General features: G+C 63.9%; 55 protein-coding genes, 1 pseudogene and 1 riboswitch (1 of these 57 only partly in view). Of the genes and pseudogenes, 31 read left to right on the top strand and 25 right to left on the bottom strand.

Annotated elements, in window-relative coordinates:
- The 7 genes and pseudogenes from U5L98_RS04935 to U5L98_RS04905 form a co-directional block, all read left to right on the top strand.
- Window positions 1–632, top strand: partial view of a helix-turn-helix domain-containing protein gene (locus U5L98_RS04935; protein ID WP_322557231.1) — the 3' portion only. The gene continues 463 nt to the left of window position 1, outside the view; only the last 632 of its 1,095 coding nucleotides appear in the window; the start codon falls outside the window, past its left edge; its stop codon occupies window positions 630–632.
- On the top strand, window positions 613–1,125 hold the full coding sequence (locus U5L98_RS04930; RefSeq protein ID WP_322557230.1) for a DUF3368 domain-containing protein: 513 nt from the start codon (window positions 613–615) through the stop codon (window positions 1,123–1,125). The genes U5L98_RS04935 and U5L98_RS04930 overlap by 20 nt, the downstream gene beginning before the upstream one ends.
- A gap of 121 nt (window positions 1,126–1,246) precedes the next feature.
- A complete protein-coding gene (locus U5L98_RS04925) occupies window positions 1,247–1,465 on the top strand; it encodes a hypothetical protein (protein ID WP_322557229.1) in 219 nt (72 codons plus the stop codon).
- A 144-nt stretch (window positions 1,466–1,609) separates the two neighbouring features.
- Window positions 1,610–2,650 (top strand): NAD-dependent epimerase/dehydratase family protein, encoded by a 1,041-nt coding sequence (locus tag U5L98_RS04920; RefSeq protein ID WP_322557228.1) that lies wholly within the window; start codon window positions 1,610–1,612, stop codon window positions 2,648–2,650.
- A gap of 517 nt (window positions 2,651–3,167) precedes the next feature.
- Window positions 3,168–3,464, top strand: a complete 297-nt coding sequence (locus U5L98_RS04915; RefSeq protein ID WP_322557227.1) for a BrnT family toxin — start codon at window positions 3,168–3,170, stop codon at window positions 3,462–3,464.
- A complete protein-coding gene (locus tag U5L98_RS04910; protein WP_322557226.1) occupies window positions 3,464–3,664 on the top strand; it encodes a hypothetical protein in 201 nt (66 codons plus the stop codon). Before U5L98_RS04915 ends, U5L98_RS04910 begins: the two co-directional genes overlap by 1 nt.
- Before the next feature lie 257 nt (window positions 3,665–3,921).
- A pseudogene (locus tag U5L98_RS04905) lies at window positions 3,922–4,071 on the top strand (UDP-glucose 6-dehydrogenase); the annotation flags it as partial.
- A 117-nt stretch (window positions 4,072–4,188) separates the two neighbouring features.
- On the opposite strand, the gene U5L98_RS04900 reads toward U5L98_RS04905, so the two are convergent.
- Entirely contained in the window at window positions 4,189–4,530 is a 342-nt protein-coding gene (locus U5L98_RS04900; RefSeq protein WP_322557225.1) for a type II toxin-antitoxin system HicB family antitoxin, read from the bottom strand.
- Window positions 4,530–4,778 (bottom strand): type II toxin-antitoxin system HicA family toxin, encoded by a 249-nt coding sequence (locus U5L98_RS04895; RefSeq protein WP_322557224.1) that lies wholly within the window; start codon window positions 4,776–4,778, stop codon window positions 4,530–4,532. Before U5L98_RS04895 ends, U5L98_RS04900 begins: the two co-directional genes overlap by 1 nt.
- 24 nt (window positions 4,779–4,802) lie before the next feature.
- Between U5L98_RS04895 and U5L98_RS04890 the strand changes: the two genes are divergently transcribed.
- Window positions 4,803–5,855: a UDP-glucose/GDP-mannose dehydrogenase family protein gene (locus U5L98_RS04890; RefSeq protein ID WP_322557244.1), complete on the top strand. Its 1,053-nt coding sequence runs from the start codon at window positions 4,803–4,805 to the stop codon at window positions 5,853–5,855.
- A gap of 232 nt (window positions 5,856–6,087) precedes the next feature.
- On the opposite strand, the gene U5L98_RS04885 is transcribed toward U5L98_RS04890, so the two are convergent.
- Both U5L98_RS04885 and U5L98_RS04880 read right to left on the bottom strand, forming a co-directional pair.
- Window positions 6,088–6,474: a type II toxin-antitoxin system VapC family toxin gene (locus U5L98_RS04885; protein ID WP_322557223.1), complete on the bottom strand. Its 387-nt coding sequence runs from the start codon at window positions 6,472–6,474 to the stop codon at window positions 6,088–6,090.
- On the bottom strand, window positions 6,471–6,722 hold the full coding sequence (locus U5L98_RS04880; RefSeq protein WP_322557222.1) for a type II toxin-antitoxin system Phd/YefM family antitoxin: 252 nt from the start codon (window positions 6,720–6,722) through the stop codon (window positions 6,471–6,473). The genes U5L98_RS04885 and U5L98_RS04880 overlap by 4 nt, the downstream gene beginning before the upstream one ends.
- Before the next feature lie 352 nt (window positions 6,723–7,074).
- On the opposite strand from U5L98_RS04880, the gene U5L98_RS04875 reads away from it, so the two are divergent.
- The 12 genes from U5L98_RS04875 to U5L98_RS04825 all read left to right on the top strand — a co-directional run bounded on the left by U5L98_RS04875 (window position 7,075) and on the right by U5L98_RS04825 (window position 19,163).
- The gene (locus U5L98_RS04875; RefSeq protein ID WP_322557221.1) at window positions 7,075–7,434 is read left to right on the top strand and encodes an XRE family transcriptional regulator; all 360 of its coding nucleotides are present in this window, start codon (window positions 7,075–7,077) and stop codon (window positions 7,432–7,434) included.
- On the top strand, window positions 7,431–8,012 hold the full coding sequence (locus U5L98_RS04870) for an RES family NAD+ phosphorylase (protein ID WP_322557220.1): 582 nt from the start codon (window positions 7,431–7,433) through the stop codon (window positions 8,010–8,012). The genes U5L98_RS04875 and U5L98_RS04870 overlap by 4 nt, the downstream gene beginning before the upstream one ends.
- Before the next feature lie 564 nt (window positions 8,013–8,576).
- Window positions 8,577–8,996, top strand: coding sequence for a DUF2384 domain-containing protein (locus tag U5L98_RS04865; protein WP_322557219.1), 420 nt, complete (start codon window positions 8,577–8,579; stop codon window positions 8,994–8,996).
- A gap of 283 nt (window positions 8,997–9,279) precedes the next feature.
- Window positions 9,280–9,492, top strand: coding sequence for an addiction module protein (locus U5L98_RS18690; protein ID WP_416208176.1), 213 nt, complete (start codon window positions 9,280–9,282; stop codon window positions 9,490–9,492).
- Complete coding sequence (locus U5L98_RS04860; protein ID WP_322557218.1) at window positions 9,489–10,010, top strand: addiction module antidote protein; 522 nt, start codon at window positions 9,489–9,491, stop codon at window positions 10,008–10,010. Before U5L98_RS18690 ends, U5L98_RS04860 begins: the two co-directional genes overlap by 4 nt.
- A gap of 248 nt (window positions 10,011–10,258) precedes the next feature.
- Window positions 10,259–10,492, top strand: a complete 234-nt coding sequence (gene vapB, locus U5L98_RS04855) for a type II toxin-antitoxin system VapB family antitoxin (protein ID WP_322557217.1) — start codon at window positions 10,259–10,261, stop codon at window positions 10,490–10,492.
- Entirely contained in the window at window positions 10,492–10,893 is a 402-nt protein-coding gene (vapC, locus tag U5L98_RS04850; protein WP_322557216.1) for a type II toxin-antitoxin system tRNA(fMet)-specific endonuclease VapC, read from the top strand. Before vapB ends, vapC begins: the two co-directional genes overlap by 1 nt.
- Before the next feature lie 283 nt (window positions 10,894–11,176).
- Window positions 11,177–12,394, top strand: coding sequence for an O-antigen ligase family protein (locus tag U5L98_RS04845; protein ID WP_322557215.1), 1,218 nt, complete (start codon window positions 11,177–11,179; stop codon window positions 12,392–12,394).
- A 43-nt stretch (window positions 12,395–12,437) separates the two neighbouring features.
- A complete protein-coding gene (locus U5L98_RS04840) occupies window positions 12,438–13,604 on the top strand; it encodes a nucleotide sugar dehydrogenase (protein ID WP_322557214.1) in 1,167 nt (388 codons plus the stop codon).
- Window positions 13,605–13,828: 224 nt separating this feature from the next.
- On the top strand, window positions 13,829–15,814 hold the full coding sequence (locus U5L98_RS04835) for a nucleoside-diphosphate sugar epimerase/dehydratase (RefSeq protein WP_322557213.1): 1,986 nt from the start codon (window positions 13,829–13,831) through the stop codon (window positions 15,812–15,814).
- Window positions 15,815–16,442: 628 nt separating this feature from the next.
- Entirely contained in the window at window positions 16,443–17,729 is a 1,287-nt protein-coding gene (gene ltrA / locus U5L98_RS04830; protein ID WP_322557212.1) for a group II intron reverse transcriptase/maturase, read from the top strand.
- 705 nt (window positions 17,730–18,434) lie between these two features.
- A complete protein-coding gene (locus U5L98_RS04825; protein ID WP_322557211.1) occupies window positions 18,435–19,163 on the top strand; it encodes a reverse transcriptase domain-containing protein in 729 nt (242 codons plus the stop codon).
- Window positions 19,164–19,213: 50 nt separating this feature from the next.
- Here U5L98_RS04825 and istB read toward each other — a convergent pair whose 3' ends face one another.
- Complete coding sequence (gene istB, locus U5L98_RS04820) at window positions 19,214–19,969, bottom strand: IS21-like element helper ATPase IstB (RefSeq protein WP_322557210.1); 756 nt, start codon at window positions 19,967–19,969, stop codon at window positions 19,214–19,216.
- Window positions 19,970–19,985: 16 nt separating this feature from the next.
- On the bottom strand, window positions 19,986–21,524 hold the full coding sequence (gene istA / locus U5L98_RS04815; protein ID WP_322557209.1) for an IS21 family transposase: 1,539 nt from the start codon (window positions 21,522–21,524) through the stop codon (window positions 19,986–19,988).
- Window positions 21,525–21,755: 231 nt separating this feature from the next.
- On the opposite strand from istA, the gene U5L98_RS04810 reads away from it, so the two are divergent.
- Window positions 21,756–22,361, top strand: coding sequence for a reverse transcriptase domain-containing protein (locus U5L98_RS04810; protein WP_322557208.1), 606 nt, complete (start codon window positions 21,756–21,758; stop codon window positions 22,359–22,361).
- A 72-nt stretch (window positions 22,362–22,433) separates the two neighbouring features.
- Here the strand turns inward: U5L98_RS04810 and U5L98_RS04805 are convergent, their stop codons facing one another.
- Entirely contained in the window at window positions 22,434–23,084 is a 651-nt protein-coding gene (locus tag U5L98_RS04805) for a transposase (RefSeq protein ID WP_322557207.1), read from the bottom strand.
- 124 nt (window positions 23,085–23,208) lie between these two features.
- Between U5L98_RS04805 and U5L98_RS04800 the strand changes: the two genes are divergently transcribed.
- Together U5L98_RS04800 and U5L98_RS04795 are read left to right on the top strand one after the other, a co-directional pair.
- Window positions 23,209–26,727 (top strand): DEAD/DEAH box helicase, encoded by a 3,519-nt coding sequence (locus U5L98_RS04800; RefSeq protein ID WP_322557206.1) that lies wholly within the window; start codon window positions 23,209–23,211, stop codon window positions 26,725–26,727.
- 85 nt (window positions 26,728–26,812) lie between these two features.
- Window positions 26,813–27,916 (top strand): DUF4236 domain-containing protein, encoded by a 1,104-nt coding sequence (locus U5L98_RS04795; protein ID WP_322557205.1) that lies wholly within the window; start codon window positions 26,813–26,815, stop codon window positions 27,914–27,916.
- 45 nt (window positions 27,917–27,961) lie between these two features.
- Here the strand turns inward: U5L98_RS04795 and U5L98_RS04790 are convergent, their stop codons facing one another.
- The 7 genes from U5L98_RS04790 to argF form a co-directional block, all read right to left on the bottom strand.
- Window positions 27,962–29,011 (bottom strand): proline racemase family protein, encoded by a 1,050-nt coding sequence (locus U5L98_RS04790; RefSeq protein ID WP_322557204.1) that lies wholly within the window; start codon window positions 29,009–29,011, stop codon window positions 27,962–27,964.
- Window positions 29,011–30,141 (bottom strand): zinc-binding dehydrogenase, encoded by a 1,131-nt coding sequence (locus tag U5L98_RS04785; protein WP_322557243.1) that lies wholly within the window; start codon window positions 30,139–30,141, stop codon window positions 29,011–29,013. The genes U5L98_RS04790 and U5L98_RS04785 overlap by 1 nt, the downstream gene beginning before the upstream one ends.
- Before the next feature lie 144 nt (window positions 30,142–30,285).
- Window positions 30,286–31,089 carry a thiazole synthase gene (locus tag U5L98_RS04780; protein WP_322557203.1) on the bottom strand — a complete coding sequence of 268 codons (804 nt, stop codon included), beginning with the start codon at window positions 31,087–31,089 and terminating at the stop codon, window positions 30,286–30,288.
- Window positions 31,089–31,298 carry a sulfur carrier protein ThiS gene (gene thiS, locus U5L98_RS04775; RefSeq protein ID WP_322557202.1) on the bottom strand — a complete coding sequence of 70 codons (210 nt, stop codon included), beginning with the start codon at window positions 31,296–31,298 and terminating at the stop codon, window positions 31,089–31,091. Before thiS ends, U5L98_RS04780 begins: the two co-directional genes overlap by 1 nt.
- Entirely contained in the window at window positions 31,295–32,392 is a 1,098-nt protein-coding gene (gene thiO, locus U5L98_RS04770; protein WP_322557201.1) for a glycine oxidase ThiO, read from the bottom strand. The genes thiS and thiO overlap by 4 nt, the downstream gene beginning before the upstream one ends.
- Before the next feature lie 62 nt (window positions 32,393–32,454).
- Window positions 32,455–32,576: riboswitch (TPP riboswitch) on the bottom strand.
- A gap of 76 nt (window positions 32,577–32,652) precedes the next feature.
- Window positions 32,653–32,958, bottom strand: coding sequence for a hypothetical protein (locus U5L98_RS04765; protein ID WP_322557200.1), 306 nt, complete (start codon window positions 32,956–32,958; stop codon window positions 32,653–32,655).
- 264 nt (window positions 32,959–33,222) lie between these two features.
- Complete coding sequence (argF, locus tag U5L98_RS04760) at window positions 33,223–34,143, bottom strand: ornithine carbamoyltransferase (RefSeq protein ID WP_322557199.1); 921 nt, start codon at window positions 34,141–34,143, stop codon at window positions 33,223–33,225.
- A gap of 192 nt (window positions 34,144–34,335) precedes the next feature.
- Between argF and U5L98_RS04755 the strand changes: the two genes are divergently transcribed.
- Window positions 34,336–34,680 (top strand): Grx4 family monothiol glutaredoxin, encoded by a 345-nt coding sequence (locus U5L98_RS04755; RefSeq protein ID WP_322557198.1) that lies wholly within the window; start codon window positions 34,336–34,338, stop codon window positions 34,678–34,680.
- Window positions 34,681–34,825: 145 nt separating this feature from the next.
- Here U5L98_RS04755 and rnt read toward each other — a convergent pair whose 3' ends face one another.
- Window positions 34,826–35,488: a ribonuclease T gene (rnt, locus tag U5L98_RS04750; RefSeq protein WP_322557197.1), complete on the bottom strand. Its 663-nt coding sequence runs from the start codon at window positions 35,486–35,488 to the stop codon at window positions 34,826–34,828.
- Between the two features lie 142 nt (window positions 35,489–35,630).
- Here rnt and U5L98_RS04745 point away from each other — a divergent pair, with 142 nt between their 5' ends.
- From U5L98_RS04745 to U5L98_RS04735, 3 genes are all read left to right on the top strand, one after another.
- Complete coding sequence (locus U5L98_RS04745) at window positions 35,631–36,848, top strand: argininosuccinate synthase (protein WP_322557196.1); 1,218 nt, start codon at window positions 35,631–35,633, stop codon at window positions 36,846–36,848.
- A 94-nt stretch (window positions 36,849–36,942) separates the two neighbouring features.
- On the top strand, window positions 36,943–37,248 hold the full coding sequence (locus tag U5L98_RS04740; RefSeq protein ID WP_322557195.1) for an HlyU family transcriptional regulator: 306 nt from the start codon (window positions 36,943–36,945) through the stop codon (window positions 37,246–37,248).
- Between the two features lie 53 nt (window positions 37,249–37,301).
- Window positions 37,302–38,429 (top strand): DUF294 nucleotidyltransferase-like domain-containing protein, encoded by a 1,128-nt coding sequence (locus tag U5L98_RS04735; RefSeq protein WP_322557194.1) that lies wholly within the window; start codon window positions 37,302–37,304, stop codon window positions 38,427–38,429.
- A 114-nt stretch (window positions 38,430–38,543) separates the two neighbouring features.
- Here U5L98_RS04735 and U5L98_RS04730 read toward each other — a convergent pair whose 3' ends face one another.
- The 4 genes from U5L98_RS04730 to U5L98_RS04715 are packed head-to-tail and all read right to left on the bottom strand — an operon-like array spanning window position 38,544 to window position 43,934.
- The gene (locus U5L98_RS04730) at window positions 38,544–41,279 is read right to left on the bottom strand and encodes a sensor histidine kinase (protein ID WP_322557193.1); all 2,736 of its coding nucleotides are present in this window, start codon (window positions 41,277–41,279) and stop codon (window positions 38,544–38,546) included.
- A 23-nt stretch (window positions 41,280–41,302) separates the two neighbouring features.
- Entirely contained in the window at window positions 41,303–41,497 is a 195-nt protein-coding gene (locus U5L98_RS04725; protein ID WP_322557192.1) for a hypothetical protein, read from the bottom strand.
- Complete coding sequence (locus tag U5L98_RS04720; protein WP_322557191.1) at window positions 41,494–43,563, bottom strand: exonuclease domain-containing protein; 2,070 nt, start codon at window positions 43,561–43,563, stop codon at window positions 41,494–41,496. Before U5L98_RS04720 ends, U5L98_RS04725 begins: the two co-directional genes overlap by 4 nt.
- A complete protein-coding gene (locus U5L98_RS04715) occupies window positions 43,563–43,934 on the bottom strand; it encodes a response regulator transcription factor (protein ID WP_322557190.1) in 372 nt (123 codons plus the stop codon). Before U5L98_RS04715 ends, U5L98_RS04720 begins: the two co-directional genes overlap by 1 nt.
- A 162-nt stretch (window positions 43,935–44,096) precedes the next feature.
- On the opposite strand from U5L98_RS04715, the gene U5L98_RS04710 reads away from it, so the two are divergent.
- On the top strand, window positions 44,097–44,774 hold the full coding sequence (locus tag U5L98_RS04710) for a glutathione S-transferase (RefSeq protein ID WP_322557189.1): 678 nt from the start codon (window positions 44,097–44,099) through the stop codon (window positions 44,772–44,774).
- Between the two features lie 33 nt (window positions 44,775–44,807).
- Here the strand turns inward: U5L98_RS04710 and U5L98_RS04705 are convergent, their stop codons facing one another.
- From U5L98_RS04705 to U5L98_RS04680, 6 genes are all read right to left on the bottom strand, one after another.
- The gene (locus U5L98_RS04705) at window positions 44,808–45,083 is read right to left on the bottom strand and encodes a hypothetical protein (protein ID WP_322557188.1); all 276 of its coding nucleotides are present in this window, start codon (window positions 45,081–45,083) and stop codon (window positions 44,808–44,810) included.
- Between the two features lie 66 nt (window positions 45,084–45,149).
- Complete coding sequence (locus tag U5L98_RS04700) at window positions 45,150–45,905, bottom strand: YdcF family protein (protein ID WP_322557187.1); 756 nt, start codon at window positions 45,903–45,905, stop codon at window positions 45,150–45,152.
- 114 nt (window positions 45,906–46,019) lie between these two features.
- Entirely contained in the window at window positions 46,020–46,655 is a 636-nt protein-coding gene (nth, locus tag U5L98_RS04695; RefSeq protein WP_322557186.1) for an endonuclease III, read from the bottom strand.
- Window positions 46,656–46,662: 7 nt separating this feature from the next.
- Window positions 46,663–47,463 (bottom strand): RnfABCDGE type electron transport complex subunit B, encoded by an 801-nt coding sequence (locus U5L98_RS04690; RefSeq protein WP_322557185.1) that lies wholly within the window; start codon window positions 47,461–47,463, stop codon window positions 46,663–46,665.
- 9 nt (window positions 47,464–47,472) lie between these two features.
- Window positions 47,473–49,515, bottom strand: coding sequence for a methionine--tRNA ligase (gene metG, locus U5L98_RS04685; protein ID WP_322557242.1), 2,043 nt, complete (start codon window positions 49,513–49,515; stop codon window positions 47,473–47,475).
- A 125-nt stretch (window positions 49,516–49,640) separates the two neighbouring features.
- Window positions 49,641–49,922: a hypothetical protein gene (locus tag U5L98_RS04680; protein WP_322557184.1), complete on the bottom strand. Its 282-nt coding sequence runs from the start codon at window positions 49,920–49,922 to the stop codon at window positions 49,641–49,643.
- A 428-nt stretch (window positions 49,923–50,350) separates the two neighbouring features.
- On the opposite strand from U5L98_RS04680, the gene U5L98_RS04675 reads away from it, so the two are divergent.
- From U5L98_RS04675 to U5L98_RS04665, 3 genes are all read left to right on the top strand, one after another.
- Window positions 50,351–52,576, top strand: a complete 2,226-nt coding sequence (locus U5L98_RS04675) for a TolC family outer membrane protein (protein ID WP_322557183.1) — start codon at window positions 50,351–50,353, stop codon at window positions 52,574–52,576.
- An 89-nt stretch (window positions 52,577–52,665) separates the two neighbouring features.
- On the top strand, window positions 52,666–54,837 hold the full coding sequence (locus U5L98_RS04670; protein WP_322557182.1) for a type I secretion system permease/ATPase: 2,172 nt from the start codon (window positions 52,666–52,668) through the stop codon (window positions 54,835–54,837).
- On the top strand, window positions 54,837–56,267 hold the full coding sequence (locus U5L98_RS04665) for an HlyD family type I secretion periplasmic adaptor subunit (protein WP_322557181.1): 1,431 nt from the start codon (window positions 54,837–54,839) through the stop codon (window positions 56,265–56,267). The genes U5L98_RS04670 and U5L98_RS04665 overlap by 1 nt, the downstream gene beginning before the upstream one ends.
- The last annotated feature ends 67 nt before the right edge of the window (window positions 56,268–56,334 follow it).

Raw genomic sequence — 56,334 nt, 5'->3', positions numbered from 1 at the left:
AAACGCTTGGGTTGCTCATTCTTGTGGTCGAGGTCGAGCATAAGGCATTTTCCGGCATGACGGCCACGGCGGTGGCCGCAGGCGGCCAGCAGTATCCGGTAATTGCGGTGTCATCCTGTTGGCCGGGAGATCGCCAACGCTTCACGCTCGCGCACGAGTTGGCTCATGTGCTGCTGACTGGGCGTTTGGAGGCGTCGATCGACGAGGAAAAGGCTTGCGACCGCTTTGCCGGTGCGTTTCTGGCCCCTCAATCGGCGGTTATTCATGAGATTGGTGAAGGGCGCCATCGCCTGGAGCCTCGTGAGCTGTATCGGCTCAAGCACGAATATGGCCTATCCATGCGGGGCTGGGCGATTCGTGCCCTGCAGTGCGAGATTATTCCACACGCCTACTTCCAGTCGCTGATGAAGCTGTTCTCCTCCCGCGGGTGGAACCGCGGCGAGCCGGGCGACCCACTGGCACCAGAAGTGCCACAGCTGTTCGAGCAGCTGGTGTATCGTGCTCTGGCAGAACAGTTGATCTCGGAGGCCAAGGCCGCTGAGCTACTCGGCATCCCACGCATGCAGTTCTGTCGCCAACGTTGGATGGAGCCGCTCTGGACGGAGCCGCTGGATGCTGCTGCTAATCAGTGATGCCAATATCATTATCGATCTGGAAGCGGGTGAGATACTGGAAACGCTCTTCGCGCTTCCATATCAATTCGCCATGCCCGATGTTCTCTTTGAGGAGGAGATCGAGGCGGGTAGCCCGCACTTGCTCGACATGGGCTTAGTCACGCTGGTCGTGAGCGGGGAGTATGTCGGCTATGCAGAGAGCCTTGGCAACCAGTACGGCGATGAGCCAGGGTTCAATGATCGGCTCGCCTTGGCACTGGCCAAGCAGGAATCCTGTCCCCTGATCACCGGTGATCGCAACCTTCGCTTGCTGGCTGCCCAAGAGGGGGCTGAGGTACGCGGAACCCTGTGGATTATTGCCGAGGTGATCGAGTTTGGCTTGTTGACACAGGAGCAGGCGTTGGCCGCGCTAGCCAGGATGAAGCAGCGCGGTAGACGACTGCCTTGGAAGGAAGCCGAGAAGACGATCCAGCGGGCGGCATACCAGGTTAAGCGAATCACTAAGGGCTGAGCGGTTCCCTCTTAGAATCATCGCCACCGAGTCGAGTATTAATAAAACTTCGAAATATGGCGATATACCGTGCTTTGCGATGAGATATCTGTGTATGGGTTGCCTACCGGATCTCACTCCCTTGATCAAGGCGAGCGAGATGCTGGGCCAGGTGGTGGGCTACCACCCCGAGATGATCCTCGCCGGGCGGCGCCTCAACGACGCCATCGTGCTCGCCGTGGCCCACCGCGAGTTCCGCGAGCTGGGGGCGGAGGGCATCCGCGCCTGGGGCAAGCCCGAGCACGTGCTCTACGACCTGAAGTACCTGCTGCCCAAGGAAAGCGTTGACCTGAGGCTGTAGCTTGCCTCCCGGGCCCTTCACCGGGGTGAGTCGCTTGGGGTCAGACCCTTAAATGGACTTAGACATACCCACGTCTAAGTCCATTTAAGGGTCTGACCCCGTCGAGCCTGCTTAAGTGTCGGACCCCTGCAATTAAGGAGCGTCATGAGTCGTTATCAAACCCTACTGGCCGAGCTGGCAGCCGCACCGCGCACCTGGCTGGTGACCGGCTGCGCCGGCTTTATCGGCAGCAATCTGCTGGAAACCCTGCTGCGCCTGGACCAGCGGGTGGTGGGCCTGGACAACTTCGCCACCGGCTTTCAGGCCAACCTGGATGAGGTGCGCACCCTGGTCACTCCGGAGCAGTGGGCGCGCTTTTCGTTTATCGAGGGCGACATCTGCGACCCGGCCACCTGCCGGGCGGCGATGACGCTGAACGGCCAGCCGGTGGACCACGTGCTGCACCAGGCGGCGCTGGGCTCGGTGCCACGCTCCATCGCCGACCCGATCGCTACCAACGCGGCCAACATCGGCGGGCAGCTCAACATGCTGGTGGCCGCCAAGGATGCCGGGGTGACGAGCTTCGTCTATGCGGCGTCGAGCTCCACCTACGGCGACCATCCCGCGCTGCCCAAGGTGGAGGAGCGCATCGGTCGGCCGCTGTCGCCCTATGCGGTGACCAAGGTGGTCAACGAGATGTATGCCGAGGTGTTCGCCGGCACCTACGGCTTCAAGGCCACCGGGCTGCGCTACTTCAACGTATTCGGCAGGCGCCAGAACCCCAACGGCGCCTATGCGGCGGTGATTCCCAAGTGGGCCGGGGCCATGCTCACCGACGAGACGCTGTTCATCAACGGCGACGGCGAGACCAGCCGCGACTTCTGTTATATCGCCAACGCGGTGCAGGCCAACCTGCTGGCGGCCACCGCGGACGACGCGGCCCAGGGGGAGGTCTTCAACGTGGCGGTGAGCGGGCGCACCACCCTGAACCAGCTGTTCGAGTACCTGCGCGAAGCCCTCGCCGAGCAGGGGGTACGCTACGCGCAGGACCCGACCTACCGCGACTTCCGCCCCGGCGACGTGCGCCACTCCCAGGCGGACATCGGCAAGGCCAGCCGCCTGCTCGGCTACGCCCCCAGCCACACCATCGTCGACGGCATCACTGAGGCCATGCCCTGGTATATCCACCACTTCCGCACGGCCTAAGCGCCGCCGCCGCATGAGGGTCAGACCCTTAAATCCCCTTAGGCATCTAATTCTCCTTAAGGGTCTGACCCTCAAGAATACTTTGCAACACCGCGAAGCCCGGCCATGTGCCGGGCTTCGGCGTTGATGCATGCCGCCGGGTTGGCGTTTTCCAACGGGGTCGGACCCTGCATTTCCCTTAGACATACCCCCGTCGAAGGAAAATGAGGTGTCCGACCCCTTGCCTTGGTGGCACCGCCGGGCGGCTTCGCCGCCATTCGCCGAAGCGTCGAATCGCGGGCAGAGCCCTACTTTACGTCCTGAAGTACCTGCTGCCCAAGGAAAGCGTTGATCTGAGGCTGTAGCTTCTCGTCCGGGCCACTTCACCCCGGGGTCACACCCTTAAGTATGCTTAGGCAAAGGCTCGCCTAAGTCTACTTAAGGGTGTGACCCCTGCAGTTACCTTTAAGAGCCTGACCCCGTAGAAGAAATCTCGCTATAGTCCCGTACTTAGGCAGGAATTGAGGTTAAAGGAGCGATGTTCCAGTTCAACTTCGAATGGGACGTTGCCAAGGCGATTGGCAACCGGCACAAGCACGGCGTCAGTTTTGATTTGGCGGCTACGGTGTTCCATGATCCGTTGATGATGTCGATTGCGGATAAAGACCACAGCGAGGGCGAGGAGCGCTGGTTGACTCTTGGTCAGGCTGAGAACGGCGCGTTGCTGGTTGTGGTCCATACTTACCATGAGACCGACGTTTGTTCTTCTAGTATCCGGATTATCTCGGCTCGGTCGGCCACCAAGCGCGAAAGACGTCAATACGAGGCAATGTGATGAAGGAAGAGTACGATTTTACTGGCGGTGAGCGCGGAAAATTTTTCCGCGAGAATGCCAAGCTCAACCTGCCTGTCTACCTCGACGACGAGGTGCAGGCCTACCTCCAGGAGAGGGCGCGTGCGAAGGGCGTGGATGTTGCTCAGCTTGTCAATGAGATGCTGAAGCAGGAAATCAAACTCATCGAAGCAGTGAAGTGACGCCCCGCCCGTCTTGCAGGAAGGCCATGAGGTGCATGTGGCCACGGCCGCTGAAGAGTCCGTTCAACAGATTCGCGACCACGGCCTGACACACCACGAGATCCCCCTGAGCCGCAGCTGCCAGCATCCCGTCAAGGAGCTGGCTTTGGGAGCCCTAGCCGGCAGGGCCGACGGTGGCAAGTTCCAACGGGGTCGGACCCTTCATTTCCCTTAGACATACCCCCGTCGAAGGGAAATGAGGTGTCCGACCCCTAGCCTCGGTGGCTTCGCCGCCGGATGAAGACGGCAGTGCCGATCTGCAGGACGTGCTCCGGGTGGCCGAGACCATCGCCGAGCACATGTCGGCCCACCGTATCCTGGTGAACAAGTCCACCGTGCCGGTGGGCACGGCGGACAGGGTGCGGGCGGGTGGCCGACTGCCAGAAGCCCGACCGCATCTGCGGCTTCTCAGCAATTCAACAATCGCCTCGATGGTAATGGGGCAGCGCATGTCGTCGCTTTGGGTGGTGCCAGCACCTCGGCACTCAAGAGTGCTGTTGCAGGTAGTCGTTCAACGCCTGGCGGGTGAGGTCGTTGAGCGAGATGCCGTGCTGCGAGGCTGCAACGGCGGCGGCCAGGTGCAGGTCGTGGCCGATGCGCACGTTGAAGGAGCCCTTGCAAGGAGTCTCGGGCGCCTCGCCGAGCTGCTCGCAGGTGGCGAGGTAGTCATCGACGGCATCGCGAAACGCGGCTTCCAGCTCTGCCACCGTCTCGCCTTCGTAGCTGACCAGAGCGCGAATGAACTGTAGCTTGCCGAACAGGCAGTTGTCTTCGGTACTGGCTTCGAGAGAGCCGTAGTAGCCCCGGTGCTTCAAGAGTTTTTCCATTAAATCAGCCCTACTGAGCGTAGCTGCTCGATGACTTGGCGCTTGGCGTAGGCCTTGAGCTCGTTGCCCGGATGCGGCTTGTGCAGGTTGATCATGGCCTGGGGATCGCCATTGTGGAACTTGATGCGTGAGCCTTGGCCGTCCAGTTGTCGATAGCCGAGCCGTTGCAATAGCGTTTCCAGCTCTTGCCAGGTGAAGGCGGCGCGCTCGTTCAGTAGCTTGGCAATGAGCTTTTCCGTTTTTGACATGCCGGCTCCTTTTAGCAACTGAATATAGTTGCACTATTGCATTATTGCAAGACCAGACCCCGTACTCGTGCGATTCTGGCCGAGGTGGGCCATCAGGTGGTCTGCGTGGACGTGGACGCTGAGAAGATCGAGAAGCTCAAGCAGGGCATCATCCCGATCTTTGAACTGGGCCTGGAGAGCCTGGTGAAGGAGAACACCGCGTCCGGTCGGTTGCGTTTCACCACCGATGCGGCCATGGCCGTGGCCCACGGTGATATCCAGTTTATCGCCGTGGGCACGCCGCCGGATGAAGACGGCAGTGCCGATCTGCAGTACGTGCTGAGGGTGTCCCAGACCATCGCCGAGCACATGCCGGGCCACCGTATCCTGGTGAACAAGTCCACCGTGCCGGTGGGCACGGCGGACAGGGTGCGGGCGCGTGTGGCCGAGCGCCTGGGGGCGGACATCGAAGCGGTGCGCCAGGGCATCGGCTCCGACCCGCGGATCGGCTACCGCTTCATCTACCCCGGGGTGGGCTACGGCGGGTCGTGTTTTCCCAAGGACGTGCAGGCGCTGGTGCGCACCGCCGAGGGCATCGACTTCGACGCCAAGGTGCTCAAGGCCGTAGAAGCGCGCAACGCCGACCAGAAGACCACCCTTTGCGCCAAGATCCGCGACCACTTCGGCGTTGAACTGGCCGGCAAGACCATCGCCGTGTGGGGGCTGTCTTTCAAGCCTAACACCGACGACATGCGCGAGGCGCCCAGCCGGGTGCTGATGGAAGCGCTATGGAACGCCGGCGCTAAGGTGCAGGCCTACGACCCCGAGGCCATGGAGGAGACCCAGCGCCTCTACGGCCACCACGACGCGCTGACCCTGTGCGGCACCAAGGAGGGAGCCCTGAAGGGCGCCGATGCCCTGGTGGTCGTCACCGAGTGGCAGAGCTTCCGCGCCCCTGACTTCGAGCTGATCAAAGGCCAGCTCACCCAGCCCACGATCTTCGACGGCCGCAATATGTTTGAACCCGCCCGCATGGCGAAGAAGGGCTTTACCTACTATTCCGTGGGGCGGCTGCCCCAAGCCCCCACTAGGGTCTGACCCTTAAAAAAACTTAGGCCGAGATCGAAAAGACCTGCCCGGTGCTGGGGGAGATGATGGCCGGAGCTACGGGGTCAGACCCTTCATTTCCCTTAGACATACCCCCGTCGAAGGGAAATGAGGTGTCCGACCCCTTGCCTCGGTGACACCGCCAGGCGGATCTCACGCTTGGGGTCAGACCCTTAATCGAACTTAGACATAATCAAGTCTAAGTCATCTTGAATTCAGGGGTCTAAACGAGCTCAACGGGACCGGGGTAGCTCGCTACCGTGGCGTCGGACGTTAGCAGCAGGATGCCTTCGGTTTCCGCCTGGGCAATCAACAGGCGGTCGAAGGGATCACGGTGGATAGGTGGCAGATGGCGCACGGCAAGAGCGTGTTGGCTGCTGATGGCCAGTTCGGTATAGCCATTGTCGACCAGGCCGCGTCTTAGTAAGTAAGGATCCACGCTGAAGTCGGGGCGACCCAGGCCAGCCTTGATGGTCACTTCCCAGAGGCTGGCGGCACTGAACCAGAGGTCGTTGTTTTCATCGAGCAGTTTCTCGCGGACCACATCCGACAGTCGCTCCGGCTGCGAGGCCGCCCAGAGCAGCAGATGGGTATCCAGCAGCAGGATCATGCGTTGGGCTCGCCTACGAACTCGTCGGCGATGGTGTCGCCGCCCATGGTGTCGAAGTCGTCAGGAATCTCGAAGGCGCCTGCCAGGAACCCCAAGCGGTGTTTCTTGCCGACCGGTGGGGCGTCGATGGGCGTAAGTTTGGCGATAGGCTGGCCCGCCTTGGCGATCAGTACGGTCTCGCCCTGGGCTGCACGGGCCAGCAGGCGGGAGAGATGGGTCTTGGCTTCGTGAATATTGATCGTATCCATGCAGGATTCCTGAATCATAAAAACTAGACTAACATGATCTAGTCTAGATAATCGCGACGATGAATGCCAGTCGATGGGAAAATGGGTCAGGTTTTGCCATCCAGCATTAGGTAGCAACTGTTCGATGGCAAGACCTGTCCCCATAAATCCCCTTAAGGGTCTGACCCTCAATAACACTTAGCAACACCGCGAAGCCCGGCCATGTGCCGGGCTTCGGCGTTGATGCATGCCGCCGGACGGGCGTTAGTTCCAACGGGGTCGGACCCCTTGGCTGTGTGCCGCCCTTTTCCCTTTCACCGTGGCGCGCCGTCTTCTATACTGACGCATATATCTGCCAATATAGGTGACAGTGATGGATGTCGATATCCGTGACACCATGGATTCGCAAGGCTACATTTCGACTGACGCCTTATTGAATGAGCTACATATCACCAAGCGCGAGTTCGCCCACGCGATTGGCCTGAGCCATAGCGCCATCATCCGCAAGGACCGTCTCCATGCGGTCTCAACGCAACAGCGACTCCGCCAGGCGATGGAGATTCTAAAGCGCATCGAGCCTTGGGCAGGGTCCATCAGTGCAGCTTGGTCCTGGTATCGGACATACCCACTCGCTCCGTTGGGTGATCTGACGGCGGAAGAACTGGTAAGCCGCGGCCGAGCGGACGATGTCCGAGCCTATCTGTCGCATATCGCCGAGGGAGGCTATGCGTGAGCCTGCTGGACTTGGGTTTTCGGTACCAGGGGCTGGTTTATCGTGGGCACAACCCTCGATGGCAACACGCGCCGGAGTCAGGGGAGGGCGCAGCACGCAACGGTGGTCGCTGGAATCGAGTCGGGCAGCCCGCCCTCTATACCTCTGAGCGTTTCGAGACGGCCTGGCTGGAGGCACAGCAAGGCTTCCCCTTCAAAACCCAGCCGTTGACACTGTGCACTTACCAGGTCGACTGCGGCCCGATCCTCGACTTGTGCGATCCAGTGGTTCGCGATCGAGTGCGCCTGAACTCGGAGGATTGGTTGCATGAGGCCTGGCTTGACAAGAAGCAACGCCGCCAGCCGGTCATTGCTTGGGAGATCGCCCAGCAGTTGCTCGAGATGAATGTCGCCGGTATCCGTGTTCCCTCGCAGGCCAAGGGCGCCATGGAGCATGACATCAATGTCGTGTTCTGGCGTTGGTCGCGAGTTCCGCCGACGATGGTGCGTGTCATTGATGACGAGGAACGCCTGCCAAGATACCTGTCTTCGCCGGCGCCACCGGGGTCAGACCCTGAGGCATCCCCACGAATAGAATAAGAAAATCAATATATTAGGATTGAAAAAAGTCTGCATGGGCAGGCATGTTGTTAATCGCCAAACCAACAATATGCCGAGGAGCCCATGCAGACGTCCCGATTCTTGCACAAGATCCTGACGACTTCAGCCTCCGTTCTCCATCGTGCTCGCTTTAATGCCTTGGCCACTTGCGTCCACGCCTTGCTGAGTGGCCAGAGCCTGACGCTGACGTCACTCGGGCGGCAACTCCCTTACCGGATGAGGGTCTGACCCTTAAATCCCCTTAAGTATATAAATCCCCTTAAGGGTCTGACCCTCAAGAACACTTTGCAACACCGCGAAGCCCGGCCATGTGCCGGGCTTCGGCGTTGATGCATGCCGCCGTAGTTCCAACGGGGTCAGACCCTTCATTTCCCTTAGACATACCCCCGTCGAAGGGAAATGAGGTGTCCGACCCCTTGGCTCGGTGATGGGGCAGAGAGCATGGACGTCGCGTGTCCAAGTGGCTATGCTGAAGTGATGCAATAATGCAGCAATGATGTAACCTGCATGTTTTGCTCCATCTTGTACGCGAGGTACCACAGCATGAGTGCCGAAGCCCTTATCGATCCGAACGACTACCAGGCGCCCAAGACCTACGAGCGTTTTGTGGAGGATCTCAAGCGATCTGCAATGGCAACTGGCAAGCCGATTATCGACCCCAGGTTGTTTGCTCGCGCATTGAGCATGGACCTACAAGCGCTGGCTGCGGATGCCCATGTTCACCGGGTCACCCTCTCGCGGGCCCAAGGCACCGAGAAACTGCAAGGCTTTCTTCGTGACGCGTTGCAGGTGCTGCGTGCCGCCACGGATATCAACGGGGATTTTCGGCATGCCCTGTTCTGGTTTCGTAACGAACCCATCAGTACCTTTGAGTACCTGACGCCGGAGCAGTTGGTTAGCAAGGGAAGAACGCAGGACCTGGTGCGTTACCTTCAGTCCCTGAAGGGCGGAGCAGCCGGGTGAAGATTCGGCAGCCGCTGGAATGTGCTGCCTATCGCGTGCATGTGATCTAGGCCACCGGGGTCAGACCCTTTAGGCCACCGGGGTCAGACCCTTCATTTCCCTTTGACATACCCCCGTCGAAGGGAAATGAGGTGTCCGACCCCTTGCCTCGGTGATGGCCTAGGCGGTGGTGGTTAGGGGTGCTGGTCAGCTGACTCGGTTGCCAGCTAACATGAAAGTGATATTTGACTATGGTGCTTTTGTCATAGCGTGATCGATCGGCAGCGGCTGTTGGAGGTGAATCATGGTGATGAGATTGGGTGATATGAGCATCCGTGAAAAGCTTAGTGCCATGGAAGCGTTATGGGACGATCTGGCCAGAGATCCCGACTCTGTGCCCGTCCCGGTTTGGCATCAGGAGGTGTTGGAGGAAAGAGGGCTACGTGCTGAGACGGGTGGTAACTCATTCAATGAATGGGAATCCACAAAGAATTGGGTGAGAGAGCGGACACGTTGAAAATCGAGATACTGGAAGAGGCCGAAGAGGATCTTCTGGCAGGTTTCCGATTTTATGATCGTCTGGAAGAAGGCCTCGGTCAGTACTTCATAGATACCTTGTTCTCTGATATCGATTCTCTTCACTTGTATGCCGAGATTCATCAGCAAGTCTTTGGTTACTATCGTCTCCTGTCCAATCGCTTCCCTTTTTCCGTCTATTATCGATATGACCAGGAGACAGTACGAGTCTACGCTGTGTTGGAAAGCGAAGAGGCGATTGCGGTGTTTCTTGCTGATGCCCTGCAAGCCGGTGATTCAGCCTATATCGCCAAGGCGATGGGCGTAGTGGCACGAGCGAAGGGCATGAGCGAGCTGGCTCGAGAGACAGGCCTTTCGCGTGAGCAGCTGTATCGTTCATTCAGTGAACAGGGTAACCCCACATTGAAAACCATGCTGGCCGTTATGCGTGCTCTTGGCGTGGACCTGACGGCACGCCCGCATGAGCCGGCGGCTAGAGATCAGCAAGTCGTCCAGTAGCGTCCAACAGGGTCAGATTCTTAAGTTAGCTCGCCGGGCGGCGCCTCAACGCGGCATGGTGGCCTACGTGGCCGGCCAGCTGATCAAGCAGATGATCAAGCGGCGCCTCCAGGTGGAGGGCGAATACGGCATTTGCACCGTCGCTTGGCCCGGGTCTGGTCCCTACGACGCCATGCATTGGAGCGTTGCGCTTTCTTCCATCCATGCGATATACTTTGCCTATCTAGCTAATGGCTGTGGAGGTTGTCATGCACACAGGTACTGTCTTTGAAAACAATCGCACCCAGGCTGTGCGGTTACCGGTGGATGTGCGTTTTTCCGATGACGTCAAGAAGGTACTGGTGCGCAAGCGGGGCAAGGAGCGCATTTTGGCGCCGATTGATCATGCCTGGGATAGTTTCTTTCTGGCTGAAGATGGGGTTACAGATGATTTTCTGCCCGAGCGCGCGAGCCAGGAGCAGCCTGAGCGCGAGGCGTTTTGATGCTCAAGTACATGCTCGATACCAATATCGCCATTTACGTCATCAAGCGCCGCCCCCTTGAGGTGTTGGACACTTTCAACCGCTATGCGGACATGATGTGTGTCAGTAGCATTACCGAAGCCGAGCTGCTGCACGGGGCAGAAAAGAGCCAGCGGCGCGAGCATAATCTGTGGCAGGTGGCTGATTTTTTGTCACGTCTTGAGTCGCTACCCTATTCAAGCAAAGCGGCCGGTCACTATGGCGATATTCGTGCTGATCTGGAGCGCAAAGGCACGCCCATTGGCGTGAATGATTTGCATATTGCCGGCCATGCTCGTAGCGAAGGGCTGGTACTGGTCACCAATAACCGACGCGAGTTTGAACGTGTCGACGGGCTGCGGCTGGAAAACTGGATTGATTAGAGTCTGACCCATTGGCTGGGTGGCTTCGCATTCACTCCCACCGGGGTCAGACCCTTAAGCAGACTTAGATAAAACCACGTCTAAGTCTATTTAAGGGTCTGACCCTGACGCCTCAATAGGATGGCCATGGATGGGTAGGCAACATCCGAACATCAAGAGCGACTTGCCTGAAGCCTCCTGGCGAACCCCGGCGCCCCTGAAGTGGATCGCCCTGGCGGCGCTGCTTGCCTATGCCGCTCTTCGCTTGCTGTGGTCGGTAGTGGGTGAACCTGCCGGTACCCTGATGGCCCTCCTGGGGCTTGTTGCAGTGCTTCATTGGGCGAGGGGTATCCGGGGAACGGCGCCGCTGTGGCTGCTTTTGATGGCTGTGCTTGTGCAGGTGATCTCCTGGACCGGCGGTTACCTGCATCATCCCGATTGGGTTACGGATTATCCCCAATTAGACCGCCTTGCCAAGCTTTTTCTGTTCATCGGAATTGCCTGGTGGCTGGGCGGCAATACGCGGTTTACCTGGCTGATCTGGGGGCTTGCGGCGCTGGGTGTGATCATGGTGATGCTGCCGCCATTTGCCGACTGGGCGGTGTGGCAGCGGGGTCTCTCTGGACGGCGGGTCAACCTGGCCATCACGAATGCTCAGCATGATGCCATGTTGCTGGGTACGGTGTTGCTTGGCCTGGTAGCCATGTCGAACCGCTTCCTGGGCACCGGGCCGTGGCGTCTTCTGCGGTCGCTCAGCTGGTTGCTGGGGCTCGGGGTCTGCCTCGCTGGGGTACTGGTAACCCAGACACGAGCTGCTTGGCTAGGGCTACTGCTGGCGCTTTGCCTGGGTGGTCTTTGCTGGGTGGTATATGAACGTGTCACCCACCATCCGTGGGCTGCCAGGCGCATGTTCACCGCCATGGGTGGGTTGATCCTGCTGGTGGTGCTGGTCGGAGGTTATTTCCATGAAACTGTTGAGAGGCGGTTGGGGCAAGAACGGCAGGTCATCGCGCAGATCCTCGCCGGCGATCTGGAGCAAGTGCCGGATACCAGCATCGGTGTGCGGATCCACTCCTGGCGAGCCGCGGGGCAATGGATCGCCGAGCGCCCAGTGATCGGTTGGGGCGGGCAAGCACGTGGGTTGGTCATGGACCATACTGAGTGGCTATCCCCCGTCTATAAGGAGCGGTTTGGCCACCTGCATAATAGCTATCTTGAATTGTGGGTCTCTTACGGATTTTTAGGCGTGGGTGTCTTCTTGGCGCTAGCGGCCTGGGTGGCCATGGGCACCTGGAAGGCCTGGCGGGCGGGGGTGATGCCCGGCGACATGGCGCTGTTTGCAGTCTCTTTCTTCGTATTCTGGCTGGCGGTCAACCAGTTCGAGTCCTTCATGGCCTTCGGCAGTGGTATCTATGTGTTCAACATGGTCATGGGGGGCCTGGTGACGCATATCTGGCGCTGGCAGGTGGAGACCGGTCAGCGGGTGTTTTCTGTTTTTCGCCCAACAGGGTCAGACCCTTAAGCGAATTTAAGGGTCTGACCCTGCCTAAACATAAGGAGCTGTTGTGAAAATTGCCATTGCCGGTACCGGCTACGTGGGTCTCTCCAACTCCATGCTGCTGGCCCAGCATAACGAGGTGATAGCCCTGGATATCGTTCCCGAGAGGGTGGCGCTGCTCAGCGACAAGGTCTCGCCCATCGAGGACGCCGAGATCAGTGACTTCCTGGCCAATCGGGGGTTGGACTTCACGGCGACCCTGGACAAGGAGGCCGCCTATCGCGATGCCGATTTCGTGGTGATTGCCACTCCCACCGACTACGACCCGAGCACCCACACCTTCGATACCCGCAGCGTCGAGTCGGTGATCCAGGACGTCATGGCGATCAACCCCGAGGCGGTGATGGTGATCAAGTCCACCGTGCCGGTGGGCTATACCGCGGAGGCCTGCCAGCGCTTCGGTACCGCCAACCTGATCTTCTCGCCGGAGTTCCTGCGCGAGGGCAGGGCGCTCTACGACAACCTGCACCCATCGCGGATCATCGTCGGTGAGCACTCGGCGCGCGGCGAGACCTTTGCCGGGCTGCTCAAGCAGGGCGCGCTGGATGACGAGGTGCCGGTGCTCTTCACCAACAGCACCGAGGCCGAGGCGATCAAGCTGTTTGCCAATACCTATCTCGCCATGCGGGTGGCCTTCTTCAACGAGCTGGACAGCTACGCCGAGACCCACGGCCTGGACAGCCGCCAGATCATTGAAGGGGTGGGGCTCGACCCGCGCATCGGCAAGCACTACAACAACCCTTCGTTCGGCTACGGCGGCTACTGCCTGCCCAAGGACACCAAGCAGCTACTGGCCAACTACCAGGATGTGCCGAGCAATATGATCAAGGCCATCGTGGATGCCAACCGCACTCGCAAGGACTTCATCGCCGAGTCGGTTCTCCGGCGCAAGCCGCGTGTGGTGGGGATCTATCGGCTGATCATGAAGAGCGGTTCCGACAATTTCCGCGCCAGCGCCATGCAGGGCGTGATGAAGCGCATCAAGGCCAAGGGCATCGAGGTGGTGGTCTATGAGCCGGTGCTGGAGGAGGAGACCTTCTACGGCTCACGCGTGATGCACGACTTCGAGGCCTTCAAGGCGCTCTCCGACGTGATCCTCAGCAACCGCATGGCCAGCGAACTCGAGGATGTTCGAGAGAAGGTCTATACGCGGGATCTGTTCGGCAGCGACTAACCGCACAGCCCACCTTTTCCTCCGCCGGGCCGCCGCAAGGCCGCTCGGCGGAGGCCGTCCGGGTGGGCGAACCGCCAAGGTCTGGCTGCACGCGTAAGAGATCGCTTACAGGCTGTGTGCGTCAATGCCTACACGGGAAGCCCCGAGAATTCTGAACCCACCCGTCACGCGCTGGTACAATGCCGAATGTTTCGATCATTTTTTCGCCTAAAGGCTCGCCTGCAATGATGCGCCTCCTTCATCCGCTGTTCCGCTTGCCGCGTGGCCAGAAGCGGATGATTCAACTGGCCGTGGATTGCCTGTTGATCACCCTGAGCTTTTTGCTGGCGATGCTGCTGCGTCTGGATAGCCTGGCGTTCCTGAGTCAGCCGCGTGTGTGGTGGGTTCTCCCGGTGGTGATTCCGGTGAGCCTGGCCATTTTCATTCGACTTGGCTTCTATCGGGCGGTGATCCGCTACATGAGCCTGAAGGCGGTCAAGGCCGTGGCAGTCGGGGTGGCGGGGTCGGCCTTCGCCCTGATGGTGGTCAACGCCGTGTTTCAGCTGCCGGTGCCGCGTTCGGTGCCGTTCATCTATGCCATGCTGGCGCTGCTGACCGTGGGCGGCGTGCGCTTCGCGTTGCGCGGGCTCTATCTGCGCAACCAGCTGCGCTACAAGACCCGGGTGGTGGTGTATGGCGCCGGTGCCGCCGGGCGGCAACTGGTTCAGTCGCTGCGCCATGGCGGTGAATACGAGCCCATTGGCTTCGTGGATGACAATCCCGGCTTCGAGGGGCAGTTCATCCAGGGGATGAAGGTCTATGCGCCCGGCGAGATCGAACGGCTCATCCACGACTACGGGGTAAAGAAGATACTGCTTGCGCTGCCCAGCGCCTCTCGGAACCGCCGTCGGGAGATTCTCAAGCAGCTGGAGCCGCTGGATGTGCCGGTGCAGTCGATCCCCGGCATGGCCGATGTGGTAGCGGGCAGGGCCCAGATCAGCGAGCTTCGCGATGTGGCAGTGGAAGACCTGCTGGGGCGTGATCCTGTGCCGCCGGATGCCTCGCTGATGGGCGCCAACATTTCGGGCAAGGTGGTGATGGTAACCGGCGCGGGTGGCTCCATCGGCAGCGAACTGTGTCGTCAGATCCTGCGCCAGCATCCGGCGAGCCTATTACTGCTCGAGCTCTCCGAGTTCAGCCTGTATCGCATTGAAAGGGAGCTGCTGCAGATTGCCCACGACGAGGGTATCGAGGCGCCTGTCCATGCACTGCTGGGCTCGGTACAGCATCGCCAGCGCATTGAGACCCTGATGAGCACCTTCCGCGTGCAGACGGTCTATCACGCGGCCGCCTACAAGCATGTGCCGATGGTGGAGCAGAATGTGGTAGAGGGCCTGCGCAACAACGTGATGGGGACCATGGAAACCGCGCGTGCCGCGGTGCAGGCCGGGGTGGAGGACTTCGTGCTGGTCTCCACCGACAAGGCCGTGCGGCCCACCAACGTGATGGGCGCGAGCAAGCGCCTGGCCGAGCTGGTGTGCCAGGGGCTGGCCAAGACGCATGGGGGCACGCGGTTCAGCATGGTGCGCTTCGGCAATGTGCTGGGGTCCAGCGGCTCGGTGGTGCCGCTGTTCCGTCGCCAGATCGCCGCGGGCGGGCCGGTCACCGTGACCCATCCGGAGATCACCCGCTACTTCATGACCATTCCCGAGGCCGCCCAGCTGGTGATCCAGGCCGGCGCCATGGCGCGCGGGGGCGATGTCTTCGTGCTCGACATGGGCGAGCCGGTGAAGATCGCCGAGCTGGCCGGCCAGCTGATCCGTCTCTCCGGGCTGGAGCCCCGTTATCTCGTCAACGACGAGGCCGAGACCGGCGAGACTGGCGATATCGACATCTGTTTCACCGGCCTGCGCCCCGGCGAGAAGCTCTACGAAGAGCTGCTGATCGGCGACAACGTGCAGCCTACCCGCCATCCACGCATCATGACCGCCAATGAAATCACGCTCAGCTGGTTTGAAGTGGAAAGGCTGACCGATGCCCTGTTTACCGCCTGCCTCGCCTTCGATGCCCCCCGCATCCGCGAACTGCTGCAACAGGCGCCGCTGGGCTACCAGCCGCAGAGTGCGCTTGTCGATCGGGTATGGGTCGAGCAGGAAGCTGCCTTGGACTATTCCCCGGTGGAAGCACCCGTGGAGCTGGACCCTCTCCCGCGGGGTCAGACCCTTAAGTAGATTTAAGGTGCGCCAGGAAAAGCCTGGTCACCCGGGAAGCTACCGAAGCAAGTAGCTGAAAGGGTGAAATGAAGCCCAGTGGGTGAAAGTCCCACCCGGCCAAGGCTAGCCACCAGCCGGTAGCGAGTGTTGCGTGGTGTCGGGTAACCGCCACTGCGAAGCGTACACAGCGAGTGAGCAGGCCGTGTGATAGAGCCCCGAAATATCCGAATGTGGCTGCCGACATTTTCTTAATGATGGAAGGCGATACGTCTCCGCTCTACATGGCTTGGCGGAAACGGGCCACCGGGGTCCAAGAGCAGGGCATGCTCATACAGGGGTTTCCCAGGAACCTGGGAGGCCCGTCCTTCTCCCCCAACGCGTATGGATCAGGCGTGGAGTTGCCTGTCCCGAAAGCTCCCGGTCCGGTGCTGCTGTGCCTGGTGGTGCCGGAAGCGAACGTCAGGCACTCAGGGGGTACGGCCAGGCGACGGTAAGGAGCCAGTCGGATGGAAGGGCGGGAGTCGGAGTCGCTCATAGTACTGAGGATGGTGGGGAACCGGCTCGACGGGACCCATCGGAGGGAAGGGGCGGCCAATCTTCAGAACTGCACGAGGGCAACATGACAGGTGCACAGGAACCTGAGGTCATGTCCACGAAACAAGTGCGGATAGCAGCGCTGGCAGAGCGCTTCCCGCAGCGTGCCTTCACGTCACTGGCGCATTATATCGATGCACAGTGGTTGAAGACGGCTTACCTGATGACGCGTCGAGATGGCGCTGTCGGGATCGATGGCCAGACGGCGGATGACTTCGCGCACGACTTCGAGGCTAACATCCAGCGTCTGCTGGAGGAGGCCAAGAGCGGTCGCTACCGGGCACCGCCGGTACGGCGTGTCCATATCCCCAAGGGAGATGGGCGCACCACACGGCCGATCGGCATTCCCACCTTCGAGGATAAGGTCCTGCAGCGTGCTGTAGTGGCCCTGCTGGAACCGCTCTACGAGCACGACTTTCTGGATAGCTCGTACGGTTTCCGGCCGGGGCGCTCGGCGCACCAGGCGATCGAGACGGTGAGGAACGGTTTGATGTCGATGGGGGGTGGCTGGGTCATTGACCTGGACATCCAAGCCTTCTTCGACACGATCGACCATCAGCACCTGCGTGAGTTTCTGCAGCAACGAGTGAAGGACGGTGTCATCCTGCGCCTGATCGGCAAGTGGCTCAAGGCTGGGGTATTGGAGGCCGGGCAGTGGCAGAAAGGTGAGGTAGGAAGCCCACAAGGCGGGGTTATTTCCCCTTTGTTGGCGAACGTTTACCTGCACTATGTGTTGGACGAGTGGTTTGAGAAAGACGTTAAACCACGCTTGCGTGGACGCGCGTTCGAGGTAAGATTCGCCGACGACGCCGTGCTCGCATTCAGCAATGAAGCCGATGCCCGTAAGGTGCTGGAGGTACTGCCCAAGCGCTTCGAGCGCTTCGGCCTTACCCTACACCCCACCAAGACCCAGCTGGTGCGGTTCCAGCCACACGGTGGGCAGCGCGCTGAGACCTTCGACTTCCTGGGCTTCACCCACTATTGGGGGAAGTCCCGGCGCGGTTACTGGGTTATTAGGCAGAAGACGGCCAAGGACCGATTCAAGCGAGCCCTGAGGCACCTCTCAGTCTGGTGTCGGGCGAATCGGCACCTGCCTCTTCTTGTCCAACACCGCCGCCTATGTCGAAAGGTCAAAGGGCATTTCGCTTACTACGGCATCACTGGCAACTATGATGCTCTGAAAGCGCTTGTGTACCAGGCGCAGCGGATCTGGGTCAAATGGCTGAGGCGTCGTTCCCAGAGGGGGTACTTCTCGTGGGATAAAGCCAACCAGCTGCTCAGGCGCCTACCGCTACCCAGGGCAAGGATTGTGCATCAGCGAACCCTTCAGCGAATCTGATGATTGAAGAGCCGGATGCGTCAATCGCGCACGTCCGGCTCTGTGGGGGGCCGGGTCGAGCAATCGCCCGGTCTACCCGACGTGCGCCAGGAAAAGCCTGGTCACCCGGGAAGCTACCGAAGCAAGTAGCTGAAAGGGTGAAATGAAGCCCAGTGGGTGAAAGTCCCACCCGGCCAAGGCTAGCCACCAGCCGGTAGCGAGTGTTGCGTGGTGTCGGGTAACCGCCACTGCGAAGCGTACACAGCGAGTGAGCAGGCCGTGTGATAGAGCCCCGAAATATCCGAATGTGGCTGCCGACATTTTCTTAATGATGGAAGGCAATACGACTCCGCTCATACATGGCTTGGCGGAAACGGGCCACCGGTGTCGAAGAGCAGGGCATGTTCACACAGGGGTTTCCCAGGAACCTGGGAGGCCCGCTCTTCTCCCCCGAAAGGTGAAAGCGCAGGTGTCGGAGCCACCTGTCCCGAAAGCTCCCGGTCCGGTGCTGTGGTGCCTGACGGTACCGGAAGCGAATCACAGGCACTCAGGGGGTACGGCCAGGCGATCACAAGGAGCCGGCCGGATGGAAGGGCGGGAGTCGGAGTCGCTCATAGTACCGAGGAAGGCGGGGAACCGGCTCGACGGGACCCGTTGGAGGGAAGGGGCGGCCAATCATCAGAACTGCACGAGGGAAACATGACGGGTGCACAGGAACCTGAGGTCATGTCCACGAAACAAGTGCGGATAGCAGCGCTGGCAGAGCGCTTCCCGCAGCGTGCCTTCACGTCACTGGCGCATCATATCGATGCCCAGTGGCTGAAGACGGCCTACCTGATGACGCGCCGAGACGGCGCCGTCGGGATCGATGGCCAGACGGCGGATGACTTCGCAAGCGACTTCGAGGCCAATATCCAGCGGCTGCTGGAGGAGGCCAAGAGCGGTCGCTATCGAGCACCGCCGGTGCGGCGTGTCCATATCCCCAAGGGAGATGGGCGCACCACACGGCCGATCGGCATTCCCACCTTCGAAGACAAGGTCCTGCAGCGTGCCGTGGTGGCCCTGCTGGAACCGCTCTACGAGCACGACTTTCTGGATAGCTCGTACGGTTTCCGGCCGGGGCGCTCGGCGCACCAGGCGATCGAGACGGTGAGGAACGGTTTGATGTCGATGGGGGGTGGCTGGGTCATTGACCTGGACATCCAAGCCTTCTTCGACACGATCGACCATCAGCACCTGCGTGAGTTTCTGCAGCAACGAGTGAAGGACGGTGTCATCCTCCGCCTGATCGGCAAGTGGCTCAAGGCTGGGGTATTGGAGGCCGGGCAGTGGCAGAAAGGTGAGGTAGGAAGCCCACAAGGCGGGGTTATTTCCCCTTTGTTGGCGAACGTTTACCTGCACTATGTGTTGGATGCGTATTCCGGCGAACGTGACCGGTCATTCCGGCGATCGTGACCGATTTGCTCACCGCTCTCTCGCTGGCTCTGGTTTTGTAAGCTGACCGGTCACGATGGGTCAACTGCTTCCGCCCGCGGGGCGGTGTTTTTTCTCATTGATTCTCCTCTGAGTGTCAGGCGGTGGGCGCTGTGCAGCAGCCGGTCCAGGATGGCATCGGCCACCGTCGCCGCGCCGATGTAGTCGTGCCAGTGCTCGATGGGCAGTTGGCTGGCGATCAGTGTCGAGCCCCGGCCGTGGCGGTCCTCGATCACCTCCATCAGGTCCTGGCGCTGCGGGGCGGTCATCTTCTGCATTCCCCAGTCGTCGAGGATCAGCAGGTCGGTCTTCTGCAGCTGCCCCATCAGCCGGGCGTAGGAGCCGTCACCCTGGGCGATGCGCAGCTGCTCGAACAGGCGTGGCACCCGCAGGTAGCGCACCGCGTAGCCTTGCCGGCAGGCCTGGTTGCCCAGCGCACAGGCCAGCCAGGTCTTGCCGCACCCGGTGGGGCCGGTGAGGCACAGGTTGAGGGCTTGGCCGATCCACTCACCGGTAGCCAACGGCGCCATGCGGCCGCGCTCCAGGCCACGGGGGTGGCGGTAGTCGATGTCCTCGACGCAGGCCGTGACGCGCAGCTTGGCGGCCTTCAGCAGGCGGTCGAGGCGGCGGTTGTCACGGTGCAGCACCTCGCGGTCGAGCAGCATGGCCAGACGATCCTCGAACGGCAGGTCGTAGGTGTCCGGCTGGGTGAGCTGGTGGGCCAGGGCATCATGCATGCCGGTCAGCTTGAGGTGGCGCAGGGTGTCGAGCAGGGGCTGGGTCATCATCGGTCGTTTCCTCGGGTCAGTGGTAGTACTCGGCACCGCGCACGTTGGTGTGGGGCGGCAGATCGTCGAGCGCCTCAGGGAGCGTCAGCATCGGCTGCTGATCCAGCCCCTGCTTGAGGATCGAGGCGATGCTGGCGTAGCGGGTGGTGGGGATCGCCAGCGCATGGGCACAGGCCTGCTCCAGGCGGACCTTGCCGTAGCGCCGGCTGAGCTGCAGCAGGCCCAGGCAGGCGCGGTAGCCATGCTCGGGATGGGGGCGATCCTGGAGCTGTCGCTGGGTCATTTCCCGCGTGGCGACGCCGATGTCCTTCGCCCACGCCAGGAAGCGGCTCGGCGACCAGTCGCGATGGGCCTGGTGGCGCTTGGGCATGTGCTCGGCCAGGGTCGAGAAGCGCCCCGGCGCGTGGCGCGGGTGCGCCGCCACCTGGTGGCCCTTGTGGAACACCTCCACCATGGCGTGGGTCAGGCGCACCTCCAGCACCTGGCCCACCAGGCTGTGCGGCACGCTGTAGAGGCGCTTGTCGATGTCGAGGTGATAGTCGATGCCGGGCTTGGCCTTGCGCCACTCGGCGTACTCGTAGGGCGTCTCCGGCAGGGGGCGCAGCACCGGCCGGTCGATGGCTTCGAACAGGTCGCGCCGGCTCTCCTCGCGCCCCTGGAAGGGCCGCCGGTTGAGGTCCTCCAGCAGCTCGCGGATGGCCTGGTTCAGCATGGTCAGCGTGAAGAAGGTGTGGTGGCGCAGGCGTGCCAGGATCCAGCGCTCCACCAGCAGCACGCCGGCCTCCGCCTTGGCCTTGTCCTTGGGCTTGTAGGGCCGCGCCGGTAGCACCGCGACCTGGTAGTGCTGCGCCATTTCGGCATAGGTGGTGTTGAGCTGGCTCTCGTAGCGGCACGCCCGCGTCACGGCGCTCTTCAGGTTGTCGGGTACCAACAGCTCGGGGACCCCGCCAAGGAACTGGAAGGCACGCTGGTGGGAGGCGATCCAGTCGGGCAGCGCCTGGCTCCAGGTTGCCTCGGCGTAGGTGTAGCTGGACGCACCCAGCACCGCCACGAACACCTGGGCATTGCGCACCTCGCCGGTGGCCTGGTTGATGATCGGCACGGTCGGGCCGCAGTAGTCGATGAACAGCTTCTCGCCGGCGCGGTGGACCTGGCGCATGCTGCGCCGCTGGCGGTCACGCCAGGCGCGGTAATGATCGCAGAACCGACTGTAGCGATACGCCTTGTCGCCATGGACCTCGACGTACTCCGCCCACAGCAGCTGCAGGGTCACGCCCTTGCGCTTGAGCGCCTGATGGACCTGGAAGTAGTCCGGCGCCGAGAAGCGCACCGGCGGCGTCTGGGCCGGGAACAGCCGCGCTTCCAGCGCCGCTTCGTCGGTGCCATCGGGCAGCGGCCAACTGATCCCGGCGACCTGCGCCAGGCTGACGTACTTGCTGACCACGCCCTTGGAAAGGCCGCAGGCCCGCGCAATCTTCTCGTGGCTGAGGCCGGCGTCGTACTTGAGGCGCAACACCTCGGTGATGGTTCGCATGGGAATCCTCGGTGCTGGCATGTCCCCTCCAGGGGCAAAGGCAAAAGGAGGGGTATGCCGTAAAAGTCCGAATCATTCCAGCGAGTTAGGTGAGATTCCGGGAACGTGACCGATGATTCCGGGATCGTGACCGCGGATTCCGGGAAAGCGGCCGAAATCGGTCACGATGAAACGGAATGGCCGGTCACGTTGGTCCGGAATGGTCGGTCACGATAGATCGGAACGGGCGGTCACGATGGCGCGGAATACGCATTGGACGAGTGGTTTGAGAAAGACGTTAAACCACGCTTGCGTGGACGCGCGTTCGAGGTAAGATTCGCCGACGACGCCGTGCTCGCATTCAGCAATGAAGCCGATGCCCGTAAGGTGCTGGAGGTACTGCCCAAGCGCTTCGAGCGCTTCGGCCTTACCCTACACCCCACCAAGACCCAGCTGGTGCGGTTCCAGCCACACGGTGGGCAGCGCGCTGAGACCTTCGACTTCCTGGGCTTCACCCACTATTGGGGGAAGTCCCGGCGCGGTTACTGGGTTATTAGGCAGAAGACGGCCAAGGACCGATTCAAGCGAGCCCTGAGGCACCTCTCAGTCTGGTGTCGGGCGAATCGGCACCTGCCTCTTCTTGTCCAACACCGCCGCCTATGTCGAAAGGTCAAAGGGCATTTCGCTTACTACGGCATCACTGGCAACTATGATGCTCTGAAAGCGCTTGTGTACCAGGCGCAGCGGATCTGGGTCAAATGGCTGAGGCGTCGTTCCCAGAGGGGGTACTTCTCGTGGGATAAAGCCAACCAGCTGCTCAGGCGCCTACCGCTACCCAGGGCAAGGATTGTGCATCAGCGAACCCTTCAGCGAATCTGATGATTGAAGAGCCGGATGCGTCAATCGCGCACGTCCGGCTCTGTGGGGGGCCGGGTCGAGCAATCGCCCGGTCTACCCGACGGTCTGACCCTGAAGCCGCTCACGCCACGCTTCGCTGCCGAAGGGGTGGCCACGGCGAGTCTGCTGGCGAATATCCTCTAGGGTGGCGTCGGGTAGAGGAGCGTCGAACAGCTGGCGGTAGTGATGCTGACGCCGTTGGGGATCGCTGGCGCTGTCCAGGTAGAGCGTATGCGGGGTGATGATGGGGTCGTGGGCGCCCAGGGCGTTGGTTTGATAGCTCGACCATAGGTAGTCGCCCGGTTGTTCGACCATGCCGGCGCGCACCGGGTTGAGCTCGATATAGCGGTAGCAGGCGAAGAGGTAGGGCTCCTCGCCGATAAGACAGGAGTAGTAGCGGCCCTCGAAGAGGCCACCTGTACGCTCGTGGCGGTTGTTGAAGTATTGCGCATAGCGCTGGCCGAGGCTTTTCATCATGTAGCTGATGCCTTGCGGATCATCGCAGGGCGTGGCCAGCAGGTGCACGTGGTTGGTCATCAGCACATAAGCGTGCACATCGACCCGATACTCCTGGCGTGCTTCGTCGAGAAACTCGAGGTAGCGCCGGGCATCGCCGCGATAGAGAAAGCAGGCGCTGCGGTTGTTACCGCGCTGCACCAGATGGAGAGGCGTATTCGGCAGAAGAATGCGTGCTGGACGGACCATGGCCACCTCTATGCCGTTCCGGACTGTGGCTTGAAACCCTTATAATTGTAGCGCGCTTTCTGTCCCGCGGGGTCAGACCCTTAATTTAGCTTAAGGGTCTGACCCTGGTTAATGAGGAGCCTCCGTGTCCGATCCTCGCCTTGCCGACCACGCCAAAACGATGTTTGTCGCTCTCCATCAGATCGACTGGCAGAGCTTTTTCGATTCGGGTTCCCTGGAGCGCGGCAGGCGCTATGCCAGGCAGGGACGTGTGCTGGATGGCGTTGGCCTGGAGCTCGATGACGATTTGATCGTGCTGACGGCGGAGGTCATGGGAAGCCGGAAGCAGGCCTATCATGTCGAAGTGTCGCTATACGCCGATGGCGCCGATGACGAGCTCTTCACCGACTGCAGTTGCCCGGTCGGCGTCGGCTGCAAGCACGCGGTGGCGCTGATCCAGACATTCCTCGACGAGCTGGGTGTGGGGTCGGCAGCTGTGGCTGACGAAATATCGTCGCCATCTGCGTTGCCCGGGTCGGGTAGGGGCACCGAGGATAATGAAAAACTGGTGCGTAGCTGGGAGGCCTGGCTGGCGCAGTTGGAGAAACCTCCAGGCCCTGTGTCGGCAGATGAGCGTATTGGCGAAGCGCATCGCCTGGGACTCTTCCTGGATACCACCACCCGTTACGGCATCGAGCCGGTGCTCAAGGTATTGCCGGTGTGGCTGCGCCCCTCGCGTCAAAGCAAGCGCGCCGGTGGCTGGGTGTCACCACGGGTGATCGAGACGCGCGGTTCGGGTGAGCTGGTGCCAGCGCCCGAGGCCGGCTGGAACCCCGAGCAGGAAGAGGCGCTCGACCTGTTGCTGCACGGTGAAGTCGATAGCCTGTGGGGGAGTGATCATCGCCGGTGGGCGCTGGTATCCCATGCCTTCCAGGCGCGCGCGCTCTGGTCGCTGCTGGAAAGCGACACGCCGCCGCTGCTGTTCCTGCGCAAGCAGACGGGCCAGCAACTCGAGCCGGGACCCCGCTGCCGGCTGGCACCGAGCTGGCAACCCGATGCTCAAGGCGTGCAGCACTTGCAGGCCGATACCGATCCGGAGGGGTTGCTTTCGGCGGAAGCGATCATGGCCAAGGCGGGCCGCGGGCTCTGCTATCTCGATCCCGGGCATGCCCGTTTCGGGCGTATGGAGGGCGACCCCGACCTGCTGGTGAGGCTGCGCCGATCGCCGCCCTTGCCGCCCGAGATGAGCGACTGGCTGAATGATCGGCTGCGCAGGACCTCGGCGCTGGCCAGCCAGTTGCCGACGCCGAAGCGGGTCGAGGAGCGTGTTGTGGAGGGCGTTTCTCCGCGCCTCAAGGTCACCATGCGGGTCGCCGAAGGCCAGTTGGGCTTTCGTGATGGCTCGCCCCTGCCGCGCTGGATCCGTGTCGGTGCCGGAGTCGTGAGCTTCGACTATGACGGCATAGAGGTGCCCCCCGAGCCGGGCGATACCGCTCAGGCCTTTCGTGATGGCCAGCGGCTCACCATCAAGCGCGATCCCGAGGCGGAGCTGGCGCTGATTCACGGCCTGCCACCGGGCATGGTGACCCTGGAACGGCTGCAGGAGATCGAGGCGGTGCCGGCCCATCTGGAGCTGCCGCCCTGGTCGCTCTTGCTGCCCATCAGTGGCGAGCCGCCGACCCGTGCCGCCGAGTGGCCGACCCATCTGGCAGGAACCGAAGGCTGGTGGGAAATGATTGCCAGGCTGCGCGAGGCGGGTTGCCTGGTTGAGCTCAGCGAAGCCTTTCCCCCCGAGCCACACTATCTCGAGCCGGAGACGTGGCACGGTGAACTGGAGCCGGCTGGCAACGGCTGGTTCGACCTGGCGCTGGACATCGAGGTGGAGGGTCAGCGCATGAACCTGCTGCCGATCCTTCGTCAGCTGCTCAAGGACCCGGATTTCCCCCTGGAACCGCCGGAAGACGAACCCGAGGAAGCGAGTTGGTCGGTGGCGCTGGATGATCAGCGCCACTTGGTGTTGCCGCTTGCCCGGCTGCGTGCGCTGATGGCGCCGATTCTCGACTGGCTGAGTGACGAGAGCGACCCGGAGGCGGCGCTTCAACTGCCGGTGACCGCCGCCGAGCGAGTGGCACCGCTGGCCGAACACGAGCGTTGGGCGGGGCGAGAGGATGTGGCGTCGCTGGCCCAGCGCCTCAAGGCGCTGCCCGCCAGCTTGCCGGCGCCTCAGGGTTTCGTGGGCGAGCTGCGCGATTACCAGGCCCGCGGCCTGGCCTGGCTGCGCTTTCTCTCCGAGCTCGACACCGGTGGCATTCTGGCTGACGACATGGGCCTGGGCAAGACGGTGCAGGTGCTGGCCCATCTGCTCGATGAGCGTGCCCGTGGCGTGTTGAAAGGGCCGGTGCTGGTAGTGGCGCCGACCAGCTTGGTGGGCAACTGGTGCGCCGAGGCGACACGCTTTGCCCCGGACCTGGAGGTGCTGTCCCTGCAGGGCGGCAAGGCCCAGCGCCAGCGTCAGATCGAGGAGGCGCTGCCCCACGCCGACCTGGTGGTGACCACCTACCCGTTGCTGATTCGCGATGTGGAGCGGCTGCGCGAGATCACGTTCGGTCTGCTGGTGCTCGACGAGGCCCAGGCGATCAAGAACGCCGCCAGTCAGACGGCACGCGCGGTGCGCGAGCTCAATGCCGGGCGGGCGCTGGCGATGACCGGTACCCCCCTGGAAAACCATCTGGGCGAGCTGTGGGCCCAGCTGGATGCGGTGGCGCCGGGTGCGCTGGGCAGCCAGCAGTGGTTCGGCCAGCATTTCCGCACGCCCATCGAGAAGGAGGGCGACGTGGCGCTGAGCCAGCGTCTCTCGCGGCGTATCTCGCCGCTCATGCTGCGCCGTACCAAGCAGCAGGTGTTGGGGGAGCTGCCTGACAAGACCGAGACCCATCGCGAGATCACCCTGACCGGCACCCAGCGCGAGCTCTACGAGAGCCTGCGCCTGGCTCAGCATCAGCGGGTACAGCAGGCCATCGCCGAGCGCGGCCTGGCCGGTTCCGGCATCGTGATGCTCGATGCGCTGCTCAAGCTGCGCCAGGTCTGCTGTGATCCGCGGCTGGTCAAGCTGGACAGCGCCAAGCAGGTGCGACGCTCGGCCAAGCTGGAGCAACTGCGCGAGCTGCTGCCGCCGCTGATCGAGGAGGGGCGGCGCATCCTGGTGTTCTCGCAGTTCACCGAGATGCTCGGCCTGATCGGCAAGGCCCTGGAGCGCGATGGCATTCCCTACACCACGCTCACCGGCGACACCCCGGGCAAGACCCGCACCCAGCGGGTGGCGCTGTTCCAGCAGGGGGAGATTCCGGTGTTCCTGATCAGCCTCAAGGCCGGCGGCACGGGCCTCAACCTCACCGCGGCGGATACGGTGATTCACTACGACCCCTGGTGGAACCCTGCGGTGGAGGCTCAGGCCACCGGCCGTGCCCACCGGCTGGGGCAGCAGAACCCGGTGTTCGTCTATAAGCTGGTGTGCGCCGGCACGGTGGAGGAGCGCATCCTCGACCTGCAGGCGCGCAAGGCGGACCTGGCCGCCTCGATCCTTGAAGGCGGCAGCGAGCGCAAAGACGATGGCCCGCTGTTCGACGAGCAGGATCTGGCGCTGCTGTTCGCCCCCGTGGCATAGGGGTGTCTGACTGACATCCGCCGTTACGGAAGACGCAGAGTGCAGTACCCTGTCACTCGGATCCGATCATCAGGGAGAGGCCATCGTGGGGTTTCGCTTCCAGCGTCGCATTCGTCTCGCACCCGGTGTGCGACTCAATACCTGCAAGCTGCGTCCCGGGCTTTCGGTCGGCCCGCCGGGCATTCGCCTGCAGCTGGCAAGCGGTGAGGCGGGCGAAACCCTCCCGGTGCACCTCGATATCGCCGCCAACGGGGAGATTCGCTATCGCCATCCCGATGGCCGTCGGATCCCCGATGCCGAGGCCCGAGTGCTGCGGCGCCATGGGGAGGGGGCGATACGCGCGGCGCTCGAGTCGCACTGTGAGCGACTCAATGCCGAGCTCGACCGGCTTGACCGTCTGCATGAGCAGACGCCATCACCGGCTGCCACCGGCTATCAGCCGCGCAGCTACCCGGTGTCGCCTCCCTCGCCGGTATCCCTGGAGGAGCCCAACTGGTGGCACGCCCTCTGGCCGAGTGCCCGGGAACGGCTCGAGCGGGAGAATCAGCGCCGCGAGGCGTCACATGCCGAGGCCTATCGTGACTGGGAGTGGCAGAAGGCCGAGTTCGATGCCCGCGAGTTCGAGCGACAGCAGCGCGAGGAGGTGGCGGCCTGGGATGACCCTGATGCCATGCAGCAGACACTGGACGAGCGGCTGGACGAGCTCGGCTGGCCACGGGAGACGCTGATCGACTTCGAGCTGAGTGACGACCTGCGCACCATGGCCCTGGACATCGATCTGCCGGGCGAGGAGGAGCTGCCCGACCGTTACTGGACCATGCCGGCCAAGCGGCTCAAGCTCTCGCCTCGCAAGCTCGGCGCCACGCGACAGCGCGAGCTCTATCGGCGCCACGTGCACGGTGTGGCCTTCCGCGTGTTGGGCACGATCTTCGCCCGGTTGCCGCGAATCGAGCGCGTCCTGGTCGCCGGCTATCGGCAGGTCGAGGACCCGAGCGGCAGCGCTGCCCGGGTTCAGTATCTCTTCAGCGCCAAGGTTTCCCGCGAATCGTGGGAGCGCCTCGACTTCGACCGACTGGCGCGGCTCGATCCCATTGATGCCCTGGCGACCTTTCCACTGCGACGCGAGATGGCCCGGTCCGGCGTCTTCCGCGACATCGTGCCCTTCGAGCTGGACTGGCGCTGGCGCTGAGACTTGCCGGGCGCATTGCCGGGCCTGTCGCCTATCGATCGGCGTTCAGTCCGAATCGGTCTGGCCGGCGCTGAGAATGTGGTGCAGGCCGTCGCACCGGACCATCGGGTCGTCGCAGTTGACCACGATGTCGGAGCGGGCCAGCACGTAGCTCTTGCCGGTGATGGTGTTCTCCACCACCGTATGCGGCCCTTCCTCACGCATGCCGGTGAACTCACCGATGAAGCCGGTCTCGCGCAGCGAGACGGTTTCCAGCCTGTCACCGGGCTGGATGCGTCCTTCGTGGTGCATCAGCGCCAGGCGCGCTGAGGTGCCGGTACCGGTGGTGCTGCGGCAGATCACGCCGGGGTGCACATAGGTGGTCGAGCGCGAGCGATAGAAATGGTCGGCGACCTGCTCGACGGGGCCCATGAAGTGCAGGAAGGGCAACGGGCCCACGTCGCCCAGGGTGTAGTGGGAGAAGCCGCGCTCGGCCTGGATTGCCTCGACGATCTGGTGGGCACACTCGGCCAGGTCGCGCTCCTCCTCCCGCGTTAGATGAAAGCCCAGCTCGGCGGCATCCACCAGAGCGTAGAAGCCGCCGCTGTAGGCGACGCTGTAGGTCACGTCGCCCAGATTGGGCACATGGATGCGGGCGCGGTAGGTATCGATATAGCTGGGCAGGCCCCCGCAGGTAATCGTCTCCACCACCCCGTTCTCGACCAGCGCCTCGATCTGCACCAGGCCTGCCGGCGACTCCAGCTTGAAGCGCTGGCGGCCCTCCTGCTTGGGCACCAGCCCGCTCTCCAGCACCGCGGTGGCGGTGCAGATGGTATTGGAGCCCGAGTAGATCGGATAGCCCATCACCTCCATGATGATGTAGCCCACCTCGGCAGCCGGGTCGGTGGTGGGCACGAGTAGGTCCACCGACATCTCGGGAATGCCGTAGGGCTCCTCCAGCAGCAGCTTGCGCAGGCCATCGGCATCGTCGCGCAGGTAGTGCATCTGGTCCCTGACGGTAGCCCCGGGCAGGGGCTCGATGCCGCCGACCACGATGCGGCTGACATCGCCGCCGGCATGGGTGTCGATCAGTTGCAGGGTCAGTTCCTGGCTCATCAGTGTCCCTCGAGGGCGAAGGGCGCGCCATGCTCGTCCCACTGGCTGTCGGGAACGATCACGATCTTGCCCATGAAATTGCTGTCGCGGCTGACGAAGTAGCGCTCGGCCTGGTGCAGGTCGGAGAGCCTGAAGGCGGCATGCAGCACCGGCTTGAGTTCGCCGGAACGGATCCAGGCGATAAGCTGCTCGGCCTCCTCGCGGGTGCCGTGAGAGACGCCGAAGATCTGCACCTGGTAGAGGTAGATACGTGTCCACAGAATCTCGCTGATGTTGCCGCCGCTGGCCCCGGCGATGGAGAGCCGCGGGTAGCTGCTGCGCGCCTTCATGTCCTGGATCATGGTGTCGATGAAGCAGTCGGTCATCTCGCCGCCGACCAGGTCCATCACCGCATCCATGGGCGCGCCGCCGGTCGCCTCCTGCACCCGCTCGGCGAAGCCCGCCAGGTTGCCACGATCGATCACCGCCTCGGCGCCCAGCGCCTTCAGTGCCGGGGCCTTCTCCTGCTGGCTCACCGCATAGGGCACGGCGCCGACGATACGGCATAGCTGGATCAGCGCCGTGCCCACGCCGCCGCTGGCGCCGCTGACCAGCACCCGCTCGCCGGCCTTCACGCCGGCCGAGGTCATCATATGGTAGGCGGTCTGGTAGGAGCACATGCCCATGGCGGCGAGCTCGGCATCGCTGAGCTCGGGATTGGGCACGTGGTGGAACTGATCCGACGGCACGGCGACATACTCGGCGAAGCCGCCGTCGGCGCCGTGGCCGTAGTAATCCGGGGTCAGATTGATGTCGCGCCGGTCATCGGGATAGAGGTTGAAGTCGAGCAGGCCGCGTTCATCAAGGCGCGAGGCATCGACGCCTTCGCCCACGGCGACCACGCGCCCGGCGATGTCGGCCCCTTGGATGCGCGGGAAGGTCAGGGTGGGCTCGCCGCCCATGGCGAATGACGTCACCTCGCCCTTCTTGACCGGGTAGAGCCCCTCGCGGGCCTTGCGGTCGGTGTTGTTCTTGGCCGTCGCCGTGACCCGCACCAGCACCTCGCCGGGTCCCGGCTGCGGGATCGGCACGTCGTCGTGATAGACCAGCTTGTCGACGTCACCATGCCCGGTCAGCAGCATGGCGGCCATGGTGTCAGGAAGGGTCTGGCTGCTCACTGGAAACCTCCTTTCGTCTTAAAGAGATCAGCTGTTGCAGACGATAGCAGACTTCCTCGCCATCACGTCATCCCACTGCGGGGCAATCTTGGCCACCCGAAGCGAGAGGCGCCGGGGCTACCCACCCTCGCGGTGCCAGAAGGGCTGTCCTACCGTGGGCGTACTGGGGCTGGCGGTCTGGCGCTGCTGCATCAGCCCGGCCAGATGGGCCTTGCGTCCGGCGCGGATGGCCTCGGCGAAGGCCTCGGCCATCAGCGCCGGGCGATGGGCCCGGGCCACGGCGGTGTTGAGCAGCACGCCGTCGAAGCCCATCTCCATGGCCTCCGCGGCCTGGGATGGAGCCCCCAGGCCGGCATCGATGATCAGCGGCACGTCGAGACGCTGGCGCAGGGTCGTGAGGGCGTAGCGATTCATCAGGCCGAGGCCGGTGCCGATGGGCGAGCCCCAGGGCATCAGCGCCTCGCAGCCGGCGTCGCGCAGCCGCTGGCAGAGGATCAGGTCATCGGTGCAGTAGGGCAGCACCTTGAAGCCCTGGCCGATCAGCTCCCGAGTGGCCTCCAGCAGGCCGAAGGGGTCCGGCTGCAGGTTGTAGTCGTCACCGATGACCTCGAGCTTGATCCAGGGCGTGTCGAACAGTTCCCGAGACATCTGGGCGAGGGTGATCGCCTCCCGGGCCGAGCGGCAGCCGGCGGTGTTGGGCAGCAGCCGGCAGCCGCTGTCGCGCAGGATCTGCCAGAAGGCATCACCGTCGCCCGAGGCGGGGTTCTGGCGGCGCAGCCCCAGGGTGACCATCTCGCAACCAGCGGCCTGGATGGACGCCTGCATCACCGTGGGCGAAGAATAGAGGGCAGTGCCGAGCAGGAAGCGGCTGGCGAAGGCCTCGCCGTAGAGCATCAGGGCGTCATCGTGTGCAGCGTTCATCAGCCACCTCCCACCGGGGCCACGATATCGATGCGGTCGTCGTCCTGCAGGATCTGCTCGGCATAGCCTGAGCGGGGCACGAACTCGCCGTTGACCGCTACGGCGACCCGGCGGTCGGCGTAGTGCCAGGCCTGCAGGGCATCCGCCAGCGATGTGCCGGCGGGAAGACGGGCGGGCTCGTCGTTGAGGCGCAGGGTGATCTCGTTCATGCAGCGTTCTCCTGCGGCGGGCGTGCCGCCAGGGTATCAGCAAAGGGCCGGTCGCCGTGGCCGCGGATCTCGGCCAGCAGGTGGCAGACCACGGCGGGTGCCAGCAGGTAGCCGTGTCGGAACAGGCCGTTGGCGGTGATCAGCCCCTTCTGATGGGTGACATGGGGCAGGTTGTCGAGGAAGGCGGGGCGCAGGTTGACGCCCTGCTCCAGGATGCGAGCCTCGGCGAAGGCCGGCGAGAGGGTATAGAGGGCGCTGCCCAGCTCCAGCGAGGACTGCAGCGACATGGGTGAACGATCCTCGCTCTCGATCTGGGTGGCGCCGATGACGAAGCGATGCGCAGGCTTGGGCACCACATAGAGCTGGTAGCGTGGGTGCATCAGCCGTACCGGCCGCGAGAGCTGGATCTCGGCGGTCTGAACATGCAGGGTCTCGCCGCGTACGCCCCGCAGGCTCGGGTGGCGCTGCCGGGCGCCGGTACCCCGACAGTCCACGACCATATCGAAGCGCCGCCGGCCCTCGGCCGTGACCACTTCGCCGGGGAAGGTGTCCACCGGGCAGTGGGCATGACACTCTCCGCCCAGGGCGCGAATCTCGTTCAGCAGGCGAGTGAGCAGGGCACGGTTGTCCAGGTGGGCCTCGTCCGGGAGAAACAGACCCTGGCGGAAGCCGACTGCCAGGTCGGGTTCCAGCCGTTGGACCTCCTGGTCATCGAGGAGCCGGCAAGGTGAGCCGCCGCCCAGTGCGTGATCGAGGTCGCGACGAAACTGGGTAAGCTCCCCCAGGTCCTGGGGATGCGCCACCATCAGGCTGCCGTTGTGCTGCCACAGCGAGGATGCGTCGAGGGCCTCGAGCCAGCGTGGCCACTGGGCCAGGGCGAAGCGGCCCATGTCGTAGACGCAGCGCTCGGAGATCGCCGTCTCGCACAGCGGGGCGACCATGCCGGCTGCGGTCCAGGCGGCGGCTGGCGGGGTATCCAGGTCCCCGGCGTCATAGAGGGTGACGGCGTGGCCGTCGCCGAGCAGCTGCCAGGCGACAAGACGCCCCAGCAGGCCGGCGCCAGCGACGGCGATGTGATCGTTGGAGGGTGTCAAGATATCGGCCATCCAGCAGGAGACATGGCTGATCAGGCGGGATGGCGGGAGGAGGCGAGCAGGTGTGGCACGCGCTTGTTCCCTCCGCAGGCATCAACCTGATCAGGTTCAACGGGTTCGGCCGTACCGATCTCAGCCCCCGTGTACGACGCATTGGCGTACCGGGGCTCCCCGACAAGTCCTGCCAACATAACCAAAGATGCCCGGGCACGCAATCTCGTCGCGTGTCCGGGCATTTCGGGAATGGCGTCCGGTTTGGCTCAGGCGCAGTCGGCGGCGCCTTCGCCGAACATGTCGAAAAGCAGTTCGCGGCCCAGGTCTGTCAGCACGAAGTGCTGGTAATCGTTCCAGGTGGCGGCCTGGCTGGTCTCGAGGATCTGCTGGCAGCGCTTCCAGTCACTTTCCGCAGCTTCCAGCGCCTTCAGCTCGCTGTGGTCGAGGCCGCGGTGCGGAACGGTGACCGTTTCCAGCGCATGCCCTTGGCGAAAGAGCAGGGCGGCCATGGTGGAGAGGCACTGGCGCAGGCTGCGTTCCATGCCGGTGGTGCTGGGGGTGTCGTGTGTCATGCTGCGCATCTCCTATATGGGCTATGCTGCAGTGCATTATACACACGACGAAGGTCTATGTCATACCAAGGTCTAAAAGGTCTAGGGCAAACGCTGATAGCAAATTGCTCGGAGCTGTTCCGTCGGCAGGACTGCGAGGAGGCGCTATGAATACCTCCATGTACGCTACCGACGCCATCCCTGGCGTAGGACCTCCTCTTCGGCCTGCCCCCGGCGCTCCTCGCTTGAGACAACTGCGATAGCCCTGCTAAGAGGCCGTCTCCCTTAGCTTTCCACACGCCCCAGCAGCAGGAATTCGATCAGTGCCTTCTGGGCATGCAGGCGGTTGCCGGCCTCCTGCCAGACCACGGCGCGCGGGTCATCGAGCAGCGTGGTGCTGATCTCCTCGCCGCGGTGAGCCGGCAGGCAGTGCAGGAAGAGCACGTCGTCCTTCGCACGGTCGAGCATCGCCTCGCTCACCTGGAAGCCGGCGAAATCCGCCTCGCGCCTGGCCTGCTCCTCCTCCTGGCCCATGGAGGCCCAGACGTCGGTGGTGACGAGGTCGACGTCCGTCACGGCCTGCAGAGGGTCGCGGAGGATGGTCACCCGCTCGCCGGCGGCCGCGAGGATATCCTGGCGCGGCTCGTAGCCTTCCGGACAGCAGATGCGCAGTTGGAAATCGAACTGGCGGGCGGCGTTGATCCAGGAGTGGCACATGTTGTTGCCATCGCCGATCCACACCGCGGTGCGGCCCTTGACGTTGCCGCGCAGCTCGGTCCAGGTCATCACGTCGGCGAGCAGCTGGCAGGGGTGGTAGTCGTCGGTGAGGGCGTTGATCACCGGCACCGAGCTGGCGGCGGCGTACTCCTCGAGGCTGGCGTGGGAAAAGGTGCGGATCATCACCGCATCGACCATCTCCGCGAGCACCCGCGCGGTATCGCCGATGGGTTCGCCACGGCCGAGCTGGGTGTCGCGGGGCGAGAGAAACAGCGCATGCCCGCCGAATTGCGCCATGGCCGTCTCGAAGGAGACTCGGGTGCGGGTCGAGGACTTCTCGAAGATCATCGCCAGGGTGCGGTTGGCGAAGGGCGTGTAGGTTGGCCCGTGGGTCTTCAGGCCATTCTTGATCGAGATGGCGCGCTGGATCAGGTAGCGCAGCTCGTCGGAACTCAGATCAAGCAGGGTGAGGAAATGGCGAGTGGCCATGGTATCGCTCCACGGGAAAAAACGACCATCCTAGCCAGGCCAAGGGGGATGCGCAACGCGTTCGTCATCAGTAGAATGGCCACTATTCATAAGGCCGACCAGCATACTCGGGTATTCCCCGCACGCCGGACGGCTTCGATCTATCGAGGCTCGGTCTACCGAGACCCGGACAAACGAGAAAAGGGAGATGTCATGAGCACCACCGTCGAGAACATCGAGCGCCAGATCGGCGAGAACCCCATCCTGATCTACATGAAGGGCACTCCTCAGCTGCCGCAGTGCGGCTTCTCCGCCCAGACCGTCCAGGCCCTGATGGCCTGCGGCGAGCGCTTCGCCTTCGTCAACGTCCTGGACAACCCGGACATCCGTGCCGAGCTGCCCAAGGTGGCCAACTGGCCGACCTTCCCGCAGCTGTGGGTCGACGGCGAGCTGGTCGGCGGCTGCGACATCGTGGTCGAGATGCACCAGAACGGCGAGCTGGAAAAGCTGGTCAAGGAGACCGCCGCCAAGCATAAGGATGATCAGCCCGAGGGCTGAAGCCTGAAGAGCGGCGCTACGCGCCTGGAAGCTTGAAGCTGGAAGGGTAGTCATCTGGGGTCAGACCCTTAAGTAGACTTTGGAGCTCCGCTCCAAAGTCTACTTAAGGGTCTGACCCCGTTTGCTGTGACCCCGTTTGCTCTTGCTACTCCTCCATCCCCTGCTCCTTCTGGGCCAGGGCCCAGCCGCCCAGGTCCTTGTAGCGGTTGACCATGGCGCAGAACAGCTCGGCGGTGCGTTCGGTGTCGTAGCGCGCCGAGTGGGCAGCTTGGTTGTCGAATTCGATGCCGGCGGCCCGGCAGGCCCGGGCCAGCACGGTCTGGCCATAGATCAGGCCGCCGAGCGATGCCGTGTCGAAGCTCGAGAAGGGGTGGAAGGGGTTGCGCTTGATGCCGCAGCGGTTGACCGCGGCGTTGAGAAAGCCGTGGTCGAAGGCGGCATTGTGGCCGACCAGCACGGCCCGGGTGCAGCCATGGGCCTTGATGGACTTGCGAACCGGGCGGAAGATCTCGCCGAGTGCCTCGGCCTCGCTGACGGCGACCTGGCGGCGCAGAGGGTCATCGAGGCGGATGCCGGTGAAGTCCAGCGCCGACTGCTCCACGTTGGCTCCCTCGAAGGGCGTAACGTGGTAGGCATAGGTGGCGTCGGGGATCAGGTTGCCCTCCGGATCCATGGTCAGCGTGACCGCGGCGATCTCCAGGATCGCGTCGCCCTCGGGGTTGAAGCCTCCGGTTTCCAGGTCCACCACCACGGGCAGGAAGCTGCGGAATCGCTGCGCCATGAGTTCACGGGCGATCGCCTCGCTCATGCACCTCTCCTTGTCTGGGCCATCTGTCTCGAAACCGCGAAAGTCTAGCAGCTTGCCTTCGGCGAGTCGCGTCGCCGGTATTCGCTGCAGGCTCGGCGCGCTATAATCGGCGTCTTTGCGAACTTACGAAAGGAGCCTCAGCATGTCCGATGTCAAGAAGGTCGTGCTCGCCTATTCCGGCGGCCTGGACACGTCCGTCATCGTCAAGTGGTTGCAGGAAAGCTATGACTGCGAGGTCGTGACCTTCACCGCCGACATCGGCCAGGGCGAGGAGGTCGAGCCGGCCCGTGCCAAGGCCGAGGCGCTGGGCGTCAAGGAGATCCACATCGAGGATCTGCGCGAAGAGTTCGTGCGCGACTACGTCTATCCGATGTTCCGGGCCAACACCATCTATGAGGGCGAGTACCTGCTCGGTACTTCCATTGCCCGTCCGCTGATTGCCCGTCGCCTGATCGAGATCGCCAATCAGACGGGCGCCGACGCCATCTCCCACGGGGCCACCGGCAAGGGTAATGATCAGGTGCGCTTCGAGCTCGGTGCCTATGCACTGAAGCCTGGCGTCAAGGTTATTGCGCCGTGGCGCGAGTGGGATCTCACCTCCCGCGAGAAGCTGATGGCCTACTGCCAGCAGCACGACATCCCGGTGGACTTCTCATCCAAGAAGAAGTCGCCGTACTCCATGGATGCCAACCTGCTGCACATCTCCTACGAGGGCGGCATTCTCGAGGACCCCTGGGCCGAGGCCGAGGAGGACATGTGGCGCTGGAGCGTATCGCCGGAAGCCGCGCCAGACACCCCCACCTACATCGAACTGACCTACGAGAAGGGCGATATCGTGGCCATCGACGGCGTGCCGATGAGGCCCCACGAGGTGCTCGAGAAGCTCAACCAACTGGGTGGCGACAACGGCATCGGTCGCCTCGACATCGTCGAGAACCGCTATGTGGGCATGAAGTCCCGCGGCTGCTACGAGACGCCGGGGGGCACCATCATGCTGCGTGCCCATCGTGCCATCGAGTCGCTGACGCTGGACCGCGAGGAGGCCCACCTCAAGGACGAGCTGATGCCCAAGTACGCCGAGGTGATCTACAACGGCTACTGGTGGAGCCCGGAGCGTCGCATGCTGCAGGCGGCCATCGACGAGACCCAGGAGAACGTCTCCGGTGTGGTGCGCATGAAGCTCTACAAGGGCAATGCCATCGTGGCGGGCCGCCGCTCCGACCAGTCGCTCTTTGACGAGTCCATTGCTACCTTCGAGGACGATGCCGGCGCCTACGACCAGAAGGATGCCGAGGGCTTCATCAAGCTCAACGCCCTGCGCCTGCGCATCGCCGCCGGCAAGGGTCGCAAGCAGGACTGAGCCAGACGCTCACGCCTGACATTCATGGCTTCCTCGACGCCGGCTTGCCGCCGGCGTCGTCGTATCGAGCCCTACCACTTGCGAGGACAGCACGATGTTCAAGAAACTGTTTTCCGGCCTGCTTGGCGGTGACGATGGCAAGTCCGGCAACGCTGCCGCCGCCGACCCTGTGGAGTACAAGGGCTATCTCATTATCTCCGAACCCGCCGACCAGTACCGCGTCAGCGGCTGGATCCGCAAGCCGCTGCCCGCCGCCGACGGCGAGGAGGGCCAGATGCTCGAGCATCGCTTCGAGCGCTCCGACATGCTGCCTGGTCGTGAGGCCTGTGACGCCCTGATGGTCAGCAAGGCGCAGCGTTATATCGATCAGATCGGCGACGAGATGTTCTCGCCTCGTTGAGGCTCGCCTTATACTTCAGGACATGCCGATCCGTTATGTGATCCGGAGTCTCCATGCGCCTGCTGCACCGACCTTCCCCCTGGCGAGCACTCTTCGCCGCTGACGCGCCGCCCGATCCCAGTGGCTGGCCGTCGTTGCTGGAACCGTTGCGCCAGGCGCTGGTGAGTCTGGGACCCGCGCCCGACCTGGCCGAGGCCCATGCCTGGCAGGGCCAGCTGGTGGACGCCCTGGCTCGGCTCGACCTGCCGGCCTGGCGAATCAGCCAGCTGATCAGTGACCACAACGACTGGCTCTACCGACGCGCCATCGAGCTTTCCCTGGGAGAGATGCGGGGTCAGGGCTGGGGAGTGCCGCCGGTCGCCTTCTGCGTGCTGACCCTCGGGTCCGGGGCGCGCCACGAGAGCCTGCTGGCGCCGGACCAGGACAACGCCATGATCATCGCCGACTATCCCGACGACCGGCATACCGAGATCGATGGCTACTTTCAGTCTCTTGGCGAGCGTTTCACCGAACGCCTCGACGCAGCCGGGATTCCGCTCTGTCAGGGTCATGTCATGGCGCGCTGGCCGATGTGGCGTAAGCGCCTCTCGGAGTGGTGCGCACAGCTCGAGATCTGGACCGCGGAGCGCCGTGTCAAGCGCGTCCAGCAGGCCAACATCCTGCTCGACTTCCATCCCGTCTTTGGCGAGAGCTCGCTGGCCGAGGCCCTGACAGAGCGAGTGGCCAGCCTTATGCCGGGCTCCAGCCTCTTCCTCGACGAGATGGCCAGCCTGCTCGATGAGCTGCCGGTGGCCCTGGATCGGCTTGGCCGGCTCAGCGGTGTCAGCGAGGACGCGCCCCATGAGCGAGTCATCAATCTCAAGCATCAGGGGATGTTGCCGCTGGTCAATACAGTGCGCCTACTGGCACTGCGCCAGGGGGTGCGTTCGCCGGATACCCGTTCGCGGCTGGTGACGCTGGTGATGCAGGAAGTGCTCAGCCCCGAGCGTGCTCGGGCCCTGACGGGGGCGTTCGAGCGGTTGCAGGCGCTGATGCTCGATGAGCAGCGCCTGGCCCTGACCGAGGGGCGCATCCCGGATGGCTGGGTGGATATCGCCCGCCTGGGCGAGGATCAGCGTCTGCTGCTGCGTCACGACCTGTTGCAGATTCGTCGTCTGATGCGCCGTGCGCGAAGGTCGTGAAAGCCTTCGTCGTTTGGGATCGTCGTTTGGGGTTAGACCCTTAGGGCGACTCAGGCTTCCAGACCTCGGAGCCTCGAGTTCCCTCAGGTGACCCGATGGTACCCCGATGGTACCTTAAGTCTCCTTCGGCGCTTCGGGCAGTTCCATCACCAGGCAGGCGCCGCCCAGGTTTGGCGCCTCCTCGACCCACAGTCGTCCGCCCAGGTGGGCGACGATACCGCGGCTGATGGGCAAGCCCAGCCCGCTGCCGCGCGGGCGGCCGCGGGCCTCGCCACCGTCCTGTTGCTGGATCTGGTGGAATTTCTCGAAGACCCGCTCGCGTTCATCCTCGGCGATGCCGGTGCCGTTGTCTTCCACGGCGAGACGATAGTTGTGCTTGTAGCGCTCGAGACGCAGCAGCACCTTCGGGTCATCGTCGGCGGCAAACTTGCCGGCGTTGTCGAGCAGGTTGATGATCACCTGTTCCAGGCGGTCCGGGTCACCGATGACCATCGCCGTCTCGGGCGTGATCTCGACCTCCAGGCTCACCCCACGCTTTTCCTGCGGCCGGTGCACCGCATCCACGCTGTGACGGGCCAGGGCGACCAGATCCAGGCGCTGGGGCTCCAGGGTCAGGCGGCCGCTCTCGAGCCTCGCCAGGTCGAGGATCTCCTCGATCAGCCTCGAGAGCCGCTGGCTCTCGCGCACCACCACGTCGAGGAAGTGGCGGCGCTTCTCGTCGGGCAGGTCGTCGCTGTCGCGCAGGATCTCCGCAAAGGCGCGGATCGAGGTGAGGGGCGTGCGCAACTCGTGGCTGACCATGGCCACGAACTCGTCCTTGAGGCGGTCCAGCTCGCGCAGGCGTTCATTGGCCGCACGCAGTTCCTCGCTGGCGCGCGCCAGCTCGTTGGACTTCTGCTCCAGGCGACGGTTGACCTCCAGGGTCTCGGAGGTGGTGTCGAGGATGCTGAGGATCGATTCGAGGTTCAGGGCCTCACCGCGTACCACCGAGTCGATCAGCACCCGGGCCGACGCGCTGCCCAGTGAACCGGCCAGGGCCTGTTCGGCGCGGGCGGTCAACTCCGGTGGCGCGGGCTGGCTGTCGTCGGCGGCTTCGTCGGGGTGGGCGGCGAAGACCCGAGCGCTGGCGGCGCCCCCCAGGTAGCGGTCGAGCAGGGCGCGTAGTTCGCCGCGCGTGGTCTGGCCCTGCCACAGCGAGGTCTCCATCAGGCCCGGGTGCATGGCCTCGGTGAACAGCGCCGCCTGGGTCTGCTCCAAAGGAGACTGGCGGGTGAACAGCGAAATGCCCACCAGCAGGCCGGCATTGGCGGCCAGGCTCCACAGCAGCGAGTGAGTGTAGATGTCCCAGCCCTCGAGGCCGAACAGCGCATAGGGCCGCAGCCAGGCGAGGCCCCAGGGGCCCTGGGCGAGGAAACCGGCATCCAGCCAGCCCGACTGGGCAAAGCCCGGGATCAGCAGGGTCCAGGCCCAAATGACAAAGCCCGCGATCATGCCCAGCCCGGCCCCGAGGCGGTTGGCACCGCGCCAGTACATGCCGATCAGCAGCGCCGGGGCGAACTGGCAGGCGGCGGCGAAGGAAACCAGGCCGATGGTCACCAGGCTATAGGCGTCGCCGATCAGCGCATGGTAAAGGTAGCCGAGCAGCAGGATCATCAGGATCGCCACCCGGCGGATGCGCAGCAGCCAGCCGGCGAGCTCGCCCCGGATGCTCAGGTGGAGATGCCGCGAGCGCAGCAGCAGCGGCATCACCAGCTGGTTGCTGACCATGGTGGAAAGCGCGATGGTCTCGACGATCATCATGCCGGTGGCGGCCGAGAGCCCGCCGATGAAGACCAGCAGCGGCAGCCCCGTCTGGTCAGCATGCAGCGGCAGGGTGAGCACGAAACTGTCCGGGTCGCTGCTGACGTCGCCCAGCAGCAATCCGGCCATGGCGATGGGGATCACGAAGAGGTTGATCACCAGCAGATAGAGCGGGAAGAGCCAGCTGGCGCGCTTGAGGTGGCGCTCGTCGACGTTCTCGACCACCAGCACCTGGAACTGTCGCGGCAGGGTCAGAAAGGCCAGGAAGGCCAGCACCAGCATGCCCACCCAGCCCAGGGTACCGCCGGGGACTGCTTCCAAGCTCATCAGTCGACTGAGTTCGGGCCTGGCGACGACCTGGGCGAACAGGTCCGCCGGGCCGTTGAAAAGCACGAAGACGGTGAAGACCCCGACCGTGAGGAAGGCCACCATCTTGACCAGCGACTCGAAGGCGATGGCCGCCACCATGCCCTCATGGCGCTCGCTGGCGTCCAGATGACGGGTGCCGAAAAGGATGATGAACACCGCCAGTACTAGGGCCACCCAGAAGGATTTGTCGGCCCAGAAGCTCTCGTCGGCCAGGCGCAGCTCGGCGGCCTCGGGATAGTTGACCAGCACCGCGTGACTTACGGTGATGGCCTTCAGCTGCAGGGCGATATAGGGGGTGATGCCGATCAGCGCGATCAGCGCTACCAGGGCCCCCAGGCTCGAGCTCTTGCCGTAGCGGGCGCTGATGAAGTCGGCGATGGAGGTGATGCGCTGAGCGCTGGCGATGCGCACCATCTTGCGAATCACGAAGGGGGCCATCAGCATCGCCAGGGTAGGCCCCAGATAGATCAGCAGGAAGCTGGGGCCGGACTGGGCCGCGCGTCCCACGCTGCCGTAGAAGGTCCACGCCGTGCAGTAGACGGCAATGGAGAGCGCATAGACGGTGGGCGAGCCGATCAATGAACGGCCCTGTTCGGCGCGGCGATCCCCCCAGGCGGCGATCACGAAGAGCAGCGCCAGATAACCGAAGGCCACCGTGAGGACCACGAAACTGCTTCTCATGGCGTCTCATCCTGCATCCGATGTCACTCCTTGTGGCGGCGTTCCATCAGCCAGGCCATCAGGGCGATTACCACCCCCCAGGCCAGGAACAGGTAGACCACCAGCGAGCCTGGCCCCGCCGAGGCACGCTCGGCGATCAGCAGCAGGGGCGGAGTGAACAGCAGGGCCGCCAGCACGATCAGTGCGACCAGGCGCTCCTTCAGGCGTGGCGTGTTCACGAGGCGTAGGCGTCCTCCTTGTCGAAGGCGCTGGCCTGCAGCGCCAGCGCCTGCTCCAGGGTCTCGACGCCGCGCGCCTCCAGCCGGGGCAGCAGCGAGAGCCACAGCTCCGCGGTGACTCGCGCATCGCCCAGGGCGGTATGGCGGGTGCCGGGCGGAAAGCTGAGGTCATAGCGGTCGGCCAGGCTGTCCAGGTCGTGGCCGTCGAGGCTTTCGTCGAGTGCCCGCGACAGCAGCAGGGTATCGAGTACCGGCATGTCGAAGTCGACGCCGCCGCCGGGCGGCTGGATGGCCAGCAGGTCGAAGGCGGCGTTGTGGGCCAGGATCACCGCCTCGCCGATGTAGTCGCGAAAACGCGGCAGGGCGACGTTGAGTGGTGGGGCCCCGGCCACGTCGTCATCGGTGATGCCATGGATGGCGGTGCTGGCGGGGGGAATGGGCCGCTCCGGGTCGACCTTCAGGTCGAAGATGTCGCTGGCCAGCAGCCGCGCATTGACGATGCGGCAGGCGCCGATGCTGACCACGGTGTCACCGCGGCGTAGCTCCAGTCCGGTGGTCTCGGTGTCGAAGGACACGATCTCCAGGGTCCTCAGGGGGCGGGCCGCCAGCTCGGCATCCGGTGACGGCATCTCGGCGATGCCGAAATCGTGAAATTCGGGACGCGGCGGGGTGCGTGGATGCGGCGCGCCGACGCGTTCGGTGGCCGGCAGCGGCAGGCGCAGCCGGGCATGTTCGCCGTCCTCGTCGGCGAGACTCCAGGCGTCGCTGGTGTGCTGACGCAGCACATCGGCGACCCGCGGCGCCAGGGGCAGGGCATCCAGCCGTTCGGTGCGCCACTCGTCGAGTCCCTTCTCGCCCAATGGGCGCCCCCGCCAGATGAGGTCGAGATAGACGCGACGATTGCCCAGGCAGACTTCGCCTTCCAGTTCGCTGTGGCCCGAATGGGCCGACAGCCGCGGAAGCAGCGAATCCAGCAGCGCCAGCAGGGCCGGGGCATCGCCCTTCAGCCAGGCAGGCATGCCGATGGGGATGACGCGCAGGGACTCGCTCTCCTGGCGCTCGCTGAGGGCCGACCAGAGGTCGTTGGACCACAGCGGGACCAGGCGCTCGCCCTCGCGATGCATGTCTTCCATCAGCCGGCCCATGCGTTCGAGCTGGCCGGCCAGGGCGCGACTCTCTTCGTCGATCACCGCCTCCAGCCGCTGACCGAGTTCTCCGGTCGCGGCGTCGTCGCGCACGCCGACCAGCGCATCGGCGGCGCTGGTCAGGCTGGCGCTGTGGCGGCGCAGTACCGGCAGCATCTCGGCGATGTCGGCGCGGGCGCCCATCTCGCTGGTCCAGGCCGCCGTGGTGTCGGTCAGGGTCAGCAGGGTCTCGTGGTTGCTGTCGGGGACGCGACGCAGTATCACATGCAGCCAGCGTTCGTTGCAGGGGACCAGGATCTCTCGCGGGGCCCCGTCATCGGGCAGTTGGCTCAGCGCATCCTGAAGGCTGGAGATCGGCAGCAAGGTGTCGAGACGCTTGCCGAGCCCCAGGCCGGGATGGCCGTCGAACAGCGTCTCGGCGGCCTGGTTGAAGAGCAGCAACCGGCGATGGTGATCGCAGAGCAGTAGCGGGGTGTCGAGCACCTGGAGCAGGGTCTCGAGCTCCTGGCGAATGCGGGCGGCACTGCGCGCGCCCTCGGCATGGGCCGTGGCCAGGCGCTCGCGGTCGGCCCGCCAGGCCTCGCGAACACGCATGAGGTCGGGACCGAGCCCGCGCAGCCAGCCCTCGGGCGGATAATCCTGGCGGGCATCCGGATTGGCCACCAGACGGGCCAGCTGCACCTGAAGATGGCGCAGCGGGGTGAATAGCTGACGCTCGAGCAGCAGGCCGACCAGGAAGATGGTGCCGCCACCGGAGAAGCAGCCCAGCCACAGAAACAGGCGCGACATGCCCTCGAGCCCTACAAGACCGTCCAGCCAGAGGGCGAAGACAGCACCACCGAAGATACTGATACCGCTGAGCAGCAGCCAGAGGCCGATCAGCCGTTGGCGACGAGGCAGGCGGGAACCACGTGTGACCATCAGGACACCTCGGCGAGCAGCGTCTTGACCTTCTCGACCAGTGCCTGGGTCGAGAAGGGCTTGGTGATGTAGTCGTCGGCGCCCAGGGCCAGGCCCTTCTCGCGCTCCACCTCGCGTCCGTGGGCCGTGAGCATGATGATCGGCAGCTTGGCATGAGCGGGGTCACCCCGCAGCCGCTCGAGGACGTCGAAGCCACTGATGCCGGGCAGGCTGATATCCAGCAGGACCAGATCCGGGGGGGATGCCTCTATGCTGGCCAGGGCACTCTCGCCATCCTCGGCGGTGTCGACCTGGAAGCCGGCCTGTTGCATCAGAAATTCCAGGGACAGAATGATGTTGGCTTCGTCGTCCACCACCAGCACCTTGGACATGGTGCCCTCCTATGATTGTGCGGTCTTTTTATGCAGGGTTACCGATCAGTCTAGTGGCAGGCCGGGCGGTGGCAAAGACGACCTTGGCAGGAGTCGAGGGAATTGGCGTGCTAGGGTGCGGGAGTCGCCCCCGATGGCCGGGGGTCCAACGAGGAGGACGGCATGATCAAGGTCCATCATCTGGAGAATTCCCGCTCTCAGCGAATCCTGTGGCTGCTGGAGGAGCTCGGTGTCGACTACGAGGTCATCACCTATCCCCGCGATCCCAGCACGATGCTGGCGCCTGCATCGCTCCGCGAGATTCATCCGCTGGGCAAGTCTCCGGTGATCAGTGACGAGACGCGGGACGGTCGAGTCGTGGCGGAATCCGGGGCGATCGTCGAGTACCTGATCGAGCGTTACGATGCACAGGGCCATCTGGTGCCGCCGGTGGGCAGTGACTCCCGTGAGCGCTACCGTTTCTGGCTGCACCATGCCGAAGGCTCTGCCATGCCGCCGCTAGTGATGCGTCTGGTGTTTTCATCGCTCGGCAAGCCTCCGGTGCCGGCGCTGGCCAGGCCCCTGGGCCGGGTTTTCGCACGCGGGGTGGAGAAGCAGTTGCTGGGGCCACAGATCCGCCAGCTGACCGACTACTGGGAAGCCGAGCTCGGGCGTGATATCTGGTTTGCCGGGGAGGCGTTCACTGCGGCCGATATCCAGATGAGCTTTCCGCTGCTCGCTCTGGAAAACGGCGGAGCCCTGTCAGGATATCCCAGGCTCAAGGGCTTCCTGGCGGCCTGCCGCGAGCGCCCTGCCTATCGCCGTGCCGTAGAGAAGGGCGGTGAGTTCTCGCTGGGGTGACGTAGGCGATGTTGGCTGACGCAAGCGAGGTACTTATTTCTGCTGCCGCTCGAGTTTGCGCCTCGGCCCCAGCGGCCCCAGCCACAGCCAGATCTGCAGGATCACCAGCACCGGCAGCCACCAGGCGGGCGCGCCGGTCACCCGGTTGAGCAACAGATGGATGAAGAAGGCCGTGATGCCGGCGACAAGACCCACCAACGGGAAGAGTAGCGGGCGTTCGCGGCCGGGCCAGCGCGTCAGCCGGCAAAGCGTGCCGATGAGGGTGCCGAAGGTAGCGGTCAGCAACAGGGGAATCAGCAGATCAAGCATGTCGAGCCTCGTAGAGAAAGGACCAGCCTAGCGCTTTTCAGTAGCGGTGGCGCTTCGACCTTGGCGTCAGTCACCGCGGCGCAGCAGCTGGTTGCGTAGTGCCAGTTCGGCCCGTCCCAGCCACTCGTGCAGGGCGCGGGTGCTCTGGTGGAGGTGGTAGGCGCGGGGGATCCAGGCGTGAATGCCCGGCGGGGGGGCGTTCGCGAACTCGGTCGGCGCGGCCGTGACGGACAGCCCGACGCGCTCGAACTCCGCCATCGCCCTCGGCAGATGCCAGGCCTGGGAGACCAGGGCGACATGCTCGATACCTTCGGCTCCCAGCATCTCGGCGGTGTAGCGAGCATTCTCGGCGGTGCTGCTGCTGCGTCCCTCCATCCAGCGTACGGGCACCTCGAATACCTCGCGAAGCGCCGCCGCCATCAAGCTCGCTTCGGCGCTGTGCTCGTCGTGCACGCGGCCGCCGCTGACCAGGATCGGCAGCCGGGTCTCGCGGTGCAGGTGGGCGCCATAGGCCAGTCGACGCCAGCTGGCATTGGACGGGGCATCGCCCCAGCCGAATTCCGGGGAGGCAGGATCGCGTCCGCCTCCGAGGATCACGATGGCCTGGGCCTGGCGCAGTTGGCCGGGGCCGGCAAGGGCGGGAGGCTCGAGCCCCTGGCGCAGGGCGTGGCTGACCAGCGGGGTGGAAAAGGCTAGCAGGCTGGCTAGCCCCAGAGTGATCAGCAGGCCGCCGGTCAGATAACGGGCGCCAAGGGCGAGGCCGGCGAGGATCAGCAGGGCATTGATAACGGGCGGCAGCAGAAGATACTTCAGCGCTTCCATGGGCGGCTCTCGTTGGCGGTCATGCTGCCAGTGAACCAGCCGGCGAGCACTTGTGCCAGCCGGGACGCGTCAGGAGCCGTGTGCGGTGTCGCCATCGGCTGAGGTAAGCCCTTGTCATAACGCCGTCTTCTCGGGGTACTCGCAAAGATCCTCGATGATGCAGCTGCCACAGCGGGGTTTGCGTGCCAGGCAGGTGTAGCGCCCGTGAAGGATCAGCCAGTGGTGGGCATCCTGGCGAAACTCCTTGGGTACTTGGCGCAGCAGCTTCTTCTCGACCTCGACCACGTCCTTGCCTTTGGCGATTCCGGTACGGTTGGCCACACGGAAGATATGGGTATCCACGGCGATGGTGGGCTGACCGAAGGCGGTGTTGAGGATGACGTTCGCGGTCTTGCGGCCTACGCCCGGCAGGGCCTCGAGGGCCTTGCGGGTGCGGGGGACCTCGCCGCCGTACTGCTCGACCAGGATCCGGCAGGTCTTCATCAGGTTCTCGGCCTTGGTGTTGTAGAGGCCGATGGTGCGGATGTGCTCCTTGAGGCCGTCGATCCCCAGCTCGAGGATCGCCTGTGGCGTGTTGGCCACGGGGAACAGCCGGGCGGTGGCCTTGTTCACCCCTACGTCCGTGGCCTGAGCCGAGAGCAGCACGGCGGTGAGCAGCTCGAAGGGGGTGGTCCAGTGCAGCTCGGTAGTCGGCTCCGGGGTGTGGTCGCGCAGCCGCGCGAAGATCTCGTGGCGTTTCTGGGCGTTCATGCTCGACTCAGGGGGATGAGGCGTGATGGAGGGCGGCTCGAGCGTCGTTGAGGAGACGGCTGGCGCTGTTGAACTGTCCCTGGGCCGCCTCAATCGCGCTGGCATCGCCCAGGCGCTCGGCGTGGGCCAGCTGCTGCCTAGCCCGGCGCAGGGCCTGTTCGGCTGCTTTGACAGCCATCTTTCGCTGGCGCTGCGGATTGGGGCCGCCTGCGCTGCTCGAGCCCGGTTGCTGGCGCAGGCGAATCAACCGCTTCTGGCGATCCATGCGCTTCTCCCGTGCCTGGCGGGCCAGGCGGCGGCTGCGCGCCTCGAAGCGCTGGCGACCGAGTTCGGCGCGGCGTGCCAGGTAGGCGTCGCGCTCCTTGTCGGTTTCGGCGGCCTCCCAGGCGGGATGCGGCAACAGGTCGATGCAGTCCACGGGGCAGGGTGCCACGCACAGCTCACAACCGGTGCATTCATCCACGATGACCGTGTGCATGCGCTTGGAGGCCCCGAGGATGGCGTCCACCGGGCAGGCCTGGATGCACTTGGTGCAGCCGATGCACTCGGCCTCGCGAATCCAGGCCACCAGCGGTGACTGGGCGGGTTCGGCCAGGGGCAGCGCGGGACGGCCGGTCACTGCGGCGAGCCGCTCGACGGTGCGCTGGCCACCTGGCGGGCAGCGGTTGATGGCTTCACCCTCGGCAATGGCCTCGGCATAGGGGCGACAGCCGGGCTGGCCGCACTTGCCGCACTGGGTCTGCGGCAGCTCGGCATCGATGGCATCGATAAGCGTGGCCCGGGATTTGTTGGCGTCGGGTTGCGTCACGGCGGCGGCTCAGCGCACCCGCTGGCCCGGTTCCGCTCCGGAATCAGGGCTTAGCAGGTAGATGCCGTCGTCGTCGCCGGCGGCGAGCACCATGCCCTCGGAAACGCCGAAGCGCATTTTGCGCGGTGCCAGGTTGGCGACCATCACCGTCACTCGGCCCTCCAGGGCCTCCGGCGCATAGGCGGCGCGGATGCCGGCGAAGACGGTGCGGGTCTCGCCGCCCAGGTCGAGGGTCAGCTTGAGCAGCTTGTCGGCCTTCTCGACATACTCCGCCCGGGCGATGCGGACGATGCGCAGATCGACCTTGGCGAAATCGTCGAAGCTTATCTCGTCGGCGATGGGCTCCTCGGCCAGCGGTCCCTTCGCGGTTTCCTTGAGTTTCTGTTCTTCCACCAGATCCTCCTTCGATGCCGCCATCATGGCATCGATCTTGTCCAGCTCCACGCGAGTCATCAGCGGTTGGAACTTGGCGATCTCATGATCCACCAGCAGCGTGTGGCGGCTGTGCCAGTCGAGGGTATCGAGCCCGAGAAACGCGCGGGCCTGTTCGGCCATGGCCGGCACCACCGGCGCCAGGTAGACCATCAGTTGGCGGAACAGGTTGATGCCCACCGAGCAGATTTCCAGAACCTCCTGCTCGCGGCCCGGCTGCTTGACTAGCACCCAGGGCTCGGCCTCGGCGATGTAGGTGTTGGCCTCGTCGGCCAGCTCCATCACGCGGCGCATGGCGCGGCCGAATTCGCGGGCCTCGAAGTCATCGGCGATGGCGTCACCGGCGGCGATGAAGCGTGCCACCCTCTCGGGTTCGCTGCAGTGGCCGGCGAGGCGACCGCCGCCGAGCTTCTTGACGAAGCCGGCGCAGCGGCTGGCGATGTTGACCACCTTGCCGACCAGGTCGCTGTTCACCCGGGCCGCGAAGTCCTCGAGGTTGAGGTCCAGGTCGTCGACCCCCGAGGTCAGCTTGGCGGCGAAGTAGTAGCGCAGGTATTCCGGGTTGAGGTGGTCGGCGTAGGTCGCGGCCTTGATGAAGGTGCCGCGGGACTTCGACATCTTGGCGCCGTTCACCGTGACGAAGCCGTGGCAATTGACCGCACTGGGCGTGCGGAAATCGGCGCCATGCAGCATGGCCGGCCAGAACAGGGCATGGAAGTAGACGATGTCCTTGCCGATGAAGTGGTAGACCTCGGCGTCGGAGTCGGGTGCCCAGTAGCTGTCGAAGTCCATCCCCTGGCGGTCGCAGAGGTTCTGGAAGCTGGCGAGATAGCCGATCGGCGCGTCGAGCCAGACGTAGAAGTACTTGCCCGGCGCATCGGGAATCTCGAAGCCGAAGTAGGGCGCGTCGCGGGAGATGTCCCACTCGTTGAAGCCCGACTCGAACCACTCCATCAGCTTGTTGCGGATCTGCGGCTGGACGTGGTCATCGTCGATCCACGCCTTCAGGAAATCGGCGAAGTCCGGCAGCTTGAAGAAGTAGTGGGTGGAGCTTCTCACCTCGGGTGCGGCGCCGGAGATCGCCGACACCGGGTCGATCAGCTCCGCCGGCGTGTAGGTGGTCCCGCAGGCCTCGCAGTTGTCGCCGTACTGGTCTTCGGCCCTGCACTTCGGGCAGGTGCCCTTGATGAAGCGGTCGGCCAGGAACAGGCCCTTCACCGGATCGAACATCTGCTCGATGTCGCGGGTGGCGATATGCCCCTTGTCACGCAAGCGGGTGTAGATCAGCTCGCTGAAGTGGCGGTTCTCCGGAGAGTGGGTCGAGTGATAGTTGTCGAAGGCCACGCCGAAGCGCGAGAAGTCGGTCTGGTGGTCGCGGGAGACGCGTTCGATCAGCGCCTCGGAAGTAATGCCCTCCTGCTCCGCACGCAGCATGATCGCCGTGCCGTGGGCGTCGTCGGCGCAAACGTAGTGGCACTCATGCCCGCGGCTCTTCTGGAAGCGCACCCAGATGTCGGTCTGGATGTACTCCAGAAGGTGGCCCAGGTGGATGGCGCCGTTGGCGTAGGGCAGGGCGCTGGTGACCAGGATCTTGCGCGGAGGGCGTGCGGTGTTCGACATGTCGTCACTGGGTATCCCGTTGAAAATCAGGCCACGATTGTAGCCACCTTCGCGCATGACTGCATCTCGCGCCCGGGTACGACGCCCGGGTACGAGTTGGGGCGCCTACGGCTAGCGCTAGGACGTCAGTAGAGCGCCTGCTCCTCCATGACCACTTCCTTGAGCAGTTCCAGGAAGAGCCTGTCGGCCTCCGAGTGCTCCTGGGGGTCCTCGGGGATGTGCACGCTGGTGGTATCGGAGATCTCGTTGGCGATCCGTGCCATCACGCTCCCCTCGCCGGGCTCGCCGAGCTGGCGGCGGGTGATATCCAGTGACTGCTCGAGGATCTTCGGGTCCTGCAGAAGTTTCTTGATGAAGCCCCGCAACTCATTGATCACGCGGGTCTTCTGGATTTCCGATGAGGCCATGACGTTCTCCTTGAGGTGACCATACCGTTTCGCGGAGACGATACCACGTTTGTCGGCGCGCGTGGCTTGCCGATGGAAGTGCCGTCGCGCCGGATATGGTGCCCCCTGTCGGCATTGTCCTAAATCAAGCGTCGGTAATCTCTTGCCCGCTATGCCTGTATCGACACTGGACAAAATCTCGTATTCGGTTACGCTGAATTACAAAGCGACACATCATGAAATGGCATGAGGTGTCTGACGCTTTCGACCGACCCTGAGTCAGGTTGATGGGTTGCTTCAGTGTGGTCGCTAAGGAAGTCGGGAAGGGAAGCGCCATGGGTCTGCCTCGTCACCCAATGGGACCCGCTCAATAACAAGAAAATCATCAAACTTCCGGGAGGCCTGATCGTTCAGAGACCAGGTCGCTTCCATCATGTAAGGGAACATCCATGAAATACATTACCGATCCCGTAGGCAGTACTCGTATTCGCCTTATTGCCGGCACCCTGGCCCTAGGGTCTTCATTGGCACTTTTACCGCTTGCTTCGGCCGTGGCTCAGTCGCTGCCGGCGGGTCTGTCGGCCCCGGGGAGTGCCGACCTTCGGCAGGTGGTCCAGCAGGCGATCTCGACCAATCCTGAAGTGCAGGCCGCCTGGAACGGCTTTCGCGCTTCCGGCAACGACATCGGGGTGGCTCGCGGCAACTATCTCCCCAGCGTCGATGTGTCGGCCGGCATCGGTGTGGAGGATCGTGAGCTCGATGCCCGCGGCAGCTACGACACCAACTATGCCGAACTGACCATCACCCAGATGCTCTGGGATGGTCTTGCCACCGCCAGCGAGGTCGAGCGACTCGACCGCGCCGAACTAGTTAGCTATTACGAACTACTGGGGGCCAGCGAGGAGATGGCGCTGGAGGCGACGCGGGCCTACCTGGACGTGCAGCGTTACCGTGAGCTGGTGCGCCTGGCCCAGGACAACTACCGCGAACACCTGCGTGTTTTCGACCAGATCGAGGAGCGAGTTCGTTCCGGGGCCGGCCGCGGCGTCGACCTGGAGCAGATCAGCGGTCGCCTGTCCCTCGCTGAATCCAATCTGATGACCGAGGCTTCCAATCTCCACGATGTGACCGCGCGCTATCAGCGCATCGTGGGCGATCTTCCGGCCAAGAACCTGGCCCCGGCCCCGGAGATGGACGATCGCCTGCCGGCAGATGTCGGTAAAGCGCTCGACCTGGCCTTCCAGGGCAATCCCGACTTTCATGCCGCTATAGAGAACATCGAGGCCTCCCGTGCTGAGCAGCGGGGTACACGCTCGGCCTTCCAGCCGCGGCTTGACCTGCGCGGCCGCACCGGCACCTACGAAAACAGTGACGGCAGCTATGACGTCATCGCCGATGGTGAACGCCGGGATCGCAGCAGCATCGAACTGGTGGCTAGCATGAACCTGTATCGCGGCGGCAGCGACCTGGCGTCCTTCCGCGCCGCGAGCGACCGGCTCGAGCGGGCCGTCAACCTGCGGGAGAAAGCCTGCGTCGACGTGCGACAGACCACTCAGATCGCCTACAACGATACCCAGCGCCTGCGTGAGCAGATGCAGTACCTCAACGGGCATCGTCAGTCCATTGATCGGGTTCGGGGTGCCTACCAGCAGCAGTTCGACATCGGTGAACGCACCCTGCTCGACCTTCTGGACAGCGAGAACGAGTATTTCGAGGCGAGCCGGGCCTATGTCAACGCCGAGTATGATGTCGCCACGGCCGATGCCCGAACCCTGGCCGCCATGGGACAGCTGATGCAGACGCTGGAGGTGCGGCGCGATGATATGCCGACCCTGGCTGAACTGGGCAGCAACGGCGTGGAGATCGATCCGGACGCGATTTGCCCGGCCCAGGGGCCCCGCGGCTTCACCCTCGATGATCTGGTGGGTAACGTTGAAGTTCCGCAGCGGGCGCCTGATGTAACGCTCTCAGCCGACACCTTATTCGAGATCAACAGTGCCGTGCTGAGCAGTGAGGCGCGTGCCGAGCTCGATGCTTTGATAGTGGATATCCAGCGTATCGACAACCTCGAGCGTGTCTTCATCGCCGGGCATGCCGACATCACCGGCAATGATGCGATCAATGACCCGCTCTCCCAGGCACGTGCCGATAGCGTGGCGAGCTACCTGGTCCGCCAGGGTGTCGCGCGTGGGCTGATCGAGACGCGGGGCTACGGTTCCCGGCAACCGGTGGCCAGCAATGCCACGGTAGAGGGGCGCCGCCTGAACCGTCGTGTCGAGGTGACCCTGGAGCGTGTCGGTGAAAACCTGGACCTTAGCGGACATGCCTTCGATGGCAACGACGCCTCGACAGTGATGGTCGACAACACACCATCGGTCTGGTCTCAGTCGCCAGGTGGCATCTATGCCGAGGTGGACGCTCGTATCGCCGAACCGGTGATACTGGCGCGCCAGGAGGGAACTTTCCTGCAAGTGGCGGCTCTGGAGAGCGAGGTGCGAGCCAGCGGCCTGGGCGAGCGTCTGGAAAGCGGGCTCGACCTTCCGGTCAGGCTGCAATCAGCCGGGTCTTTGCACCGTGTCCAGCTTGGCCCGATCGATAATCCCGCGCAGATACGAGACCTTCGGCAGCGCCTCGAGGCCATGGGTTATCACGGAAGCTACGCGGTGAGTAGCTGATTCTGATGTGGTATGCCGGCAGGTGTGGCCTGCCGGCATGACTCGCCTCGCCGTGACCGCGGCGGGGCGTCTTGATGTTCGAGGTGGCTGTGTCGCAGAGAGAAGATCTAGACCCGGGCCCGGGTTTCTCCCGGGCGGCGGTGCACGATGAGTTGCTCGAGTGCCTGCAGACCATTGCCCTCTACCATGACCGGGAGGCCACCGCCGAATCCCTCACCGCGGGCCTGCCGCTGGAGGAGGGCAAACTCACGCCTTCGGTGTTTCCTCGTGCAGCCACTCGGGCCGGGCTGAGCGCGCGTCTGGTCAAGGATCGTCTGGTGCAGCTCAACCCCGAGCTGTTTCCGGTGGTGGTGCTGCTCGAGCCGGGGCGCGCCTGCGTGCTGGTTGCCCTCGACGTAAAGGCGCGTCGGGCTCGGGTAATCTTCCCCGAGCTCGGCGATGCGGAGACCGAGGTGAGCCTGGATGGCCTGCAGTCCAGCTACAGCGGCCAGGCCATCTATGTGCGTCCGCGTTTCCGCTTCGATGCGCGCGGGCCCGAGATCAATCGGCAACGCTCGCGCCACTGGTTCTGGGGTGTGATTCGCGAAAATCGCAAGCTCTATCGTGATGTCATTGTCGGCTCGGTGATCATCAACCTCTTCGCGGTGGCGATGCCGCTGTTCGTGCTCAATGTCTACGATCGGGTGGTGCCCAACCACGCCACTGAGACGCTCTGGGTGCTCTCGGCGGGGATCTTCATCGTGCTCTGCTTTGATCTGGCCTTGCGACTGATGCGCAATGCCTTCGTCGACCTGGCCGCCAGCCGGGCTGACGTCAAGCTGTCGTCGTCGATCATGGCCCGGGTACTGGGGCTGCGCATGGAGGCACGGCCGACCTCCACCGGCTCGTTCTCGGCGACCCTGCAGTCCTTCGAGTCGGTGCGCGCCTTCATCGGCTCTGCCACGGTGGTGGCGCTGGTCGACCTGCCCTTCGTGCTGATGTTCGCCGGTATCATCGCGCTGATCGGCCCGCCGCTGGTGATTCCTGTGCTGGTGGGTATCGTCTTCGTACTGCTCTATGCCATGGCCGCCCAGAGCAAGCTCCATGAGCTCTCCGAGACCACCTGGCGGGTGGGCGCCCAGCGCAACGCCACCCTGGTCGAATCGATCTCGAACCTGGAGACGGTCAAGTCGCTACGAGCCGAGAGTCGCATCCAGGGCATCTGGGAAAAGGCCTCGGCCTTCCTGTCGCGCACCTCTGCCCAGTTGCGCCTGGTCAGCTCTTCGGTTTCCAGCGTGGCGCTCTGGGCGCAACACAGCGTGGCGGTGTGCGTGATCATCATCGGCGTCTACCAGATCATCGAGGGCAACCTGACCCAGGGCGGGCTGATCGCCGCTTATCTGCTGTCGTCGCGGGCCATGGCGCCGATCAGTCAGGCTGCCGCGCTGCTGGCGCAATACCACCAGTCTTCCACCGCCCTGGATTCTCTCAACGCCGTCATGGAGCGGCCGGTGGAGCGTCCCGAAGGCAAGGCCTTCGTCGACCGTCCGGTGATCCGTGGCGAGATCCGCTTCGACAAGGTGTCCCTCCGATATCCTGATGAAGAGCGAGATGTGCTGCGAGACATCAACCTCAAGATCGAGCCTGGTGAGAAGGTCGCGCTGCTGGGTCGAGTGGGCTGCGGCAAGTCGACACTCAACAAGTTGATGCTGGGGCTTTATCAGCCTACCGCAGGTGCCGTGATGGTGGATGGTGTGGATATCCGCCAGATCGACCCGCTCCAGCTGCGGCGTCATATCGGTTATGTGCCCCAGGATGTCAGCCTCTTCTATGGCACGCTGCGCGATAATATCGTCGCCGGTGGCGGCAGCGACGGGGTGGACGATGAAGCCCTGTTGCGCGCCATCGAGCTCGCTGGCCTGCAGGGGCTGGTCAACAGCCACCCGCACGGTGTCGACCTGTCGGTGGGTGAGCGAGGCCAGATGCTCTCCGGCGGCCAACGCCAGGCGGTAGCCATCGCCCGGGCGCTGATTCACGACCCGCAGATCCTGCTGCTGGACGAGCCCTCCAGCGCTATGGATCACGCCAGCGAGGAGACCTTCAAGGCCAACCTCAAGGCCTATGCGCACGGCAAGACGATGATCGTCGTTTCCCATCGCACCTCGCTGCTGTCACTGGTGGAACGTATCGTGGTCATCGATGCCGGCAAGGTGGTCGCCGATGGCCCGCGTGACAAGGTGGTCGAGGCGCTTCGCAAGGGCCAGATCGGGAGGGCCAGCTGATGGCAAGCCAGTCTCGCAAGAGTGCCGAGCAGCAAGGCTTCGAGGCTATCGGCCGCTTCTCCGAGGCCGGTGGCAAGCCGTTCCGTCCCTTCATGGACCGGCTGTTTGCCCGTCGTGTCTCGGCGGCCCACCTCAATCGCGACTGGGCCAGCGATGCCGATTGGGCTCGGTTGCAGCAGGACCCCCTGCGTGCCCGTGCTTTCCTCTATGTGGCAGTGTTGGCGGTGGCCGCCCTGATCATCTGGTCATATTTTGCGGCCATCGACGAGGTGACGCGCGGCACCGGCCGGGTGGTGCCCTCTAGCCAGCTGCAGCGAGTACAGACCTATGACGGTGGTGTAGTCCAGGAGATTCTGGTGCGCGAGGGGCAGATGGTCGAGCAGGGCGAGGTGCTGATGCGTATCGACCCGACCCGCTATGCGGCGACCTTCCGCGAGAACCGTGCCCAGGCTCAGGCGCTCGAAGCCAAGGCCGAGCGGCTTCGGGCCCTGGTCACCGATACTCCTTTCAGCCCCTCGGAGGAGCTGCGTGCCAATGCGCCGGACATCGTGGCCCAGGAGCGAGAAGTCTACGAGAGCTACCGCGAGGAATTACGCGAGCAGCAGAAGGTGCTGGAGGACCGCATCCGCCAGCGCGAGGAGGAGCTCAACGAGGCGAAGTCCAGGCGTGACACCGCCCAGCGTAATGCCAACATGATCAGCCGCGAGCTCAACCTTACCCGACCACTGCTGGACTCGGGGGCGGTGTCCGAGGTCGAAGTGTTACGTTTGCAGCGTCAGCTTTCTCAGGCGACCGGCGAGCGCAACCAGGCCGATTCAGCGGTGGCTCGCCTGGAAGCGGCCGTCGAAGAGGCCCGCAACCAGCTCAGTGAGCTCGGCGCCGAGCGTCGCAGCGACTGGCGAGACGACCTATCACAGACCCTGGGCGACCTTTCGGCGCTCGATGAATCCGGTGAAGGGCTCCAGGATCGCGTCCGGCTGGCCGAGATCCGCTCACCCGTGGACGGCGTGGTGCAGCGGCTGGCGATCAACACCATCGGTGGGGTAGCCCAGCAGGGCCAGGAGGTGGTGGACATCGTGCCCACCGACGACAAGCTGATGGTCGAGGCGCGGATCGCACCGCAGGATATCGCTTTCCTGCATCCCGGACAGCCGGCCACCATCAAGCTCACCGCCTACGACTATGCCATCTACGGCGGCCTCGAGGCCGAGCTAGATCACATCAGTGCCGACACCATCACTGACGATGAAGACAATACCTTCTACCTGGTGCGCGTGCAGACCGTGGAGGATCAGCAGATCGACAGTGACATCCAGGTGATCCCCGGCATGACGGCCCAGGTTGATATCATTACGGGCAAGCGCACCGTGATGCAGTACCTGCTCAAGCCCGTGCTGCGGGCCTGGGACAACTCCATGGGAGAACGCTGATGGCACAGCTTTTCGTCTACCAGGGAAAGGACGATATCCCCCGCTGGCGTGAGGCCTTCCCGAGGCC

It is taken from the genome of Halomonas sp. (genome assembly GCF_034520545.1).
GTDB lineage: Bacteria > Pseudomonadota > Gammaproteobacteria > Pseudomonadales > Halomonadaceae > Halomonas.
The sequence above is the reverse complement of the archived record's forward strand: the minus strand, read 5'-3'. Positions and strand labels throughout refer to the sequence as shown.

Coding starts and splice junctions, on each gene's coding strand:
- argF (WP_322557199.1), bottom strand. CDS start 34,143: ATGGCCACTCGCCATTTCCTCACCCTGCTTGATCTGAGTTCCGACGAG.
- U5L98_RS04885 (WP_322557223.1), bottom strand. CDS start 6,474: ATGATCCTGCTGCTGGATACCCATCTGCTGCTCTGGGCGGCCTCGCAG.
- U5L98_RS04705 (WP_322557188.1), bottom strand. CDS start 45,083: ATGCTTGATCTGCTGATTCCCCTGTTGCTGACCGCTACCTTCGGCACC.
- vapC (WP_322557216.1), top strand. CDS start 10,492: ATGCTCAAGTACATGCTCGATACCAATATCGCCATTTACGTCATCAAG.
- U5L98_RS04910 (WP_322557226.1), top strand. CDS start 3,464: ATGAAGGAAGAGTACGATTTTACTGGCGGTGAGCGCGGAAAATTTTTC.
- U5L98_RS04805 (WP_322557207.1), bottom strand. CDS start 23,084: ATGGTCCGTCCAGCACGCATTCTTCTGCCGAATACGCCTCTCCATCTG.
- U5L98_RS04790 (WP_322557204.1), bottom strand. CDS start 29,011: ATGAGCCAGGAACTGACCCTGCAACTGATCGACACCCATGCCGGCGGC.
- istA (WP_322557209.1), bottom strand. CDS start 21,524: ATGCCAGCACCGAGGATTCCCATGCGAACCATCACCGAGGTGTTGCGC.
- istB (WP_322557210.1), bottom strand. CDS start 19,969: ATGATGACCCAGCCCCTGCTCGACACCCTGCGCCACCTCAAGCTGACC.
- U5L98_RS04665 (WP_322557181.1), top strand. CDS start 54,837: ATGGCAAGCCAGTCTCGCAAGAGTGCCGAGCAGCAAGGCTTCGAGGCT.
- U5L98_RS04920 (WP_322557228.1), top strand. CDS start 1,610: ATGAGTCGTTATCAAACCCTACTGGCCGAGCTGGCAGCCGCACCGCGC.
- U5L98_RS04780 (WP_322557203.1), bottom strand. CDS start 31,089: ATGAACGCTGCACACGATGACGCCCTGATGCTCTACGGCGAGGCCTTC.
- U5L98_RS04875 (WP_322557221.1), top strand. CDS start 7,075: ATGGATGTCGATATCCGTGACACCATGGATTCGCAAGGCTACATTTCG.
- U5L98_RS04675 (WP_322557183.1), top strand. CDS start 50,351: ATGAAATACATTACCGATCCCGTAGGCAGTACTCGTATTCGCCTTATT.
- U5L98_RS04915 (WP_322557227.1), top strand. CDS start 3,168: ATGTTCCAGTTCAACTTCGAATGGGACGTTGCCAAGGCGATTGGCAAC.
- U5L98_RS04900 (WP_322557225.1), bottom strand. CDS start 4,530: ATGGAAAAACTCTTGAAGCACCGGGGCTACTACGGCTCTCTCGAAGCC.
- U5L98_RS04735 (WP_322557194.1), top strand. CDS start 37,302: ATGCGCCTGCTGCACCGACCTTCCCCCTGGCGAGCACTCTTCGCCGCT.
- U5L98_RS04880 (WP_322557222.1), bottom strand. CDS start 6,722: ATGGATACGATCAATATTCACGAAGCCAAGACCCATCTCTCCCGCCTG.
- U5L98_RS04765 (WP_322557200.1), bottom strand. CDS start 32,958: ATGACACACGACACCCCCAGCACCACCGGCATGGAACGCAGCCTGCGC.
- U5L98_RS04680 (WP_322557184.1), bottom strand. CDS start 49,922: ATGGCCTCATCGGAAATCCAGAAGACCCGCGTGATCAATGAGTTGCGG.
- U5L98_RS04755 (WP_322557198.1), top strand. CDS start 34,336: ATGAGCACCACCGTCGAGAACATCGAGCGCCAGATCGGCGAGAACCCC.
- U5L98_RS04730 (WP_322557193.1), bottom strand. CDS start 41,279: ATGAGAAGCAGTTTCGTGGTCCTCACGGTGGCCTTCGGTTATCTGGCG.
- thiS (WP_322557202.1), bottom strand. CDS start 31,298: ATGAACGAGATCACCCTGCGCCTCAACGACGAGCCCGCCCGTCTTCCC.
- U5L98_RS04835 (WP_322557213.1), top strand. CDS start 13,829: ATGATGCGCCTCCTTCATCCGCTGTTCCGCTTGCCGCGTGGCCAGAAG.
- U5L98_RS04895 (WP_322557224.1), bottom strand. CDS start 4,778: ATGTCAAAAACGGAAAAGCTCATTGCCAAGCTACTGAACGAGCGCGCC.
- U5L98_RS18690 (WP_416208176.1), top strand. CDS start 9,280: ATGGTGATGAGATTGGGTGATATGAGCATCCGTGAAAAGCTTAGTGCC.
- U5L98_RS04715 (WP_322557190.1), bottom strand. CDS start 43,934: ATGTCCAAGGTGCTGGTGGTGGACGACGAAGCCAACATCATTCTGTCC.
- U5L98_RS04720 (WP_322557191.1), bottom strand. CDS start 43,563: ATGGTCACACGTGGTTCCCGCCTGCCTCGTCGCCAACGGCTGATCGGC.
- vapB (WP_322557217.1), top strand. CDS start 10,259: ATGCACACAGGTACTGTCTTTGAAAACAATCGCACCCAGGCTGTGCGG.
- U5L98_RS04825 (WP_322557211.1), top strand. CDS start 18,435: ATGTCCACGAAACAAGTGCGGATAGCAGCGCTGGCAGAGCGCTTCCCG.
- U5L98_RS04785 (WP_322557243.1), bottom strand. CDS start 30,141: ATGGCCGCCATGCTGCTGACCGGGCATGGTGACGTCGACAAGCTGGTC.
- rnt (WP_322557197.1), bottom strand. CDS start 35,488: ATGAGCGAGGCGATCGCCCGTGAACTCATGGCGCAGCGATTCCGCAGC.
- ltrA (WP_322557212.1), top strand. CDS start 16,443: ATGTCCACGAAACAAGTGCGGATAGCAGCGCTGGCAGAGCGCTTCCCG.
- U5L98_RS04710 (WP_322557189.1), top strand. CDS start 44,097: ATGATCAAGGTCCATCATCTGGAGAATTCCCGCTCTCAGCGAATCCTG.
- U5L98_RS04845 (WP_322557215.1), top strand. CDS start 11,177: ATGGCCCTCCTGGGGCTTGTTGCAGTGCTTCATTGGGCGAGGGGTATC.
- metG (WP_322557242.1), bottom strand. CDS start 49,515: ATGTCGAACACCGCACGCCCTCCGCGCAAGATCCTGGTCACCAGCGCC.
- U5L98_RS04700 (WP_322557187.1), bottom strand. CDS start 45,905: ATGGAAGCGCTGAAGTATCTTCTGCTGCCGCCCGTTATCAATGCCCTG.
- U5L98_RS04745 (WP_322557196.1), top strand. CDS start 35,631: ATGTCCGATGTCAAGAAGGTCGTGCTCGCCTATTCCGGCGGCCTGGAC.
- U5L98_RS04865 (WP_322557219.1), top strand. CDS start 8,577: ATGAGTGCCGAAGCCCTTATCGATCCGAACGACTACCAGGCGCCCAAG.
- nth (WP_322557186.1), bottom strand. CDS start 46,655: ATGAACGCCCAGAAACGCCACGAGATCTTCGCGCGGCTGCGCGACCAC.
- U5L98_RS04740 (WP_322557195.1), top strand. CDS start 36,943: ATGTTCAAGAAACTGTTTTCCGGCCTGCTTGGCGGTGACGATGGCAAG.
- U5L98_RS04930 (WP_322557230.1), top strand. CDS start 613: ATGCTGCTGCTAATCAGTGATGCCAATATCATTATCGATCTGGAAGCG.